Annotated in this window: 65 protein-coding genes (2 of these 65 only partly in view); 39 read left to right on the top strand and 26 right to left on the bottom strand. The window is 34.0% G+C overall.

Going from position 1 to position 57,671, the window contains the following annotated elements:
• Positions 1 to 674: the 5' portion of an RNA 3'-terminal phosphate cyclase gene (rtcA, locus tag NMAR_RS09260; protein WP_012216115.1), read on the bottom strand. It extends 343 nt beyond the left edge of the window; the window shows 674 of its 1,017 coding nt (coding positions 1-674); its start codon is at positions 672 to 674; its stop codon lies beyond the left edge, outside the window.
• 63 nt (positions 675 to 737) lie between these two features.
• Between rtcA and NMAR_RS09255 the strand changes: the two genes are divergently transcribed.
• From NMAR_RS09255 to NMAR_RS09245, 3 genes are read left to right on the top strand one after another with little or no spacing between them, the layout of a single operon-like run.
• On the top strand, positions 738 to 1,232 hold the full coding sequence (locus tag NMAR_RS09255; protein ID WP_012216114.1) for a nicotinamide-nucleotide adenylyltransferase: 495 nt from the start codon (positions 738 to 740) through the stop codon (positions 1,230 to 1,232).
• A 41-nt stretch (positions 1,233 to 1,273) separates the two neighbouring features.
• Positions 1,274 to 2,419, top strand: a complete 1,146-nt coding sequence (locus tag NMAR_RS09250; RefSeq protein ID WP_012216113.1) for a pyridoxal-phosphate-dependent aminotransferase family protein — start codon at positions 1,274 to 1,276, stop codon at positions 2,417 to 2,419.
• 42 nt (positions 2,420 to 2,461) lie between these two features.
• Positions 2,462 to 3,208, top strand: coding sequence for a peptidylprolyl isomerase (locus tag NMAR_RS09245; RefSeq protein WP_012216112.1), 747 nt, complete (start codon positions 2,462 to 2,464; stop codon positions 3,206 to 3,208).
• 1 nt (position 3,209) lies between these two features.
• Here NMAR_RS09245 and NMAR_RS09240 read toward each other — a convergent pair whose 3' ends face one another.
• On the bottom strand, positions 3,210 to 4,274 hold the full coding sequence (locus tag NMAR_RS09240) for a sn-glycerol-1-phosphate dehydrogenase (protein WP_012216111.1): 1,065 nt from the start codon (positions 4,272 to 4,274) through the stop codon (positions 3,210 to 3,212).
• A 77-nt stretch (positions 4,275 to 4,351) separates the two neighbouring features.
• Here NMAR_RS09240 and psmB point away from each other — a divergent pair, with 77 nt between their 5' ends.
• Positions 4,352 to 4,984: an archaeal proteasome endopeptidase complex subunit beta gene (gene psmB, locus NMAR_RS09235; protein WP_012216110.1), complete on the top strand. Its 633-nt coding sequence runs from the start codon at positions 4,352 to 4,354 to the stop codon at positions 4,982 to 4,984.
• Between the two features lie 7 nt (positions 4,985 to 4,991).
• Entirely contained in the window at positions 4,992 to 6,932 is a 1,941-nt protein-coding gene (locus tag NMAR_RS09230; RefSeq protein ID WP_012216109.1) for a beta-CASP ribonuclease aCPSF1, read from the top strand.
• On the opposite strand, the gene sepF is transcribed toward NMAR_RS09230, so the two are convergent.
• The gene (sepF, locus tag NMAR_RS09225; protein ID WP_012216108.1) at positions 6,924 to 7,202 is read right to left on the bottom strand and encodes a cell division protein SepF; all 279 of its coding nucleotides are present in this window, start codon (positions 7,200 to 7,202) and stop codon (positions 6,924 to 6,926) included. The genes NMAR_RS09230 and sepF overlap by 9 nt on opposite strands.
• A gap of 73 nt (positions 7,203 to 7,275) precedes the next feature.
• Positions 7,276 to 8,289 carry a DUF814 domain-containing protein gene (locus NMAR_RS09220; protein ID WP_012216107.1) on the bottom strand — a complete coding sequence of 338 codons (1,014 nt, stop codon included), beginning with the start codon at positions 8,287 to 8,289 and terminating at the stop codon, positions 7,276 to 7,278.
• Between the two features lie 72 nt (positions 8,290 to 8,361).
• Here NMAR_RS09220 and NMAR_RS09215 point away from each other — a divergent pair, with 72 nt between their 5' ends.
• A complete protein-coding gene (locus tag NMAR_RS09215; RefSeq protein ID WP_012216106.1) occupies positions 8,362 to 9,426 on the top strand; it encodes a M24 family metallopeptidase in 1,065 nt (354 codons plus the stop codon).
• Between the two features lie 2 nt (positions 9,427 to 9,428).
• Here NMAR_RS09215 and NMAR_RS09210 read toward each other — a convergent pair whose 3' ends face one another.
• The 6 genes from NMAR_RS09210 to NMAR_RS09185 all read right to left on the bottom strand — a co-directional run bounded on the left by NMAR_RS09210 (position 9,429) and on the right by NMAR_RS09185 (position 14,689).
• A complete protein-coding gene (locus NMAR_RS09210; RefSeq protein ID WP_012216105.1) occupies positions 9,429 to 9,911 on the bottom strand; it encodes a hypothetical protein in 483 nt (160 codons plus the stop codon).
• Positions 9,912 to 9,925: 14 nt separating this feature from the next.
• On the bottom strand, positions 9,926 to 10,768 hold the full coding sequence (locus NMAR_RS09205; protein WP_012216104.1) for a methyltransferase domain-containing protein: 843 nt from the start codon (positions 10,766 to 10,768) through the stop codon (positions 9,926 to 9,928).
• A 168-nt stretch (positions 10,769 to 10,936) separates the two neighbouring features.
• On the bottom strand, positions 10,937 to 12,181 hold the full coding sequence (gene coaBC / locus NMAR_RS09200; protein ID WP_012216103.1) for a bifunctional phosphopantothenoylcysteine decarboxylase/phosphopantothenate--cysteine ligase CoaBC: 1,245 nt from the start codon (positions 12,179 to 12,181) through the stop codon (positions 10,937 to 10,939).
• Complete coding sequence (gene panB, locus NMAR_RS09195; RefSeq protein WP_012216102.1) at positions 12,171 to 13,010, bottom strand: 3-methyl-2-oxobutanoate hydroxymethyltransferase; 840 nt, start codon at positions 13,008 to 13,010, stop codon at positions 12,171 to 12,173. Before panB ends, coaBC begins: the two co-directional genes overlap by 11 nt.
• On the bottom strand, positions 13,003 to 13,767 hold the full coding sequence (locus NMAR_RS09190) for a 4-phosphopantoate--beta-alanine ligase (RefSeq protein WP_012216101.1): 765 nt from the start codon (positions 13,765 to 13,767) through the stop codon (positions 13,003 to 13,005). The genes panB and NMAR_RS09190 overlap by 8 nt, the downstream gene beginning before the upstream one ends.
• A gap of 10 nt (positions 13,768 to 13,777) precedes the next feature.
• Positions 13,778 to 14,689, bottom strand: coding sequence for a pantoate kinase (locus tag NMAR_RS09185; protein WP_012216100.1), 912 nt, complete (start codon positions 14,687 to 14,689; stop codon positions 13,778 to 13,780).
• A 64-nt stretch (positions 14,690 to 14,753) separates the two neighbouring features.
• Here NMAR_RS09185 and NMAR_RS09180 point away from each other — a divergent pair, with 64 nt between their 5' ends.
• Positions 14,754 to 15,734 carry a phosphate signaling complex PhoU family protein gene (locus NMAR_RS09180; protein ID WP_012216099.1) on the top strand — a complete coding sequence of 327 codons (981 nt, stop codon included), beginning with the start codon at positions 14,754 to 14,756 and terminating at the stop codon, positions 15,732 to 15,734.
• Here NMAR_RS09180 and NMAR_RS09175 read toward each other — a convergent pair whose 3' ends face one another.
• Both NMAR_RS09175 and NMAR_RS09170 read right to left on the bottom strand, forming a co-directional pair.
• Entirely contained in the window at positions 15,735 to 16,250 is a 516-nt protein-coding gene (locus NMAR_RS09175) for an NUDIX hydrolase (protein WP_012216098.1), read from the bottom strand. It abuts the gene before it with no gap.
• A gap of 25 nt (positions 16,251 to 16,275) precedes the next feature.
• Positions 16,276 to 17,178, bottom strand: a complete 903-nt coding sequence (locus NMAR_RS09170) for a winged helix-turn-helix transcriptional regulator (RefSeq protein WP_012216097.1) — start codon at positions 17,176 to 17,178, stop codon at positions 16,276 to 16,278.
• A gap of 146 nt (positions 17,179 to 17,324) precedes the next feature.
• Here NMAR_RS09170 and NMAR_RS09165 point away from each other — a divergent pair, with 146 nt between their 5' ends.
• The 7 genes from NMAR_RS09165 to NMAR_RS09135 are packed head-to-tail and all read left to right on the top strand — an operon-like array spanning position 17,325 to position 23,098.
• Positions 17,325 to 18,482 carry an ABC transporter permease gene (locus NMAR_RS09165; protein ID WP_148680358.1) on the top strand — a complete coding sequence of 386 codons (1,158 nt, stop codon included), beginning with the start codon at positions 17,325 to 17,327 and terminating at the stop codon, positions 18,480 to 18,482.
• Between the two features lie 10 nt (positions 18,483 to 18,492).
• A complete protein-coding gene (locus tag NMAR_RS09160; RefSeq protein WP_148680254.1) occupies positions 18,493 to 19,182 on the top strand; it encodes an ABC transporter ATP-binding protein in 690 nt (229 codons plus the stop codon).
• A complete protein-coding gene (locus tag NMAR_RS09155) occupies positions 19,179 to 20,471 on the top strand; it encodes a COG1361 S-layer family protein (RefSeq protein WP_012216094.1) in 1,293 nt (430 codons plus the stop codon). Before NMAR_RS09160 ends, NMAR_RS09155 begins: the two co-directional genes overlap by 4 nt.
• A 50-nt stretch (positions 20,472 to 20,521) precedes the next feature.
• Entirely contained in the window at positions 20,522 to 20,863 is a 342-nt protein-coding gene (locus tag NMAR_RS09150) for a hypothetical protein (protein ID WP_012216093.1), read from the top strand.
• Positions 20,864 to 20,922: 59 nt separating this feature from the next.
• Complete coding sequence (locus NMAR_RS09145) at positions 20,923 to 21,111, top strand: hypothetical protein (RefSeq protein WP_148680253.1); 189 nt, start codon at positions 20,923 to 20,925, stop codon at positions 21,109 to 21,111.
• 55 nt (positions 21,112 to 21,166) lie between these two features.
• Positions 21,167 to 21,550 carry a hypothetical protein gene (locus NMAR_RS09140; RefSeq protein WP_012216092.1) on the top strand — a complete coding sequence of 128 codons (384 nt, stop codon included), beginning with the start codon at positions 21,167 to 21,169 and terminating at the stop codon, positions 21,548 to 21,550.
• A 3-nt stretch (positions 21,551 to 21,553) separates the two neighbouring features.
• Positions 21,554 to 23,098 (top strand): ABC1 kinase family protein, encoded by a 1,545-nt coding sequence (locus tag NMAR_RS09135; RefSeq protein ID WP_012216091.1) that lies wholly within the window; start codon positions 21,554 to 21,556, stop codon positions 23,096 to 23,098.
• Between the two features lie 3 nt (positions 23,099 to 23,101).
• Here NMAR_RS09135 and hsp14 read toward each other — a convergent pair whose 3' ends face one another.
• Complete coding sequence (gene hsp14 / locus NMAR_RS09130; RefSeq protein ID WP_012216090.1) at positions 23,102 to 23,482, bottom strand: archaeal heat shock protein Hsp14; 381 nt, start codon at positions 23,480 to 23,482, stop codon at positions 23,102 to 23,104.
• A 281-nt stretch (positions 23,483 to 23,763) separates the two neighbouring features.
• Between hsp14 and tmk the strand changes: the two genes are divergently transcribed.
• The 3 genes from tmk to pyrH are packed head-to-tail and all read left to right on the top strand — an operon-like array spanning position 23,764 to position 26,257.
• On the top strand, positions 23,764 to 24,345 hold the full coding sequence (tmk, locus tag NMAR_RS09125) for a dTMP kinase (RefSeq protein WP_012216089.1): 582 nt from the start codon (positions 23,764 to 23,766) through the stop codon (positions 24,343 to 24,345).
• Positions 24,342 to 25,577 (top strand): HD domain-containing protein, encoded by a 1,236-nt coding sequence (locus NMAR_RS09120; RefSeq protein WP_012216088.1) that lies wholly within the window; start codon positions 24,342 to 24,344, stop codon positions 25,575 to 25,577. The genes tmk and NMAR_RS09120 overlap by 4 nt, the downstream gene beginning before the upstream one ends.
• Positions 25,574 to 26,257, top strand: a complete 684-nt coding sequence (pyrH, locus tag NMAR_RS09115; RefSeq protein WP_012216087.1) for a UMP kinase — start codon at positions 25,574 to 25,576, stop codon at positions 26,255 to 26,257. The genes NMAR_RS09120 and pyrH overlap by 4 nt, the downstream gene beginning before the upstream one ends.
• Positions 26,258 to 26,259: 2 nt before the next feature.
• On the opposite strand, the gene NMAR_RS09110 is transcribed toward pyrH, so the two are convergent.
• Positions 26,260 to 26,610: a hypothetical protein gene (locus NMAR_RS09110; RefSeq protein WP_012216086.1), complete on the bottom strand. Its 351-nt coding sequence runs from the start codon at positions 26,608 to 26,610 to the stop codon at positions 26,260 to 26,262.
• A 71-nt stretch (positions 26,611 to 26,681) separates the two neighbouring features.
• Between NMAR_RS09110 and NMAR_RS09105 the strand changes: the two genes are divergently transcribed.
• The gene (locus NMAR_RS09105; protein ID WP_012216085.1) at positions 26,682 to 27,236 is read left to right on the top strand and encodes a hypothetical protein; all 555 of its coding nucleotides are present in this window, start codon (positions 26,682 to 26,684) and stop codon (positions 27,234 to 27,236) included.
• 244 nt (positions 27,237 to 27,480) lie between these two features.
• On the opposite strand, the gene NMAR_RS09100 is transcribed toward NMAR_RS09105, so the two are convergent.
• Genes NMAR_RS09100 through NMAR_RS09085 form a run of 4 tightly spaced genes read right to left on the bottom strand, consistent with a single transcriptional unit; the run spans position 27,481 to position 30,166 of the window.
• Positions 27,481 to 28,128, bottom strand: coding sequence for a Dna2/Cas4 domain-containing protein (locus NMAR_RS09100; protein WP_012216083.1), 648 nt, complete (start codon positions 28,126 to 28,128; stop codon positions 27,481 to 27,483).
• 33 nt (positions 28,129 to 28,161) lie between these two features.
• Positions 28,162 to 28,398, bottom strand: a complete 237-nt coding sequence (locus NMAR_RS09095; RefSeq protein ID WP_148680252.1) for a hypothetical protein — start codon at positions 28,396 to 28,398, stop codon at positions 28,162 to 28,164.
• An 8-nt stretch (positions 28,399 to 28,406) separates the two neighbouring features.
• The gene (locus NMAR_RS09090) at positions 28,407 to 29,441 is read right to left on the bottom strand and encodes a V0D/AC39 family V-type ATPase subunit (RefSeq protein ID WP_012216082.1); all 1,035 of its coding nucleotides are present in this window, start codon (positions 29,439 to 29,441) and stop codon (positions 28,407 to 28,409) included.
• Positions 29,442 to 29,500: 59 nt separating this feature from the next.
• Positions 29,501 to 30,166, bottom strand: a complete 666-nt coding sequence (locus tag NMAR_RS09085; protein WP_012216081.1) for a hypothetical protein — start codon at positions 30,164 to 30,166, stop codon at positions 29,501 to 29,503.
• Positions 30,167 to 30,294: 128 nt separating this feature from the next.
• Here NMAR_RS09085 and NMAR_RS09080 point away from each other — a divergent pair, with 128 nt between their 5' ends.
• The 3 genes from NMAR_RS09080 to NMAR_RS09070 all read left to right on the top strand — a co-directional run bounded on the left by NMAR_RS09080 (position 30,295) and on the right by NMAR_RS09070 (position 33,355).
• Positions 30,295 to 31,860 (top strand): ammonium transporter, encoded by a 1,566-nt coding sequence (locus tag NMAR_RS09080; protein WP_012216080.1) that lies wholly within the window; start codon positions 30,295 to 30,297, stop codon positions 31,858 to 31,860.
• A 73-nt stretch (positions 31,861 to 31,933) separates the two neighbouring features.
• Entirely contained in the window at positions 31,934 to 32,710 is a 777-nt protein-coding gene (locus NMAR_RS09075) for a sulfurtransferase (RefSeq protein ID WP_012216079.1), read from the top strand.
• Between the two features lie 3 nt (positions 32,711 to 32,713).
• Positions 32,714 to 33,355 (top strand): nitroreductase family protein, encoded by a 642-nt coding sequence (locus tag NMAR_RS09070; protein ID WP_012216078.1) that lies wholly within the window; start codon positions 32,714 to 32,716, stop codon positions 33,353 to 33,355.
• A 2-nt stretch (positions 33,356 to 33,357) separates the two neighbouring features.
• Here the strand turns inward: NMAR_RS09070 and NMAR_RS09065 are convergent, their stop codons facing one another.
• A complete protein-coding gene (locus tag NMAR_RS09065) occupies positions 33,358 to 34,350 on the bottom strand; it encodes a GAF domain-containing protein (protein WP_012216077.1) in 993 nt (330 codons plus the stop codon).
• A gap of 290 nt (positions 34,351 to 34,640) precedes the next feature.
• Between NMAR_RS09065 and NMAR_RS09060 the strand changes: the two genes are divergently transcribed.
• Complete coding sequence (locus NMAR_RS09060) at positions 34,641 to 35,417, top strand: hypothetical protein (RefSeq protein WP_012216076.1); 777 nt, start codon at positions 34,641 to 34,643, stop codon at positions 35,415 to 35,417.
• A gap of 17 nt (positions 35,418 to 35,434) precedes the next feature.
• Here the strand turns inward: NMAR_RS09060 and NMAR_RS09055 are convergent, their stop codons facing one another.
• Positions 35,435 to 37,534 carry a V-type ATP synthase subunit I gene (locus NMAR_RS09055; RefSeq protein WP_012216075.1) on the bottom strand — a complete coding sequence of 700 codons (2,100 nt, stop codon included), beginning with the start codon at positions 37,532 to 37,534 and terminating at the stop codon, positions 35,435 to 35,437.
• A gap of 89 nt (positions 37,535 to 37,623) precedes the next feature.
• Between NMAR_RS09055 and NMAR_RS09050 the strand changes: the two genes are divergently transcribed.
• Genes NMAR_RS09050 through NMAR_RS09030 form a run of 6 tightly spaced genes read left to right on the top strand, consistent with a single transcriptional unit; the run spans position 37,624 to position 42,508 of the window.
• Positions 37,624 to 38,220, top strand: a complete 597-nt coding sequence (locus tag NMAR_RS09050; RefSeq protein WP_012216074.1) for a V-type ATP synthase subunit E — start codon at positions 37,624 to 37,626, stop codon at positions 38,218 to 38,220.
• Position 38,221: 1 nt separating this feature from the next.
• Positions 38,222 to 40,000: a V-type ATP synthase subunit A gene (locus tag NMAR_RS09045; RefSeq protein WP_012216073.1), complete on the top strand. Its 1,779-nt coding sequence runs from the start codon at positions 38,222 to 38,224 to the stop codon at positions 39,998 to 40,000.
• The gene (locus tag NMAR_RS09040) at positions 39,997 to 41,382 is read left to right on the top strand and encodes a V-type ATP synthase subunit B (protein WP_012216072.1); all 1,386 of its coding nucleotides are present in this window, start codon (positions 39,997 to 39,999) and stop codon (positions 41,380 to 41,382) included. Before NMAR_RS09045 ends, NMAR_RS09040 begins: the two co-directional genes overlap by 4 nt.
• Before the next feature lie 4 nt (positions 41,383 to 41,386).
• Positions 41,387 to 42,016: a V-type ATP synthase subunit D gene (locus tag NMAR_RS09035; protein WP_012216071.1), complete on the top strand. Its 630-nt coding sequence runs from the start codon at positions 41,387 to 41,389 to the stop codon at positions 42,014 to 42,016.
• Positions 42,017 to 42,018: 2 nt separating this feature from the next.
• The gene (locus NMAR_RS10050) at positions 42,019 to 42,150 is read left to right on the top strand and encodes a hypothetical protein (protein WP_274377690.1); all 132 of its coding nucleotides are present in this window, start codon (positions 42,019 to 42,021) and stop codon (positions 42,148 to 42,150) included.
• A 49-nt stretch (positions 42,151 to 42,199) separates the two neighbouring features.
• Positions 42,200 to 42,508 (top strand): ATP synthase subunit C, encoded by a 309-nt coding sequence (locus tag NMAR_RS09030; RefSeq protein WP_012216070.1) that lies wholly within the window; start codon positions 42,200 to 42,202, stop codon positions 42,506 to 42,508.
• 35 nt (positions 42,509 to 42,543) lie between these two features.
• Here the strand turns inward: NMAR_RS09030 and pyrI are convergent, their stop codons facing one another.
• Entirely contained in the window at positions 42,544 to 43,005 is a 462-nt protein-coding gene (gene pyrI / locus NMAR_RS09025) for an aspartate carbamoyltransferase regulatory subunit (protein ID WP_012216069.1), read from the bottom strand.
• A 41-nt stretch (positions 43,006 to 43,046) separates the two neighbouring features.
• Here pyrI and pyrB point away from each other — a divergent pair, with 41 nt between their 5' ends.
• The 4 genes from pyrB to NMAR_RS09005 all read left to right on the top strand — a co-directional run bounded on the left by pyrB (position 43,047) and on the right by NMAR_RS09005 (position 47,504).
• Positions 43,047 to 43,976, top strand: coding sequence for an aspartate carbamoyltransferase (gene pyrB / locus NMAR_RS09020; protein WP_012216068.1), 930 nt, complete (start codon positions 43,047 to 43,049; stop codon positions 43,974 to 43,976).
• 41 nt (positions 43,977 to 44,017) lie between these two features.
• On the top strand, positions 44,018 to 44,728 hold the full coding sequence (locus NMAR_RS09015; protein WP_148680250.1) for an LON peptidase substrate-binding domain-containing protein: 711 nt from the start codon (positions 44,018 to 44,020) through the stop codon (positions 44,726 to 44,728).
• A gap of 18 nt (positions 44,729 to 44,746) precedes the next feature.
• Positions 44,747 to 46,120 (top strand): PEFG-CTERM sorting domain-containing protein, encoded by a 1,374-nt coding sequence (locus NMAR_RS09010; RefSeq protein ID WP_012216066.1) that lies wholly within the window; start codon positions 44,747 to 44,749, stop codon positions 46,118 to 46,120.
• 64 nt (positions 46,121 to 46,184) lie between these two features.
• Positions 46,185 to 47,504, top strand: a complete 1,320-nt coding sequence (locus NMAR_RS09005; protein WP_012216065.1) for a Cdc6/Cdc18 family protein — start codon at positions 46,185 to 46,187, stop codon at positions 47,502 to 47,504.
• A gap of 54 nt (positions 47,505 to 47,558) precedes the next feature.
• Here the strand turns inward: NMAR_RS09005 and NMAR_RS09000 are convergent, their stop codons facing one another.
• Positions 47,559 to 47,888: a YnfA family protein gene (locus NMAR_RS09000; protein ID WP_012216064.1), complete on the bottom strand. Its 330-nt coding sequence runs from the start codon at positions 47,886 to 47,888 to the stop codon at positions 47,559 to 47,561.
• Entirely contained in the window at positions 47,876 to 48,241 is a 366-nt protein-coding gene (locus NMAR_RS08995) for a YnfA family protein (protein ID WP_012216063.1), read from the bottom strand. Before NMAR_RS08995 ends, NMAR_RS09000 begins: the two co-directional genes overlap by 13 nt.
• A gap of 409 nt (positions 48,242 to 48,650) precedes the next feature.
• Here NMAR_RS08995 and NMAR_RS08990 point away from each other — a divergent pair, with 409 nt between their 5' ends.
• The gene (locus NMAR_RS08990; protein WP_012216062.1) at positions 48,651 to 49,532 is read left to right on the top strand and encodes a DMT family transporter; all 882 of its coding nucleotides are present in this window, start codon (positions 48,651 to 48,653) and stop codon (positions 49,530 to 49,532) included.
• A 351-nt stretch (positions 49,533 to 49,883) separates the two neighbouring features.
• Here the strand turns inward: NMAR_RS08990 and NMAR_RS08985 are convergent, their stop codons facing one another.
• Positions 49,884 to 50,522, bottom strand: coding sequence for a hypothetical protein (locus tag NMAR_RS08985; RefSeq protein ID WP_148680248.1), 639 nt, complete (start codon positions 50,520 to 50,522; stop codon positions 49,884 to 49,886).
• A gap of 33 nt (positions 50,523 to 50,555) precedes the next feature.
• Positions 50,556 to 50,684, bottom strand: coding sequence for a cupredoxin domain-containing protein (locus NMAR_RS10045; RefSeq protein WP_274377689.1), 129 nt, complete (start codon positions 50,682 to 50,684; stop codon positions 50,556 to 50,558).
• A 153-nt stretch (positions 50,685 to 50,837) separates the two neighbouring features.
• Here NMAR_RS10045 and NMAR_RS08980 point away from each other — a divergent pair, with 153 nt between their 5' ends.
• The 5 genes from NMAR_RS08980 to NMAR_RS08960 all read left to right on the top strand — a co-directional run bounded on the left by NMAR_RS08980 (position 50,838) and on the right by NMAR_RS08960 (position 55,579).
• Complete coding sequence (locus tag NMAR_RS08980) at positions 50,838 to 51,041, top strand: hypothetical protein (RefSeq protein ID WP_148680247.1); 204 nt, start codon at positions 50,838 to 50,840, stop codon at positions 51,039 to 51,041.
• A 692-nt stretch (positions 51,042 to 51,733) separates the two neighbouring features.
• Positions 51,734 to 52,744 (top strand): cupredoxin domain-containing protein, encoded by a 1,011-nt coding sequence (locus NMAR_RS08975; protein ID WP_012216060.1) that lies wholly within the window; start codon positions 51,734 to 51,736, stop codon positions 52,742 to 52,744.
• 2 nt (positions 52,745 to 52,746) lie between these two features.
• Positions 52,747 to 53,400 carry a hypothetical protein gene (locus tag NMAR_RS08970; RefSeq protein WP_012216059.1) on the top strand — a complete coding sequence of 218 codons (654 nt, stop codon included), beginning with the start codon at positions 52,747 to 52,749 and terminating at the stop codon, positions 53,398 to 53,400.
• A 24-nt stretch (positions 53,401 to 53,424) separates the two neighbouring features.
• Positions 53,425 to 55,122: a PEFG-CTERM sorting domain-containing protein gene (locus tag NMAR_RS08965; protein ID WP_238523175.1), complete on the top strand. Its 1,698-nt coding sequence runs from the start codon at positions 53,425 to 53,427 to the stop codon at positions 55,120 to 55,122.
• Positions 55,123 to 55,195: 73 nt separating this feature from the next.
• Complete coding sequence (locus NMAR_RS08960; RefSeq protein ID WP_012216057.1) at positions 55,196 to 55,579, top strand: hypothetical protein; 384 nt, start codon at positions 55,196 to 55,198, stop codon at positions 55,577 to 55,579.
• A 221-nt stretch (positions 55,580 to 55,800) separates the two neighbouring features.
• Here the strand turns inward: NMAR_RS08960 and NMAR_RS08955 are convergent, their stop codons facing one another.
• Positions 55,801 to 56,535, bottom strand: coding sequence for a winged helix-turn-helix transcriptional regulator (locus tag NMAR_RS08955; RefSeq protein ID WP_187146540.1), 735 nt, complete (start codon positions 56,533 to 56,535; stop codon positions 55,801 to 55,803).
• Between the two features lie 160 nt (positions 56,536 to 56,695).
• Between NMAR_RS08955 and NMAR_RS08950 the strand changes: the two genes are divergently transcribed.
• Positions 56,696 to 57,671, top strand: the 5' portion of a protein-coding gene (locus NMAR_RS08950; protein ID WP_012216055.1) for a S1C family serine protease. 170 nt of this gene lie beyond the right edge of the window; 976 of the gene's 1,146 nt are visible here — the first part of the coding sequence; its start codon is at positions 56,696 to 56,698; the stop codon falls past the right edge of the window.

Below are 57,671 nucleotides of genomic sequence, written 5' to 3'. Positions count from 1 at the left end.
TCTTTGATTTCTACGTCAACAACAAAACTTTCATTTAGTTTTTCTTTAATTTTTTTAATTTCACTTTCAATTTTTTCATTTGGAATTTTTGAAAATGTACATAGAATTTTTACCCGATTTGTTTTTCTTTTTGATAATGAAATTGCTTTAACGTTTGATGGATTAATTTCTAAATTAACTTCTCCATTTCCTTTTGGATAGTATCCCCTCTTCTTTAATTCAAATGAAAAATTAATCCCCATTCTTGAATATACTTCTCTCAAAATATGTTGTGTATAGAACATTGTTGGACTCCATTGTACATCTGTACCACCTTTGATTGAAATCTCAAGATTCTTTTGTGATATTGCTACTATTGGAATTAAAACTTGTAAAATTAGTGAAATACTTCCTGCTGTTCCTACATCTTCAGATAATTTTGAACTTTTAATTTCTCCTGGAATGAATTTTAATTCCGTAGAACCAATTTCATCACCAATTACTTTACAATCTGAAATTTTTTTTAGAATTTTAATTGCTGTAAGATGTTGAGGTTTTAATCCAGAAACTTTTCTATTTTTCCTAATATTCTCAATGTGAATTGGTTGTTTTGTAATACATGAAAGAGTAATTGCAGAACGAATTATTTGTCCTCCTCCTTCACCATGTGCTCCATTAATTTTTAAAAAATCCATGATTCCTTCTTTATACGACTCTTTATGATAGTTTTTTAAAAAAGAAATTTTCTATTCTTTTGTATGAATGGATTACTAATAGGACGATTCCAACCTTTCCATTTGGGTCATCTTGAAGCATTACGATTTGCTTTATCAAAAGTTGATAAATTATGGCTAGGTTTGGGAAGTTCAAACAAACCTACTGAAAAGAATAATCCTTTCTCAGCTGAAGAACGTAAAGAAATGATTCTATCATCAATAGATGATTCCATGAAAGAAAAAATTTCAATCTATTTCATTCCTGACTTGGATAATCATGTAAGATGGATTAAAAAAATAGATGCCATAGTTCCAGATTTTGATATTGTGTTTTCAAATGATGAATTAACTAATCATCTGTATTCAAAACGAGATGTCCAAGTACTGTCAATTCCTTTTTTGAAAAGAGACGAATTATCTGGAACAAATGTCAGGGATTTGATAATTAGCGATCAGAATTGGAATGCACTAGTTCCCAAAGGCACAGAAAATTTTTTGATATCTAATAATGCCAAAGAACGTCTAAAAAATCTCTAATTATAAATAAACCCCGTATAGTACTGACTGGTAGATAACACATGGAATATCTTTCAATGCTTCCAGGACCAACAAACGTACCTAATCGCGTTATGAGAGCAATGTTAGCACCAATCATCAACCACAGAAGTGATGATTTTGTTGAATTATACACTGATGTAGTTGACAAAACTCAACAAGTCTTTGAAACTAAAAATGATATTGTAGCATTGTCCGCATCTGGAACTGGTGCAGTTGAAGCCGGTGTTGTTAATTTAGTTAAGAAAGGCGATAAAGTAATCATTCCAGTAAACGGTGAATTTAGTAATAGACTATCTCAATTAATTGAAGGTCAAGGAGCAAACGTTGTAAAACTTGAAACTCCTCCAGGACAAAATGCAACTTTTGATCAAGTAAAAGAAGCATTTGACAATAACAAAGATGTTAAGGCATTCTATGTTGTTCATAATGAAACTTCAACAGGAACAATGGTAAACTATCTTGATAGAATATCTGACTTAACCTCAAGAAATGATGCTTTCTATGTAGTAGACTCTGTATCACTCTTAGGAGGAGCGCCACTTCCAGTTGATAAATGGGGTGTTGATGTATGTATGACTGGAGCACAAAAAGCAATTGCAGCTCCTCCAGGAATTTCTCCAATCTCTGTTAGTCCAAGAGCTAAAAAATACATGCAAGAAAACCCACCAAATACAATGTATTTCAATCTAGCAAGATACTTCAAATATTATGATGAGGAAAAACACACTCCTTTCACACCAGCATTACCTTTACTTTATGCATACAGAGAAGCATTAGCAATTTTACTTGAAGAAGGACTACAAAATGTATTCACCAGACACAAAGTTTGTTCAGATGCATTATACTCTGGACTTAGTGCTATGGGATTATCTCCATTTGCAAAAGAAGAAGATCGTTCAATCTCTATTGTTGCACTAAACTATCTTGATGGTCTTGAAGACAAGATATTTAGAAATACACTTGCAAACAAATTCAAAGTTCTTGTTGCAGGCGGATTTGGAAATCTCAAAGGTAAAGTGTTTAGAGTTGGATGTATGGGTGAAGTTAGTCCATATCATGTAATGAGAACAATCTCTGCAATTTCATCAACATTAGCAATGATGGGATATGAAGTAGATGCTCAAGCAGGACTAAAGACTGCTGAAGAAAAACTAAAGTCTCTCTAAAATCCTGTTAACTTAATATAAGGAAATTCGAGACCGATCACATTGACTTTCGATAAAGGTTCACTAATCCTAGTTGATTATACAGCTAAGGTCAAAGATAGTGAAGAAGTATTTGATACAACTCTCGAAGAGGATGCAAAAAAATATTCTATTCATGAGCAAAATGTCAAGTATCAGCCAAAACTAGTTTCAATTGGCGAAGTTTCATATCCAGTTCTAAAAGGGCTTGATGAGGCTCTTGCAAAAACAGCTGTAGGTGACAAACTTACAGTTGAAGTTACACCTGAGAAAGGATTTGGTGAAAGAGATTCTGGTAAAGTCAGAATGATTCCAATTAGAAAACTAGGTGAAGATGCAGAAAAAGTTTCAGTTGGTGATACTATTGAAGTTGATAATAAACGTGGAATAATTCGTTTTATTGGTTCAGGAAGAGTTCAGATTGATTATAATCACAGATATGCAGGAAAAACAATTCTTTTTGATGTAAATGTTCTCAAATCACTTGATTCTCCAAATGATAAAGTTGATGGAATTCTAAAAAATAGACTTCCAGTAGAGGACTCAAAAATTTCATTTGATTTGAAAGATAAAGAAGTAAGCATAACCATTCCTGAAGAAATTCTTCGTGCAGATGGTTTACAAATTATGAAGCACTTTATTCAATTAGACATCTTCAAATTTGTTCCTACTTTGGAAAAAGTAAACTTTGTTGAAACTCATGTTAACAAACAAACTAAAGAAAAGAAACCTGAAACAAAAGAAAAAGCACCTGAACAAAAGGCTGCTTAAACTAAATCACTTTAGTACTCTTTGCAAGACTTTTTGCCTTTCTGTCTGTCATCTCTACTTCTTTTAGAATTGTATATCTTTCAGGCCTCAAGTCTTGTGCAATAATTAAAGCATCGATAATTTGATCTTCAGTTAAACCAATTTGTTTTGCAGTAGTTGGCGCTCCCACATCTTTTAACGTCTTAACAATTTTTTTCCAATCTTGTCCTTGTAGTTTTGCAATCATAATGGAACCTATTCCGCATTTTTCTCCATGTAATCCCTTTCCTGGTGCAATTTTATCTAATGCATGTGAAAATAGATGCTCAGCACCAGAACATGGTCTGCTACTTCCTGCAATACATGATGCAACTCCTGCACTAATTAGAGCTTCAACAATCACTCTTGCATCTAATCCATTTTTTGCGTATTTACTTGAATTATCTAGTACCATCATAGCACTCATCATAGCCAATTCTGCTGAATAAGTTCCATAATATTCTCCAGTCTTTTGATGACCTAGTTGCCAATCCTTTACAGCAATGATATTTGCCACCAAATCTCCACAACCACTAGCAAGTAATCTTGATGGTGCTTTTTTGATAATATCTATGTCTACAAAAACCCCTAGTGGAGCCGTTGCAACAATTGAATGTGGTTTATCACTTTTAACTGAAACAAATGGACTTGAAACTCCATCATGTGATGCAGCAGTTGGTACACTAACAAATGGAATATCTAAATTAAAAGAAATTAATTTTGCAGTATCAACAGATCTTCCACCACCAATCCCTGCAATCATATCACTACGATCTTTTTTTACTTCTTTTTCAATTCTGTTTAGAGTACTAATTTGATTATCTTTTGATGTATGCCACACAAACTTGATTCTTTTTGTTTTCAATGATTTTTCAATTCTTTGTCTAAGAACTTTTTTTACATGTATTCCTGAAATAAGAGAAACTTTTTTTGGTTTAGTTAAATTATGCAAAAACTCTCCAAATTCATTTATGTTCTTCTCTCCCACAACAATCTGCCTAGGCAATTCCATTGTATGTGATTTCATGCGATCTTGATTTTTTGTCATTATTTATGATTTCCAGAGATCAAAAAGTTATTTAAAAGGGTGAAATGCCATTTACTTTATCTTAATAGGTGTATTTTTTGTCAAATAATGTCGAAGAAAAAATTCTGCACGGGACAACCACTGTAGGTATCAAGGCAAAAGACGGTGTCGTTTTATGTGCAGATATGAGAGCAAGTGCTGGATACTTTATTGCAAACAATAACACCATGAAAATTCAAAAAATTGATGACCATGCAGGGTTAACTCTTGCTGGTGGTGTTGCAGACGCCCAAAACATTGTTGATATTTTACGTTATCATTCTAATCTTCATAGAGTTGAAAAACATGGACCAATCTCAATCCATTCACTTGCAAGACTTTGTTCATTAATCTTCCATCAAAATAGAGGCTATCCATTTATGGCTGATATCTTAGTTGGCGGTTATGATGCAGAAGGCCCTGCATTGTTTAACATTGACATGTTTGGCTCTGTTGAAAAGAAAGCATATGTTACAACTGGTAGCGGTTCACCAGTGGCCTATGGTCTACTTGAAGAAGAATACAGAGAAGATCTTACAGTTGAAGAAGCAAAAAAAATTGCTTTACGAGCTGTAAAAGCAGCAATAGTTAGAAACATTGGTACCGGCGATGGAATTAACATCGCAATTATGGATAAAGACGGATTCCGTCTTTTGACTGAAGAACAAAAGAAAGCAGTCATTGAACTTTAGTGATTTAATGCAAAGAAAACAACAACAAAAAGAATTACCTCCTAGCAGCCAGAATATAATGGCCACCATACTGCAAAGTATACCTAAAGAAGCTAATGTTACAAAAATTGAGTACGAAGGACCACGAATTGCACTTTACACAAACGCTCCTCGTTATCTAATGGAAAATAATGAAACGATTTCAAATCTTGTAAGTGTAATCAAAAAACGAATCGTTGTTAGAACTGATGAATCAATTAGAAAACCTGAAGATGATGCCCGAAAAATTATTGCAAGTTTGGTTCCAGAAGATGCAAAATTACAGAATACTCTATTTGATACTGCAACAGGTGAAGTTTCAATTGAAGCAAAACGACCTTGGTTATTACAAAGAAATGCAAAAGAATTCAATCATGCTGAAGTAACTGAAAAAACAGGCTGGAAAATACGTGTAAGAAAGGCTACAACTGTCCCTTCCCGTACTATTCAAACAATCAATGCAACTCTCAAACAAGCCTCTACTGAAAGAAGTAAACAACTAAAACAAGTTGGAGATGAAATTTTCAGACCTAGATTAACCCAAAGAACAGAAGTTTCACTTTATACACTTGGTGGATTTGGTCAAGTTGGACGATCTTCATTATTGCTGTCTACTCCTGAAAGTAAGATACTCATTGATTGTGGAATAAATCCTGGAGCACGTTCTCCAATGGATGCATTTCCTAGATTGGACTCTTTGAATCTCACACTAGATGATCTTGATGCTGTAGTTATTGGTCATGCACACTTGGATCATACTGGATTTTTGCCTACATTGTGTAAATATGGATACAAAGGACCAATCTATTGTACCGAACCAACACTACCTATGATGAATCTTATTCAGTTAGATGCAATCAAAGTTGCAGCAGCTCAAGGAAGAACTCCAATCTATTCTGAACGTGATGTCAAACAAATTATGAGACAAACAATTACTTTGCCATATGGAACTGTAACTGATATTTCTCCTGACATTAAATTAGTTCTTGCAAATGCAGGTCACATTCTTGGTTCTGCATTATGTCACTTTCATATTGGAAATGGTGATCACAACTTTGTTTATTCTGGTGATATCAAATTTGGAAAAAGCATTTTGTTTGAAGCTGCTAGTTGGAATTTCCCTAGAGTAGAGACATTACTCATAGAAAGTACGTATGGTCTTAAAGAAGACATTCAACCTAGTAGACAGGAAGTTGAGTCTGCTTTCATTAATGCTGTAAATAACACTCTTGCAGATGGCGGCAAAGTTTTAATCCCTATTCCAGCAGTTGGTCGTGCACAAGAAATCATGATGGTAATTGATCATTATATGAAGTCTGGTGAGATGATTGAGGCTCCAGTATTTACTGAAGGAATGATTTCTGAAGCTTCTGCAATCCATGAATCATATCCTGAATATCTTGCACGTGAACTAAAACAAAAAATTCTTGAAACTGATGATAATCCATTTGATTCTGAATATTTCACAAATATTGAGCACGCAGATGCTAGAGAAGAACCAATGAGAGAAGACTCCCCTTGTATAATCTTGGCAACATCTGGAATGCTAGAAGGTGGACCTGTTTTAGAATATTTCAAAAATATTGCACCTGATAAAAAGAGCAAAGTTCTCTTTGTGTCTTATCAAGTAAACGGAACTTTGGGAAGAAGAGTACTTGATGGTTCTAAACAAGCAACAATGTTAGGAAAAGATGGTAAGGTTGAAGTTGTAACGATCAACTGTGGAGTAGAGAAGCTAGATGGATTTAGTGGACATAGTGATTACAACCAACTAATGTCCTTTGTACAAAGACTAAGACCAAAATTACGAAGAGTCCTAGTTAACCATGGTGAACGAAAGAAATCAGAAAATCTTGCTATGAATATTAGAAGAATGCATAGAGTTCCTGCTCATTATCCTCAAATTCAAGAAGCAATAAAATTATTTTAGATCGTACTCTGGTTTCCAGATCTTTATGTTAGCTGGTGCAACAATAATTCTTTCTTCACCCAATCTTGCAATATCTGCACCAGCAGTTTTTGCAATAGAATACAATTCTTCAACAACTTTACGAAGCTGATCTACATCTTTTTGTGCTAATGGTGTAACTCTAAGAATCAAAATCATATCTTTTTTGATATCTTCTTTAATCGAATGTACATCACTGATATCTCTAATGGTGATAGCCTTTAGAAATGTCGTATTTTCTTGTTTTTGCATTCTAACTGAAAATGCGATCTACTCCCTCAAAAACTCTTCCTTAGTTTTAACTAATTTTTTAAAAAATTTACGCCTAAATTCTAAATTTTATGTAATCTTCTTCTTCTATGCTTTTAGCACTAATTTCTTCACTATCGTCTCCATTTTTTACCAAAACAATTTCTGATTGGTTTTTTGGAGCATCTGAATATCTTAGAGTTACAGCTGCTGCAAATTTTGTATGATCTTTTGCATTTTTACCTCTTAGAATTGATGTTGGTCCAACATGATCTTTTGCTTCAAGTAAAATATCATTTGGTAATGCTATTGCTTTGATCATTTCATTTTCATCTTTGTTTCTACCAACAACAAATTTTGTTTCTTCGTCTAATCTGAAATGCCTTCCAATTTTTAACAAATCAATATCGTTGATTGTTGGATTTTCAACATGATTAAAAAGATCTTTAGCTTTAATTCCAAATTGTGGTTCTGTTAACAAACAACCTCCTCCTGCATTGGGAGGGTTTTCAATTCCATATTGTTTTGCCATGTCTAATTGGTTCCTTCTTGTTCTACCTCTTATCATTCCAAGATTTTCTCTTTTGATCAATCCTTCTTTTTCAGGAATTGTTTCTGGTAACAATGCAGCAGATAATGGTCTAACAATTTTTCCTACAAGATCTGATTCTTTTTCAATAGTTCTTAATGCAGGTCTATGTTGACTCATTGGGCGTTGCCCTAACACTTCTCCTGATACAATAAATTCTGCTCCGATCTCTTCCATGTGTTTTTTTGCAGCATCAAACATCATAGCTCTGCAATCAATACATGGATTAAATCCAGCACCGATTCCGTGTTTTGGATTTTTTAGCATCTCGATATATTCATCACCAAGATATACTGTCTTCAAATTTACATTAAGATCATCTGCTCTCTCTCTAATTTCAAATCCACAACCTCTTCCACAATCAAAATCACAAAATGGAGTCTTTATTGCAACTGCAGAGACATCAAATCCTTGCTCTTGCATCATTCTAACAGCAAGCTGACTGTCTAGACCTCCAGACAATAATGCAACAACTTTTTTCTTCTCTTTTTCTTCAGTCACAGCGATCTAGGCTGAATTTCCATATACAAACTTTGCATCATACATAAATTGAGAAACAAGTGTTTTTTGTGTGTGAAACAACGTAGAAAAAATCTACTAAAACACGCCCAAAAGATCGGTTGTGATACATTAGTTACTTTTGAGCCTGAAAACCTCTTTTACATGACTGGGTTTTGGGGCGAAGCAATAGGCCTGTTAGAAAAAAATGGCAAAACCACCATTATTGCACCTGAACTTGAGGTTGGAAGAGCAAAAGATGAATCTGAAGACTGTGATGTAATTACAGCAGAACGTGGAACTGGTCTTGTAACTTCGCTTGTAAAGAAAATAAAGAAAAATCGCGTTTGTACTGATTGCCAAAATTACTCTATAATGACATCTTTGAAAAAATCTATTCCAAAAATAAAATCCTCTACAGAACCATTTTACAACGCTCGTATAATCAAAGACGAAAATGAGATCAAAATCCTCAAAAAAGCATCCAAAATCATTGATGAAATGTTTGAAACCTGTTCAAAAAAGATCAAAGTGGGCCAAAAAGAGTCAGAATTACAAACAATTTTGATGACTTATGCAATGGAGCAACAAATGTTTGATACTGGATACAAATCTACTCTGAATCCTCTAATTATCGCTGGAGGCCCCAATGGTGCATTGCCTCATGCTCAAGTAACACAAAGGAAGTTCAAAAAAGGTGATCTTGTTGTAACTGATCTTACACTAAGATACAAAGGATATGTTTCTGATGCAACAAGAACATTTGCAATAGGAAATGTTTCATCGCAAACTAAAGAAGCATATGAAATTGTTAAAGAATCTCAAAAACTTGGATTAAAAGCTGTAAAACCAAATGCAAATTGTAAGGATGTTGATTTTGCATGCAGAAAATACATTGATGATAAAAATTATGGACAATACTTTATTCATTCAACTGGTCATGGAATTGGATTGGAAGTTCACGAACTTCCTACTGTTTCATACAGGAGTGACACAAAACTTAAAGAAAATATGGCAATTACTGTAGAACCTGGAATCTATATCGAAAATAAATTTGGAATACGAATAGAAGATTCTTTGATTGTAAAGGAAAGACCTATTGTTATGCACAAATTCACTAAAGATTTAATCACAATTTGAGCCTAGGAAAATGTAACTACATCAATTACATGCTTTGAATCTGGATTGTTTGATGTAATCTCTTGAGAATTTACGTTAACATTCCAATCAAAATTCATATCTCCCTTGTATGATTTGAAATTCAAAATAACATTATACTCATCTGAATTTACATTTGTAACTGACAAGTCTAGAACAGTTTTCTTGTGTCCATAGATTTTTTCATCTGGATATTCTTCATCTATTTGATTTTTGATCACTTCTTTTACAGTTAATTTGGATTCTACTCCTGCATTATAGTTCAATAAAGTGTCTACAGCTATTTGTTCTTCTCCTGAAAATTCTGGTAGACTGTTCTCAAAATTTTTCTCTGATAATACACTTTGAGCTGAAATTACAATTAATGCAACGGCAGCAAGATAGAACGGTGCTCTTTTTTTAAGAAATGCCTGTAAACCTGATTTTTTTGGTTTCTCTACTTCATCTTTTTTCTTATCTTTGGCCATTTTTTCTCCTTTTTCTAGTGTTTTGCTGTTAAAATTAAAACTTCCCAAGGAAATTGAATTATTCCATTCTTTTTTGTGTAAGGTTTTGTGTTTTCTTTTACCCTCTCTTTGAGTTCTTTTCGTTGAGATCTTTCAAGTAAATCTAGTTTTTCTTTAATTGGCTTTGCTACATATCTAAGATAATTACTCCAGTATTGATCAAAAGTACCTGGACTGTATGGGAAGTTGTAATCCTTTACTGTGATTTTTCTAAAACCTGCTTTTTTTATCTCATCTCTAAGTGCTTTTTTGGTTCCAAATCTATCAAAATCAGGAGTTCCAGGTGGAACGTAATTTGGAATAAACTGAGTAACTGCCTCAAAAATACTATCAAAATATGGGACTCTGTCTGGATGTCCATGCACGGATAATCCTAACTTACCTGATTCTTTGAGGCTATTTTTCATGTTTTTTAGAGCCTTTTGGGCATTTGGGAAAAAAAACAATGCATACTGACATGTAATAATGTCAAATTTTTCTTTGAATGAGAAATTTTCAGCATCTGCATTTACAAATAATAGATTAGGAGATTTTTTATTCCATTTTTTTGCAACTTTGATTGCAGTAGTTGCAGTGTCTGCACCTACTACAAATCCTGATTTTCCTACTTTTTGATTTAATAATTTTGTAACAACACCTGTTCCACTTGCAACATCAAGAATATGATCTCCTTTTTTGACATCAATTAACTCTACTAGTTTTTTTGTACTCTGAAATGGTCCTCTTTTTGCTGTTGCCCATCTTTTATGATATCTTGGTGCAACTTCATTCCAAACTGCCATGTTTCGTTTTTTATAATCAAATGGTTTGACTTTCAATTTTCTTTAAACTCTTTTAGATCTGATTTTAATGTTCTTCCCGTCTCATGAAAATATCTATGTTCTATTTCTTTTAATTTTTCTGCCAACTTGAAACTATCTGTATGTTTGTTTGTTTGTTTTTAATTTCTTTGTACTGTGATATCAGTTTTCGTAACTCTGAATTTTTCATCTTATTTTCTTTTCAATCTCTTTTCTAATTATTTTTACAATCTTCTCTTTTTTCTTCCATCCTGATGTTATAGTGTTTTTCTCATCAACAATTATGATTTGATTGTTGTTTGGATTCTTTTGGTATTTTGTACCAATATCATTTGCAATGATTATATCTGCATTAGATTCTTTTAGTTTTGTTTTAGCTGATTTGATAAGGGCAGATTTTGATAGATTGGTTTCTGCCTTGAATCCTACTAGTATAGTATTTTTTTGAGATTTTTTTACCTGATCTATGATTTTTGGTGCTTTTTTGAGCCTAATTGTGAGTGCTTTTTTGTTACTCTTTATTTTGGATTTTGTTGGTTTTTCAGGAGTATAGTCTGATGCAGCTGCTGCCATAATCACAATGTCATATTTTTTCTTTAGTTCTTTTTTTGTTGCATCTAACATCTCTTTGTTTGTTGTAACGTTGATTATCTTGGCACCTTTTGGTGGTTCTTCATTTCCTGGTCCATAAATTAAAGTGACTTTAGCTCCAGCTGAAATTAATTCTGAAGCTAACAACACACCTGTTTTTCCTGAACTAAGATTTGTTATTACTCTAACTGGATCAATGTATTCTATTGTAGGCCCTGCAGTCATTAGCACTTTTTTATTTTGTAATGTAGATGAGAAACCAAATTTCTTTAGAACAAAGTCTAAAACATCTTCAGGTTCTGGCGCTTTAGCTTTTCCTTCAATCATTTGTGGAGAAAGGAACTGAATTTTGTTTTTTAGAAACTCTATGTTCTTTTTTACAGCTGAATTGTCATACATTGACTCGTGCATTGCCAAGCACATCAAAATTGGGATTTTAGAGCCAAATCCTACAGTTAGAACTGTTGAAATTGGAGTATCATCAATACCATTTGCAAGTTTTCCTAATGTATTTGCAGTAGCTGGATATACAATTACTAGGTCTGATTGATTGTAATCAGCCAATTTTATGTGCTCTAATTTGCCTGTAAGTTTTGTAATTACATCGTTTCCTGTAGCCCATTTGAAATAATCAGGCTGAATCAATTTTGTTACTGCCCCACTTGCTACACATGTCACATCTGCTCCATGTCTCATAAGCAGTCTTGCAAGCTCTATTGCTTTGTATGCTGCAACACTTCCAGCCACACATAACACAATTTTTTTGCCTGTTAGTTCCACACCATGTGATGAAACAATATCCAATGATGGATGATCATTTACTTTCTTTTTAGCTGCCAATCTGCTCACGTAATTTTTTTAGTTCTTCAGGATCCATTGAAAACCAATTTTCTTCTGCAGGAAATGTGTTTGATTCTACGTCATTTTTGTAGTCTTCAAGGGATTTTACAATGTCTTCAGATAGATTCATGTATCTTTTTGCAAATTTTGGTTTTATCTTATCGTACATTCCAAGCAAATCTTGAACCACTAGTACTTGTCCATCACAATTTACTCCTGAACCAATTCCAATTGTAGGAGCACTTACAGTTTCAGAAATTATTTGTGCAACTTCATGACTTACCATCTCTAATGCAATACTGAACACTCCTGCTTCTTCAAGCTCCTTTGCATCTTGAATTAACTGCATTGCAGAATCTTTTGTTCTTCCTTGTACTTTGTAACCTTGTGAAAGCATTGTTGTTTGTGGTTGTAATCCAATATGTCCCATCACAGGGATTCCAACATCAACAATTGCACTAATTGTTTCAGCCATAATTGAACCACCTTCTAACTTTACAGCATCAGCTCCTGCTTTGATTAACTTACCTGAGTTGTTTATCGCATCTTCTATACTTGCTTGATATGACATGAATGGTAAATCTGCAACTAGTAATGCATTGTTTCGTGCTCTGCTAACTGCCTCAGTGAACATACACATTTGATCCATTGTTACAGGAATTGTATTCTCATACCCAAGCATTACCATTCCTGCACTATCTCCAACTAACAAGACATCAATGCCTGCCTTGTCACACAGTGATGCTAATGTGTAATCATAACCTGTAATTACTGAAACTTTCTTTTTTCCTTTTTTCATATTTACAATATCTTGTACTGATTTATGCAACTCTTGCCCTCCTTGTTAGATTATTTTTAATTTGAATTACATTTTCAGTTAGATTTTTCTTGTTATCAAAATCTGAAATTATTTTTTCAAGACTCTTTTCATTTCTTTTTGTTAGCTTTTTGGATTCAGAAATTAGTAATTCTATTGCTCGTGTCACATTATCTACAATTGTAATATTGGCAGTTTGTGAAGTTCGTGAAAGTGGATTTAGATCAAATGTTATGACTGTTTTTCCTGCATTTCTTAATGCCATAGTTCTATCACCATCTTCTAGAGGAACAACGACAACATCAGCTGCAAAAATTCCGTCTTTATCTACAATTCTTCGTGCTGAATCAATTCCTGGTAATTTTGTTGAATTTGCTGAATTTGTACCTAGAATCTCTTTTACTCCATTTTTTTTGAGAGTTTTGATGATTGCTTGTTTTCTCTTTTCATTTGTATAGAATAGATTTACCTCTAGTTTTGCCTTGATCTGCTTTGATAATCTAATAATCTCCTTTGGACACAAGGCTGCAACATTTCCATTAACTGAGATAACTGGTTTTTGAGCCTGGAGTAACTGTGCAGCTGCTGCCTTTATGGCACGTTTTGCAGCCTGGTTTGTTTTTTCTCCAAGTAAATAGTCAAATGCTTCTCCTCGTCCTTGAGCCAAAAGTCCCTCTTTTGCCACTAACCCATTGTCAAAACCACTAACTAACTTTTCACGAATTAAAAGTGACTTTGCCCTTGGATGTGACTTTGGAATTAATGTCATCAGACTTCAATTAATTATTTAGAACTCTTGCTCCAATATTGTCTAATTCTGAATTAATTATTACTCCATCAGAATATTTTTCTAAAATTTTTAAAACTTTACTTTCATCTTCTTTTGGAATCATTGAAAAAATTGTTTCTCCAAAAAGTGCAATTCCACATTTGATATCATTTTGAGTTAATTCATTTACTATTTTCTGCATTCTAGGTGTCATTACATCTACATATTTTGCAAATTCTAGTGACATATCTTGAAAGTGTTGATAATCTTTTGATTCTAATAATCTGTTAACCATTTTTCCACCCAGTCCGTTAATCTGAGAAAGTCTTTCTTTGATGAATTTGTTAGTTGAAATTGGAGAAAAACAAATCATTATAACTGAAATTTTATCTGTAGAAATTTTTTCAACTGTTCCAATTCCTGGAGCTCCCGGTTTTACACGAACTTCAAATCCTCCATGAAATGATGCTAAAACATCTCCTAATCCTGTTTTACAATTAACTTCTGCATTATGTGCAATTTGTCCAATTGTGTTTTTGTCTAATTTTGTATTAAGAGCTTGATCTAACGCAAATGATAATGATAATGCAACAGCACTACTAGAACCTAAACCATATCCAACCGGAATTGAAATTTCATGTTCAATGTTAAAGAATTTATCTTCAAAGTTTCCAATCTTTAGAAATTCATTTAATACAAATTCTGAAACATCTGTTTTATCTGATTGATATCCTTTTGTTATGATTTTGAAATTTGAATCGTGATTATTTTTTTTATCAATTGTTACTTTGGTTGTAACACCTTGTCTTATTGAAAATCCTGCCCCCATTGAACCTAGATTTTCTAATTTTTCCTGATTATTTTCCAAGTGAGCCTTGAAGAAACCTGTAATGTGTGCAGGACAAAATGCTACTCCCTTCATGATCTGGGTTTAAATTTTACACAAAATATAAGAATATGGCTTAAATTAATTAAATTAGTATAAATTGACTAAATTTGTTAGACGCCTACAAAGAATTGGAAGTAGCATCTTAGTATCACTCCCAAAGGAATGGGTTGATGCAAACAAACTAGACAAAAGTAGTCAGGTTGAGCTTGAAACTGGTCAGGATAATATCTCAATTTCTGCAAACAAAGAAACTCGTCCAACAAAAGAACTTGTAATCTCATATCCATTGCCAAAAGAAGAAAACATTGTAGCTGACATTACAGGTGGATATCTTTTAGGATATGACATTATTGAGATTACTTCTGATTCTATAATTCCTGGTGAAGATAGAGAAAAAATTCGTAATTCTATGAGAAGACTTGTTGGAATGGAAATAATTGAAGAAGATGCATCACACATCAACATGCAGTTTCTATTAGATTCCACCACACTTAATCCTCAAAAAATACTCAAACGTATGAGTTCTATTGCAATTGGAATGTATGATGATGCAACAAATGGATTAATTGCAGATGATAAATCAAATTTGCAAACATTATCAAAACGTGATGAAGAAGTAAATAGACAATATTTCTTACTTGTAAGATTAATTCGTAGCACTCTTGTTGATAAGAGACTAGCAAATGCATTTAATTTAGAAAATATTGATGTTCTTGATTATAGAGTTGCAGCCAATCTTCTTGAAAATACTGGTGATTCTATTGTAGAGTTATCTGATTTTATCTACAACTCTTCTTTGTCAAAAGACCAATACAAAAAAATCCATGATGTTGTAAAAAACTTTAATCAATTAGCAGAAAAATCAATTGATGCTTTTACAAAACCTGATAGGCTATTAGCAATTGAAGCAATATCTCTACACAAAAAATTTGAAGACCAGCTTTCTAAACTTAGAACCTCATTAGGCACTAAAAAAGAAATTCCAATTGATTTTCTTGATATGGTGTTTATGTTTGAGAGAATTGCTCAATCTTGGGCTGATGTTGCAGATCTTGTTCAACCAATCTATAACAAATAGTTAGTATAATTTCTTTTTTGCAGCATATGTTAAAACTGCACATATTGTTTTTGAATCTTGAATTTTTCCAGACTTTATCATGTTGAGTAGTTTTTTCATATCTACTTTTTCTACTGATAAAATTTCATCCTCATCAAGTTTCAAATCTGCAATCTTCTTCAATCCTGAGGCTACAAAACAGTGAATTATCTCAGAATTGTACCCAATTGATGGATAGTATGTGATTAGAGGCGTCATTTTCTTTGCTCTATACCCTGTCTCTTCTTCTAATTCTCTAAATGCACATTTGATGGGCTCTTCTTTCTTTTCTAATGTGCCTGCAGGAATTTCTAGAACATAACCATGCGGAAATCTATGTTGCTTTACTAAAATGACTTTTTTGTCTTCATCAAAAGCAAGCATTGCAGCAGCCCCTCGATGCTCTATTACTTCTCGTTTTACTTTTCTTCCTTCAATTTTTCCATCATAAACACTAAGACCTAAGATTTTTCCTTCATAGATCTTTTTCTTCTTCATACAATTTTGAAGAAATTATTATTATTTAATTTGTTTGATATGAAAGATGCAATTTTGGAGATTTTTTTGATTCTACAATTGATTTTTTCATCCAATTTGTATAAAATGAAATTTTTTTAGGAATAAACAAATCTGCTGATTTTATATTTTTACTTGTTCTAACCTTTTGTGTTAATTCATCCATTTTGAATATGCTGTCACTATACAAAAATAATACAATTTGATTTTTTGCAATAAAAGGAATTTGTAAATAAGATTCTGAAAATGTATCATTCAAATTTTCTAATGTTTCTTTCAAGTCTCCATCAATCCATGAAAGTACTGCATGAGGAATAAAATCTTCAATTTTTGTTGGATCATAAATTAAAGTGAATTGAAAACCATCATTTCCATGTAATTTTTCTATACATCTTGTTACAGTCTTAGTCGATAGATCTGTATTCTTTGCAATTTTTTCAATTTTTTGTCTTGGTTCTTTGATTAATTCCTCTAGAATTTGTAAATCTGTTTTTGTTAAATTAGATTTGAATACTGAATTTTCAGCTTCGAAAATTGATAATACTCTAAGATCTTTCATTAACTTTTTTGCAAGTTCAATTTTTTGTTCTAAATTTTCTTGAATTGCAATACCGCATACTGTTACTCCACCAACACACGGAACTACAATGTATGGCTCACCTACTAGACTGACTTGTTCCAAAATTTCTTGAATATTTTCTCCTGATACTACAAAGTACAATACACCATGACCCAAAATTGGTGGCTCAATTTTGAGGAAAAATTTCTCTATAACTCCACTTTCTTGCATTTTTTTTATTCTGACTCTAACTGCTCCTCCTGAAATTCCCAGTTCTTTTCCAATCTGTCTATCTGATTCTCTGCAATTATTGAGCAATCTGCTCAAAATTTTCATGTCTAAATTGTCCATTTTGTCATCTCCAATACTATTCTACAACTCATAAAAAACTAATATCATATAAAACTGTCTATAATGTTAGCACTATGGACCATAGACATTAAATATCAGACTATTTTAGTGAACTCGTGGAATACCGATTACGATTAGCCAAAAGAATGCTATTCAACAAAAAAGGAAGCTTGATTGGTGCAGTTCTAGCTGTTACTATCGGAATTTTAGTAATTCATGTAAATTTTGTAATTTTCCAAGGATTGTTTGATGCAATTGTCAGAGATATCAGTGATTACAGAAATGGTGACATTCTTGTAACTGATGAGGCAGACTATATAGATAAATCAGATTTATCTGTTGTAAATTGGTTTGAAAGAATTCCATATGTAGAGGCGGCAACACCGCGGCTTTCATCAACTGCCGAAATGAATATGACAAAAAATGGAAAACTAGTTGAAGAAACAAGAGTTCCTATAGTTGGAATTGATCCATTTAGAGATATTAGAGCATCAACTGTTCATGAAACTGTTTCAGAAGGAAGTTATGTTTTTTCAAGAAACTCTATTGTATTAGGTTCTAATGTTGCAAGAGATCTTGGAGGAGCTGAAGTTGGTGACAGTGTCAAAGTTCTAGTAGTAGACAGATATGGACAAGATGAAATAAGAAGATTTACTGTTTCAGGAATTGCAAAATCTCCTGGAGGTCAAGGATTTGACTATACTGCAGTTATTCATATTGATACATTACGTGACATGATGAATAGACAAGGTGATACAGGATCATTTATGGTAAAACTAAATGATCCCACAAAAGCATTTGAAGTAAAAGAATTTTTCTTACGTTCATTTCCAAATGATGATTTTAAAGCTGAAACAATAGAAGAGTCAGCTGAAGAACAACTAGCTGGATTTAGATCTGGTATTGCAATGATTAACATGATTGGTTATTTTGGAATGATGTCTTCAGCTTTTGCTATTGTAACAATTCAAATGATGTTGGTAAATGGAAAAACCCGTGAAATCGGTGTAATGAGATCTATTGGAGCAAAAAGAAAGGATATTTTGATTATCTTTATTTTCCAAGGAATGATTATTGGAGCTATTGGTGCTGGTGTAGGTACGGCTGCAGGCTTGGGATACACATTCTATGCAAAGGAAACTAAAATGTCATTTAACAATAGTTTGCCTCTTGAAGTTACCTATAACTGGGAGAAGATCATCCAAACTGCTTTAACTTCATTTATTTTGGCAATTATTGCGTCACTCTATCCGTCGTATAGGGCTACAAAGCTATTACCAGTGGAGGCGATGAGAACTGTCTAAGGTACTAGATATCCACAATCTTACCAAAGTCTATGGTGAAGGTGAAAACAAAGTCAAAGCTCTTGATAATGCAACTTTGTCAGTTGAACAAGGTGAAATTGTTCTAATTGTTGGAAGTTCTGGTTCAGGAAAATCTACGCTACTTAACATGATTGGTTTACTTGACCGCCCGACAAGTGGTAAGATCTACATTGATGGAACTGATACAACAACTCTTGATGATGATAAGATCTCTTCATTTAGAAATAAAAAACTGGGATTCATCTTCCAATTTTCAAATCTGCTTACTGACTTGACAGTCCTAGAAAATGTCTTGTTGCCACGACAAATTGCAGGAACAAATGAAACTGCTGAAAAAGATGCAAGAGATTTGCTAAAAGCAGTTGGATTAGAAGATCAAATGAATAAACGTGCAAATAAAATTTCAGGTGGACAAGCTCAAAGAGCAGCTATTGCAAGAGGATTAATCAATAAACCATCAATTGTTTTAGCAGATGAGCCTACAGGAAATCTAGACTCTGTTACATCTGAAACTATAGTTCAATTGATGAAAGACATGGCAAAAAAACTTAATCAGACATTTGTTATTGTCACACATGATCGTCAACACTTTGGTGATGTAGACAAAGTAATCACAATAAAAGATGGTAAAGCCTTTGAAGGAGATATGCCGTCTGAAATGGAGGTTTTAGTAAAATGAATCAAAAACTATTCTTTTTGTTACTTTCATTCCTTCTCATACCACTCTTTTTGGGAAATTCATATGCACAGATTACATCTGGTGGATTTGGTGATTCTCCATTTGAAAGAGATTTTGGCGATGTCAAATTCTTAGATGCATACTTTGGTACTATAGATGAAAAAATAGAAGTTGAAGCTGGAGATAGTAATGTTCCATTCACTGTAGTGTTTGCAAATGTTGGAACTCAAGATATCACAGGAATTAAAGGACAATTATCATTACCTTTTGGATTTTCAGCAGCTGATGGACCTGGTTCAATCATAAAAGCTGATAGTGATGCAAATTCTCTAGCAGGTGAGAATTTCCATCTAACATTCTTTGTTAATGTAGATCAAAATGTCACTATTCAACAATATCCTGGAACAGTAAAGGTTGATTATTCTAGATTAAGAGAGTCTGGTGTCCGAACTGCATTTGAAGACTTTCAGTTTAAGGTAACTGGTGATAGTTTGATAAATGTAAGAGCTTTAGATCCATTCCTTACATCTCTTAGAACAAACAATGTAGTAATTGAAATTGCAAATGATGGAACTGCACCAATATCTAGTGTTGATATTGTTGCAACTAATACTCAGACAGAACTGGCTTCGACAACATCCTCTACTACAAACGTAGAAAATATTGTACTCTTAGAATCTAATTGGGATGTTGGAAATATTGAACCAAGATCTAGTAGACATCTTACTGCAACAGTATATGTTCCAGAAGGACTAAAAGATGACACTCTTAGAATTCCTTTGAGTATATCATACTATAATGCACATGGTGATCAACAAATAATTTCAAAAATTGTTGACTTTTACATTAAAGGGTTGATAGAACTTACAATATTCAACATTGATGTAATTGAGTTATCTGGAACACAGATGGTAATAGGAGAAATTATCAATGAGGGAAATGAAGATGGTTTGTTTGGATTTGTAAGTATTGAGCCTCGTGGTGATTCAAATATCAAATCAAATACTCAGTTTATTGATGAAATTGAAGTAGATGCACCTGTACCATTTAATGTTCCAATTGAATTTGATGGTGAACCTGAATATGGAGAACATGAGATTACAATTACTGTAAGATACAAAGACAGTGTTAGGGATGAACTCTTTGTAATTGAAGATACTACAATTTTTGTAAATGAACCTACAACTGATAATGAATCTGGTCCTGATTCTTCGATGATCATCATTCCTATTGTAATTGCTATTGCAGCAGGAATGTACATAATGCGTAGGCGTAAAAAAACTGCTTAGATAAATAATTAATTTTTAATATTATTTTGGAGAATTAAAATCGATTAGAAATGAGATTGAGTATTGTTGTCATCATTGCAGCATTAGTAGTAGGTGGAATAGTTACTATTTCTGGTTTTTTGACAAATCAAGAAATCAATGATATTCCTGAACTTTCAGAAATTTCTAATCAATATGTAAAATTAGAGAAATACAAAAATGAATTAGAAAAAATCAACCAGTATAATCAACAAGTTTTAACAGATTTGGAAAATCAAATAAAAAATTCTGATAATGAGCAATTAGAACAAATCAATGAAGAAATTGAAGTTGTAAAACGTGTAATTAATGACAACAAGGCAGAACTTGAACAAGTAATTCAACGATTATCTGCAATGGAATCTGAACCTTGATCTAAATCAACTTGTACAGTTTTTCTAAATTCATATAGTAATTATCAAAATTATAATTATTGGAACTTCATAGAAAATTAACGATAATTGGCTCTATTTTGCTAGTTGCTACATTTTTGATAAATAATTATCATGAGGAAGTACATCCTGGTGTTGGATTCAATTATGCATATGCAACTGGAATTGGAATGCTTATCGCATTTGGAATTAGTTTTGTGATATTTACAAAAGACAGGCTCAAAAATTAATTTAGTATACTACTTTTTACACTAAAAATATAAGCAATTAGTCGATCTTGCGATCATGCCATTTGATGAGATTGAAGTTCCAAAGGAATTACGTGAATTCATGATTGACGGTGCTGAAGAAACTGTTCTTGGACAAAAAAATGGTGCACTAAAACAATATCGTTATGGTAATTTGCACATTAGAGAGTATGATGACAAATTCCTAGTACATACTGATAAAATTGATCCAAGAAAAGATCCTATTGGCCATCTTGTTTATGATGCACCAGAAGTCTTGATTGGTTTAGCATGTGGAATTTTTGGTGGTTCTAAAATTGCAAAATCTGTTTTTAATAATAATTCAAAAAAACTTTCTTTAACATCTGGATTGATCTCATCAGTTCTTTCTGGATATATTGGATATGTTGCATCAAAAAAGATTAAAGATTATTTGGAGTAAATAATGTCTGCTGGAAGAACAATCTATGTGTTGATCAAACTCTTGCCATCAATTTTGGCTCTACGAAAAGATAGAAAAAAATGGACACAACAAGAAAAAAATACAATTGATTCTGAACAATTCAGAAAAAATGCAAGAAAAGCTCTTGACACTTTTGTCTCTTTGGGACCTGTATACATCAAACTAGGACAATGGTTGTCATCTAGGGCAGATATTCTACCTCAACCATATCTTGAAGAACTATCTAAACTACAAGACAGCGTTCCATCTGCACCATTTGAACAAGTAAAACCAATTATTGAAAAAGATCTTGGACCAATTAACGAAAAATTTGATGATATTGATACAAACTCCATATCTGGCGCATCATTAGGTCAAGTTTATCGTGGTTCTATTTCTGGACAACAAATTGTCATCAAAGTAAAAAGACCTGGCATTGAACAAGTTGTAAAAGAGGATCTAAAAGTTCTAAAGAAAATCCTGCCACTTGCTTTGAGATTTGTTGATCCTAATCTTAGATACTCTGCAAAAGCAATGCTTTCTCAATTTATTGAAACCATTAGAGAAGAGATGGATTACACAAACGAATCTGAGAATCTCAAAAAAATCAAACAAGATATGGAAAACAATGACAAAGTTATTGTTCCCTCAGTTTATGATGATTATTCCTCAAAAAATGTCCTGACTATGGAATATTTACCAGGAATTAAGGTTACAAATGTACAGGCACTTGATGAGAAAGGCGTTGATAGAGAACAACTAGTAATTGATGTTCACAAGGTCTTTTTCACCATGCTTCTCAAACATTCTCTTTTCCATGCAGATCCTCACCCAGGAAATATCTCGGTAACTGATGATGGAAAACTAATTCTCTATGATTATGGTATGGTGGGAAGAATAAACAATGAAACACGATACAAACTCATACGACTATACCTTGCACTAGTTGAAAAAAATCCTCCCAGAGTAGTCAACGCTATGGCAGAATTGGGAATGCTTACTCCTGGATATAACAGACAAGTTATCGAAAAAGGAATTGAACTATCTATTCGTGCAATGCATGGAAACAAACCTGATGAGATGGAAGTTCAAAGTTTGATGGAGCTTGCAAATCAAACAATGAGTAAGTTTCCATTTGTTTTACCAAAGAATTTGGCTCTTTACATGAGAATGGCATCAATAATTGAAGGAATTTACAAAACACATGATGTTGATTTCAAATTTGTCAAAGTTCTAAGAAATATTTTACAAGAAGAAAACATGATTCCAAAAGCATACGTTGAAGAGCTAAAGATATCATTTGACAAGTTTGCAAAATCAATTGATTCAGCATTACGATTAGGACCTGAAATGGAAAAGTTCATGGATGAAGCTAAATTTTCTATGCAAAAAAGAAAGCCAATGGTATTTCTTGGTGGAAGTATTTTTGCATCTGCAATTTTTATTGGTTCAGTATTACTATATCAAACAAATGAAATATTTGGCATTTCTGGAATGATTGCTTCTGGTCTAATAATGATCGGTTCTGCAATTTTTAGAAAACACTAGGTCTTATTCTATTGAGATATCTTTTCCCTTTTTAGTTACAGGGATTACTAGTGTTAATACACCATCTTCATATTTTGCTGAATCTATTTTTTCTTCACCTTGTTTGATATCAATTGGTAGTCTGATTTTTTTATCAATGATGTTTGGTCTCTGTTTTGAAATCAATGATTCAGATTCTTTCTCATCTACTTCTTTGCATGCTTGAATTGATAGAATGTCACCACATAATGTTAGTTTGATATCTTTTTTTGAGAATCCTGGGATGTCAATAACCACTTTGAGGTTGTCATCATTAAGATACATGTCAATTGGTGGTAATACAAATTCGTAAAATTCTCGTGATTTGTTTCCAATTTCTTTTATCACTTCTTTTACTAGTCCCATTTCATGTTATGTGGCAAATTTTTGGTTATAAACCTTGAGAGAAATTTTAGTTAAAACAAAAAATTTAGGATTATTTTGAGCCTTCTAGAATTCCAGAGTCTCCGTGAATTCTATCTATGTGCTTTGAAAGATCATCTTTACTCTCAAAAATTGATTCGCAATAAGCGCATGAATATTCTTCAGCCATATTTTGAATTAGTTTAAGAAGATAATAAACAATTCGTAAATTCTTAAAACTTTGATAGATTTTTAATCAATTAACTTCTCTGTTTTGATAACTTATGATAATCGTAATTGAAGGTGGAGATCAAGCAGGAAAACTAACACAGTCAACTATGCTAGAAAAAGCACTCAAAAAAAGAAAAATCAAAACCAAATTGTTTCATTTTCCAGATTACAAAACCCATATTGGAAAAGAGATTAGGCAATATCTTGATGGAAAAAGGAAATTCCCCCCACAAGTAATTCATTGTTTACTGTCTGCAAATAGATGGGAAAAACTAGAACAGATTAAAACTGCTCAAGAAAAAAATTCTGTTCTTATAATGAATAGATATTACCATTCAAATCTAGTATATGGTCTTGCAAATGGAATGAAAGAAAAATGGCTTGAAAGTCTAGATGCAGGACTACCAAAAGCAGATCTTGTAATTTTACTTGATGTCACACAAAAAGAATCCTTTAACAGACAAAAAACCAATCGAGACAAATTTGAGAAAAATGAAGAATTTTTGAGAAAGATTTCTAGAATCTACAAAACCACTGCAAAGAAAAAACGTTGGAAAATAATTGATGCTACAAAATCTAAACAAGAGGTTCATGAAGAAATCATGAAGACATTTTCAAAGAAAATAGGATTATGAAAAAAAATTATCTAGACATTATAGATCCTATTCATGATTTTATTCGAGTTTATGATCATGAACTATCCATAATTGATAATCCTATTTTCCAGCGGTTACGAAGAATTAGACAATTATCTGGTGCACATTTGACATATCCTGCTGCACAGCATACTAGATTTGAGCACTCTCTTGGAGTAATGCACATTGCTAGTCAGGCAGGTCATGCGCTAAATGAAAAAGGATTTTTCAAATCCGATGACATCGAGATTCTCAGGTTGGCAGGTCTTTTGCATGATATTGGTCATGGGCCATTTTCTCACCTCTTTGAAGAAATAATTCAAGAAAAGAAAATTTCTCATGAAGATTTTGGAAAAGAGATTATTCTAAAATCTGAAATTGGTGATATTTTGACAAAAAATGGTTTTGATAAAAAACTTGTAACAAAAATCGCGTTTGGTGATTCAAAATTTCAATACATGAATGAAATTGTTTCAGGTGCTCTTAGTGCAGATATGATGGATTATCTTCTTAGAGATGGTTATTTTACAGGAGCAGAACATGCAAAAATTGATCATAAAAGAATTACACAATCACTTGATGTGCATCAAAAGAAACTTGCATTAGAGCGCTCTGCACTGTATTCATTTGAATCTATGATGCATTCAAGATATCAAATGTTCAAAGCAGTTTATTTTCACAAGACAGTAAGAGCTGCAGAAGTGATGTTGCTTGAAGCACTACGATCTTCAGATGATGAATTTGGATTCTCTACTTTTAATCTAGATGAATTTGTTCAACTAACAGACGAACATGTTCTCTCCAGTCTAATCTCCTCAAAAACTCCTAAATTAAAACGAGCAAGAAAATTTGCACAAGATTATCAAAATAGAAAATTGCTAAAATGTGTATTTGAAAGCATTTTGACAAGTAGAAAAAATCTAAAGAAAATAAAAACAAATGAACTCAGATCTGCCATATCCAAAAAATCCAAAGTTGATGAAAATGAGATTTTTGTTGATAGTTCTGTAACACCTTCTATTCCACTTGCACCATCAAAAAATGAGTCAAAATCGATAATTCTAATCACAAATGAGGGTGGAAAATCTTCTGCAAAAGAGATGCCTATTTCTGAAATACCTGTAGTCTCGGCAATTTCTGGCTTTATGAATATCCTGAGAATCTATACTAATCAAAAGAATAGAAAAAAAGTTGAAATTGCCGCAAAATCCATCATTGGTGAACTAGAGTGAAAAAAAGAATTGTAATCAAACTATCTGGTAGAGTTTTTGCCATGGATAATGTCAAACTTCTCAAAGATTGGGCAGAATTTCTAGTAAAAATCAGTAAGGTATGCCAGCCAATAATTATTGCTGGAGGTGGAAACATTGCTAGACATTACATTAATCATGCAAGATCTTCAGGAGCTGATGAATCCACCCTTGATGAATTAGGAATTGAAATTTCTAGATTAAATGCAAAACTGTTGATTTATGCTCTAAAAAACAAAGCATATTCTCATCCCCCAACTACACTACAAGAAGTAAGACATGCAGTAGATGACGGATTGATTGTTGTTGCTGGAGGACTTCATCCTGGTCAAAGCACTAATGGTACTGCTGCATTGATTGCAGAGAAAGTAAAAGCTGAACAGTTTCTTAATGCTACTGATGTTGATGGAGTTTACGATATGGATCCTAACAAATTCAAAAAAGCAAAAAAATTCAAACGAATTGAATTGAAAAATCTCAAAAACATGTTAGTTCATGAGGATTCTGTAGCAGGAGGATATGATCTCATGGATATAGTTGCACTCAAAATTATTGAGCGCTCAAAAATTAAAACAAGAATTCTCAAAGCAAGTCCAAAAATTATTGAAAAAGCCATTAAAGGCGGTAATTTGGGAACTGAAATAATTATTCCAACAAAATAGTCTTAGGATTCATTTTGGACTGTGGGTCTGGTTTCAGTCCATATCATGATCTCTTTTCCAGGATATTCTTCAACTCCTGAATCTCGCAGTTTTTTGTAAATTGAGAGAGCTTCTTCTTTTTCAAGTGCCTTTGATTGAGCTTTGGTATATCCGTCACTGTCTACTATTATGGTTACATATCCTTCCTCTGAGTTGACAACTGCTGTGAAATCTTCTTCTCCTACCGGTTGGAATTTTCCATCCACTTTTTTTGTGGTTAAAGTTAACATTCCAAATCCTGCTGCCTCAAACATCTTCATTTGAGATTTTCCTGCTCTTTGTTTGCCTTGTTGTACTGCTTGAAAATACTGCATAATTTTTCTCCCCCCCCAATGGTATAATAACTATCTCAACATTTAAGAAATCAAAGGAGTTTGCAAGAATTATGAATCCTAAAATTTTTGTTGGAGTTGCAGTTGCTGCACTTGCTGCAGCATTAGGTGGAATTTTGATTATGGGACCTTCCATTGATCTAGAATCTCCAGCACAAATGACTGATGGTTCAAACGTTCCACAAGTTAAACCTCTTGTAATAGAGTTAGAAGAGATTGTTGTTTCAAAAATATCTGAACGTTCTGCAACAATCGATATTGCATTTGAAATCAAAAATCCTAACGAAGGTTCTATGATGGTTACAACAATGGATTACCAATTGTATGAAACAGGATACTCTCAATCTGAACAGATTGGCGGAGGACAGATTGGTCATAGGGCAGAAGGAATGGTAGAATTTGGTTCAAATTACTATACTCTGCTTGGTGGAAACTCTATCATTTTGCGAGATGAGATTGTGTTAAAAAATTCTGGTAACACTCCTGAATTATGGTCTGATTTTGAATCAAATACCAACACTTGGAAAGTTTCAGGTGTCGTGTTTTACAATTTAAGTTCTATGACTAGCGGTCATGAAAATGAACTATTCTTTGAATTTACTCAATAGTATCATAAAATTTTGAAATTGTGATAATTTGTTTTTAGAGACAAAATATTGGCAAAGTTATAAAAGCAATTTCATTGGGATTTTATCAAATGGCAGAAGCAGGAATGGCCGCATTTGGCGCAGCAGCAGGAGTCGCAATTGCACTAGCAGTAGTGTGTTTCGCTCTTCGTGGTAAAGGACATCCAGAACCACTCGATTAAACAAAAAGGAAATTATTCCTTTACAATATTTTTCATTTATCTAACTAGTCTTGTTTGCCCAGTCCTAACATTTCAGCAAGAGATGTCTGTTTTGTATTCTTCCTCTTTGTGAAACATCTCTCATAATATTGACATTCAGTACACTCTGCTGATGGCTCTAAGATTGGTGTTTTTTGTTCTTTGAGAAGATTGTTTAGAACTCGAACCCTACGTATGGTGTCTTCGAACATCTTTTTGTTCCGTGTTAGTGAAAATGTTGATTCTTTTCTATCTCCTGTGATGTAGACTATCATCCCATCTTCTTTGTCATATATCCACATGCATGCATTAAGGTACAAGACATCACTTGCATGAGGATTTTCTAATTCTTCAGTAGCTGATCTGAATAGGAGAATTGCATCATCTACCATCATATCTGCTTGTCCTCGGAGCTTGATCTCGTTTATGTCAAAATCCTTTGGATTGCTACCATATTCCAGTTTTCTTAATAATCCTGAAAGAAGCTCATTGAATCCCCTTCTCTCAATTTCTAGAGGTTCTACTCTGTCATAGTATGAGCGTCTCATACACCTAACGACTTCTTGAAGGTGGATAGTTTCAAAATCCTTTGAATCTATATCAATTTCTAGTTCATTTCCAATTGATTTTATGGCATTTTGAATAGTAGTTCGAAAATCTCTATCTCCCATCATGGTACATCACTTAGATAATTGGATCCTTATAGGTTAACTCATTATGTTGGTCAAAAATTTTGAGATTCTGCCTGCAAATGCTAATGTTACAAAATGTACTCCAAAGCCAACAATTGCGCCTATTGCTAATTCACCTGCCCAAAAGTAAATTCCCAAAAATAATGCTAAAGGTGGCAATGAAAATATCATGGCCATAAATGCACTGACCCAAATAGTATTGATTACTGTCTCTGTTGTTATCTCATTTTTCTTCTTTGGAAATTTTATCATTTTCAGATCTATTCTTCTTCAAGAATCAATTTTGACATTGTTGTTTCTGTAGGAATTTTTTGCTCTACTGCATATGCAATTGCAGCCAAATTCCTTACTTCAAAGCCCGTTAGTTTTGTGATTCCTATGATTGTTGCAAAACTAAACATCTTGGTAAATGCTCTGGCAGATGAATGATAAATGCTCATCTCAAATGCTCTTTCAAATTCGGCAACTGCATCTAACTCATTTTCCATCTGTGGAATCATGTCTTTGTATTTGGTTGTGGCAAGCTCATTTAGTGCATCTCTGACTGAACCTGCTGCCATCATTCTTCCAAGAAGTTCTCTTGGGACAGTTGGAGTTTGAGTCACAATCAAATCTTGAATTTGTGATTCTTCTAATCCCCAGAATTTTCCTCTAATCACACTAAGAAGATTGTAAAAGTCAACATCCATTCCGACAATCTTTATGACATCTCTATCTCTTGTATTCTTCAAAGCTCGTCCTAGTTGTTGGTACAAAATTTTATCAAAATACGTGTCAAAGACTTGGATGTTTTTTGTTTCGTTGTAAAGTGTTGCAGCCTTTGCAATCTCATCTCCAAATTGAACTGAATTTAGACTTGCAACTGCCTCTTCAAGATCTTTTGCAACAAGGGATTTGATTATGATATCTCGTTGTTTAACTAATTCTTCTGCACGTAGATTGATGTGATTCTCAATCTCTTCTTGTGATTTACCTAAAACCTTGCCTTTTAGTATTAATTTTAGATTTGAAATTATGAACTTCATATAATATGCATCAAGAATATCAGAATCGCCAGCAGTTTTTGCAATGGAGTAATGGACATCAGCCAAATGTCCTCTAAATGCTGATTCAATACCTTGTGAAGTATATGGTTTTTGAACATCATTAATTGAATCACCATAAATGGTGTTCTTTATTCTGGTCATAAATTCATCAAGATCTCTTGATTCTGCCAGTGTCTGAAAATCAGCCCTACTGAGTAATTTTCCTCTTTGGCTGTATGACTTTACTGATGCATAGACGTTCTTGCCCATTTGAAAATTGTTTATGAGTAACGGATTTTAATGTTTGGCGATCTCTATAGGAACAAATTCTAAGTGATTTTGTCTAGAAATTTGATGGCATCCTCTTTTTCCTGCTTTGAGAGTTCCACAAACGCTACAAGAATCTCCTTTTGGATTTCCAATGATTCATCTGAAATCTCCTTCAATTTTGTCAGATCAAATGGGAGTAATTCCTTAATTTTATTATCGCAAAATGCCTTGACATATTTTTGAAAAATAGAGTATGCAAATTTTGGGCTATTCTTTAATAGACTAGATAGAATCTTTTCAAACTCTTTTTCTTCAGATTCAGACTTTGAGAAAAATTCTTTTAGCAATTTTTCTCTATTCTTGATATCGCTAATTGAAAGAGCGATCAAAATCCCTTTTTTTGTGAGATGATAATATGGAATTCCTTTTTCTTGAAGGGCCTTGGGACCTCTCTGAAGAGGTAATCTGCCGTCTTCCTCTGCAATCCCCATTGGTAGCAGAATTTCATCCAAATCTCGAAAAATCCCTGAGTAGATGTTTTTCCAGGCAATTCCTTGTTTTTTTGCCATATTTTGTGATATCCCTGTTCTAGTTCTTTCAGCAGGATTTGCATCTCCTGCAAGGATTCCAATAATTGCTCTTTGTCGTAGTGCTTCTCCAGTTAACTCTTCGTCTTTGGTTTTGAATGTATCAAAAATTGCTAGTTTGGTCTCTGATTTTCCCATTTGCGATCACCTTAACATAATTTCCATATTTTATGTTACTATCAGAATATACTAAAATATAATAATTTACTTTTCTAGACATTCTTGAGTCTCCAACCCTTAAATAAAATCCAATTTCGATAAATTCAATGAATTCTAGGAACTACAAGTATGCTCTATTACTTGTAGCCGCAGTATCCATCACAGCAGCAGGTGCAATGTCTCAGGCATATGCACAAAGTGTTGAAGATGGTATGGACGGATATGTAAAAGGAACCAGTGGAATTTACACTGGTAACCCTAACGAATGTTGGTTTGATGATGGCGAAGGTGGCATGCTACCTTGTATGATCGATACCGGTGATACAGCATGGATGCTTACCGCAACATCACTCGTTCTCTTCATGTCTCCAGGTGTCGGTTTCTTTTATGGCGGTCTAGCCAGATCAAAGAACATCGTCAACGTTCTTGGTATGACTCTCATTGTTATGGGACTCATGTCAGTACAATGGGTTCTATGGGGATACTCACTAGCATTTGCTCCTAACGCGGATGAGGGCGCTAACATGTTCATGGGAAGTCTAGATTATGCTGGATTTAACATGGTATCAGCTTGGGCACCAATTGGTGAACTTGGTCCATGTCATGACACATGGTCAGCAGCTTATCAGATGAATGAATTTAAGGAAGGCGAATATTGTAGTCAATCTTGGCCAGGAACTGTTCCTCACCAAATGTTTGCAATGTTCCAAGGAACCTTTGCAATTATCACACCAATTCTTATCATTGGTGGATTAATTGACAGAATTAAATTCAGCGCATTAGTCATATTCGTACTCTTATGGGGTACCTTCGTTTACGACCCAATTGCACACTGGGTCTGGGGAGGCGGTTTCATAGGAGGAGGTGGATTAGACCTCGATCCAGACTTATCGCCAACGTTTGCATTAGACTTTGCTGGTGGTACTGTAGTACACATTTCTTCAGGATTTGCAGCATTGGCTGGAGCCTTAGTCCTTGGCAGAAGACTCGGATATGGCAAAGTTCCAATGGAGCCACACAACATCCCAATGGTAGTACTTGGTGCAAGTATTCTTTGGTTCGGATGGTTCGGCTTTAACGCAGGTAGTGAAGTAATGGTAGACGGCATTACCGTCAGCGCATGGACTGTTACAAATACCGCAACTGGTATGGCCGCAGTTACTTGGGTCTTGATGTCATGGGCACATACAGGAAAACCAAGTATTGTTGGAGCTGCATCAGGTGCAGTAGCAGGATTGGTAACAATCACTCCAGCTTCAGGTTGGGTAGGTCCAATGGCTGCAATTATCATGGGAATTGCCGCTGGTACAGTTTGTTATGCATGTGTAGCATTCAAGAATGCAAGAAAGTGGGATGACGCATTAGATGTATGGGGAATACATGGAATGGGTGGTCTTACCGGTGCAATTTTGACTGGTACATTAGCAAGTCCACATGTATGGGATACTGGAGACGGTATTGGTGCATGGACTGGCACTGCAGAAGGAATGGAACAGCAAGCAATCAGCATCATCGGTGCTGCAGTATCAATTGCATATGCATTTGGTATAACCATTGTAATCCTAAAGGTAATGGACGCAGTATGGCCAGGCGGAATCAGAGTCACTCCTAAAGAAGAGGAGATTGGTCTCGATTTGGCTCAACACGGCGAAAGAGCATACGTCAACGAATAGAAAAAACCCTTTTCTTTTCTTCTTTTTATTATTCAATCCAAATCAATTTAGATTTGATCATTTTACCTAAATCATGTTAATCTCAACTGATGAACTAAATTCCATCCTTGGTGATCCTAATCTCATTCTAGCTGACACTCGTTCCTTCAAAGAATATTCTGAGGGCCATATCCCTGGAGCAGTTCATTTGGATTTGTTTGCATTTCACTGGATTGATACTACAAAACAAGGAATTGATAACTTCAATAATCAGTCAAAATCTCTATTGTCTTTTCTTGGAGTGGCTCCTGAAAAAAAAGTCATCTTTTATGATTCAATTTCTGGAATGCTTGCAGCTAGAGGAGTATGGATGTTGATGTATTTTTCTCATCAAAATGTCATGATGCTTGATGGGGGAATTACAAAGTGGCAAAAAGAAAATCTTGCAGTTGAGACAAAACCAAACGGATTCAAACCATCTGATTTTTCAGGCAAAATCAATTCTGAGATAATTTCAGGATTTGAATACATTCGAGATAATCTTGATAATGTGAAAATCCTTGATGCCCGCTCGCCTGGAGAATATGATGGAAGTACAGTTCGAGCTGCTCAATCAGGTCATATCCCAAATGCCATCAATATTGATTGGAGTCAAAACCTCAAAGAAGATGGGACTTTCAAAAGCGATGAAGAATTATCAAAAATGTATGATTTTCCAAAAGACACTGAAATTGTGACATACTGCCAAGGAGCATATAGGGCAGCCAACTCTTTTTTGGTTTTAAAAAAACTAGGATTCTCAAACATCAAGGTCTATCTGGGGTCTTGGGGAGAATGGGGAAATCGATTAGATCTTCCTGTAGAAAAATAATCTTTGCAAAAACCAATTAATGTTGCAAAATTAATCAAAATTATGGAAACCTTTGATGCAATCAAAGAGCGTCGTTCAGTAAAGCACTATGATCCAAATCATAAACTCTCTGAAGATGAGATTGAAAAATTACTGTCTCTAGCAGTTTTATCTCCTACCTCATTTAACATGCAAAACTGGAGATTTGTCTTGGTAAAAGATTCTGAAATACGAAAGCAGATTCGTTCTGCATCATGGGATCAGGCTCAGGTGACAGATTCCTCGCTATTATTGGTACTTTGTGCTGATTTGAAATCTTGGAAAAAAGATCCTGCTCAATATTGGAAGGATGCTCCAAAGGAAGCTCGTGACTTTTTGGTTCCTGCAATGGGGATGTTTTACGAAGGAAAAGAGCAATTGCAAAGAGATGAGGCAATGAGGTCTTGTGGAATTGCAGCTCAGACCATAATGCTTGCTGCCAAAGCTATGGGATATGACTCAAATCCTATGATTGGATTTGATCCAGAAAAAGTTGCACAACTAATCAATTTACCAAAAGATCATGTGATAACTATGATGGTAGTAATTGGCAAGCAAGTCAAACCGGCTATGCCTCGTGGTGGACAACTTCCATTAGACAAAGTTGTCTTTACTGATAGATTCTAAATTCATTCAGAAAGAAAATCTTTTGTTTCAAAAAATCCTGTTAATTCCTTTGATATTTGGTCTGAAAACATGCCTAAAATCTCAAAATCTGAAGGTGAGAATTGTTTTTTGCTAAACAAAGCAAGTACTGCAACTACTTTTTTGTTATACATCAAAGGATAACCTGCAAATGATTTGAGTTTCTCTTTTTTTGCCCAATCATGATATTTTATTCTTGGATCATGTATTACATCATTTGAAACAATTGGTTTTTTCGTAGTAACTATTGCTCCTATCTTTAGTGATTTTATTGGAACTTTGGAAAACTCACCTTTCACATTTTTGTATTTTCCTGCACTAAATCGTAAAATTAATGATTTCTCAGATTTATCTACAAACCAAACTCTGGCAAATGTTGCATCAAAATATTTTACCAGACTTTCTACTATGGACTGAAGTCTTTCATTTAATGTATCATATTTTTTTATTTGTTGAAGTATATTCCAAGCTTGAAGCTTCTTTTCATTAACGTGTTCTTGATCAAAAATAGTGTATGGGGTATTTTTGACTAAATTTGATTCATAAGATCTGTAATCTGATATCAGTTCAGAAAATTTGTTTAAGAAATTATTTGTCTCTAAATCAAACTGTTCAACAGAATCAAAAATAAAATGACAAATCCAATCAAAATCTCCATTTAATCTGCTTGAATATGTACAAAAGTGTGATTCATTAACATACTCTGTTAATCTGTTGATCAATTCAGGTGTGTCTTTAGTAAATTTGAATTTCAAAACTATTGTACGATTAACTTTTTCTGAAATTAGTTCTGGATTTAATGTAACAGAATAACCTACAACTGTATTATTTTTTTCTAATCGTTGTAATCTGTGTCTTATTCCTCTATCTGTTATATGGTAATTCATATTTTGTAAAATCTTTGTAATATCTTTAGATGATCTTCTGGCATTCTTTCCTAATTCTGTTAGAATAATTTTATCAATCTCATCTACCATGATTCAAATGCTGATTGCTATTAATTATGATTTTCCGAATTGGACATATTTTGCATAATTTAGATAATTGAACCTATTTTATTGTCCAATCTGGACATTTATGAAAAAATATCTTTCCGTGAAAAATATATCCATTCCTGTGTATATTATATCATGATTTCAAGTAAAAATTGCCTGAAATGTGGTTCGCAAAACATTACCTTTGATGATGATAAGTTCTCTTGTGGAAATTGTGGATTATCTTTTTGTAGCTTTACAATGGCAAAAAATATGGGAGATGTAGTTAACGAATGAATTTATTCCATGTTTCATTAATAGTCAGTTTTACAATTTTGTTCTCAGTAATTGTTGTAGATGATGCATTTGGAACTTATAGAGAATCAAGAGATACTGTAAAAATCAGTCAAACAAATGAATATGCAAATTATGTTCATTTCCAACCAGAATGGAAGAGTTATCCTAGAAATCTGATTGTTGATGTTACAACAACATGGGACCGTGAAGTAGTTCCTGGAGAAGAAGAACAATCTGATATTACTAAACATGGTGCAAAACAAAGACAAAATGGCCTTCAGTATGTTAACAATAAACCTGTAGTTGCAGTACAATATGATTATAGGGATTGTGAATCCCAATGGTTTCATTATGCAAAGACTGGCCTTGATTTTCTTGGATACAATCTAAACTTCTTTGAAGAAGAATCTTCTATTCCTAATTCTGCTTATTCAGATGAATCTCAAAAACAAAAACTTCAAAATGGATTTGCACAATTTGTTCCAATTTGCACCTCCAAAGAATCAACAAACTACGAATACACAGTATCTGTTAATGATAAAACCATAGGATTTGATGTGTATTTTGTACCCTCTCCTGTTCAACAATGGTACTATTTTCTCTTTCCTGAAAATTTTGAACATTACTCTAATGATGGATGTTTTGCAAACAACTTCCAAAAGTTTTCAGGAGAATGCAGCGGAGTTGATAAGAATAGTGGATTGTTAATTGTAGTTCCTGATGAATTGTCAAGACCTATGACAAAGATATCTGTTAGTCTTGTAGAAATATAGATTCTTTTTTTAAAATTTTATTTTCTTTTCCAAATGAATTGGTTGTAAATCAATTCTGGTCTAACTTGTCTAAATGGTTGTGCACCACCATCATACCATTTTGTAAAGTATTCGTACAAGTGCAACCTGAGTGACTGGATATACACAATCAATCCTTCAATCATCATGATTCCCAAGTTTCCTCCAATAATCATTGCCCATGCACCAAATGATTCGGAACCGCCAAGTGAATTGAATGCATTATTTACTGTCAGCAACAGTGCTGCGTGCACCAGTAGCATAATTCCGAGTCGAGCATAACTAATTGTGTGAGCTAAACTTTCTACTGTCTTACCAAGGAATACTTCCATTACGACATTTGCCGCCGAACCTCCATCCTCTGGATGTTTCTTTGCATGCATTATTCCTCCAACCATCATCATTGCCATAGATGCAATTACAATTACTACTGCAATTCTTGTAACAATCCAAACTTGTGCCCAATCTCCTAGGAATATTGTAACCCAAGGAACAGCTTCTGTGTGGACTTTGGAATACATGTTCATTACATCATATTGTGAACCGATTGCACACATCATGATAACTACAATACCGCCATAGAGTGTGATGTTTGGAATTGCTTCCAAGTACATGACAATCTTGTGACCTTCTCTAGCTAATCTTCTAATTCTGAGAATCATTGCCCAAACCAAATGGATGATTCCAATGAACAATGAAACTTTGAGAATATTGATTACTTGTTCAAATGATAATTCTGCAACACTAAGGATACCAACTATGAAACTAACTGGGTATAGTGGTCCTCCTTCTGCTAATAGTCCCTTGAATGGTTCAAAGTAATATATGTGATATCCAAACGCTTCTCCTGCACCAACACCTGCAATAGCAGATGCTGCTCCAGAAATTGCAATGAGCATTCCCCATCTAGAGAGATTACCTTGTCCTTTGAATTTGAATAATAATCCCATTCCCATCAAGAGCAATCCGTGACCTGTATCTGCAAACATCAGTCCGTAGAAAATTGGCCACATTAGGGCAATCATTGGTGTAGGATCTGCTTCTCCCTTTCTTGGAATTCCTTGACTTTCTGTGATTACTTCAAAAGTTCTAACGAATTTTTTATTATCAAATAATGTTGGAACTTGTTCTTGATGTTTAGGATCTGTAATCTCTTCAGTTACTGAAGTCCATTGACTTGTAATATTCTTGAACTTCTCTTCCATCTTACTTGGGATGAATCCTTGGATAAGTGCAAAATGTTTAGTTCCACCTGGTTTTCTCAAAGTCTCAAGAACATCTTTTGCAACAAGTGCTTCTTCGTGTAATACCAGAATATCGCGTCTGATGTTCTTTGTGATTTTTGCAAGCTGTTTTGCAATTTGTGCCTGTTTTGCTGTAAGTTCTTTTAGTTTTGCCTCAGCAGTGGCATATGCCTCTGATGGAATCTGTGACATGCCATCAGGAATGGAAAATGGATTTGCGTTGAATCCTCTAAGTACTTTTAGTGCTTTTTCTGAATCATCAATTCCACAAATTACCAAGACTGCGGCTTTGTCTTTACTTTCTAAATCATATTTGTAAAATGTAATGCCTTCTAATGCTCTGCTAATTTCTTCATAGTCTCCAGAGTCTATCACAAAGAGATTTGTGTAGAAATACTTCATCAATCCAAATCCTGAAAGATCAATGTTGAGTTTTTTAGCAATTTCGAGAGTCTCTTTTAATGAACGATATTCTTCAATTCCTCGTTTTGTGTCTGCTTGCTCTTCTAGAAGTTTTGCTGGCTCGTCAATAACTGATGGAGTCTTCTTTTTGAGATCCTCTACCAAGTCCTCAATTTCTCCAATCTCATAATCCTTCTTTTTGATCATAGTTCCTTTGAACAAAATCTCTAGAATTCCTACAGTTGGTGGGACTCCTAGTCCTTTAACTACATCATCAATTGATTGGTAGGTTTTTTGTGCCTCTAACAGAAGATCATCGATTTCTGGTGTGACTAAGTCATTTTCAGTATCGATTTTATGAAACCATTCAAACTCTGTTAGTCTGGAAATTGCTCTTGGAGACTCGCTTCTTGGTAAAATTACACTTCCAAGTTTCAGATCGGCTACTACCAAGATAATCCAACGGTAACTCCTTTGATTTTAATATCTTTCTGAATTGCAATTCCCAAACATTAAAATCTATTACGGATTTACGCGACTCATTGGCAAATTCTGCTTTAGAGACCACTATTAGCAAAATTCTTGAACAAACTGAAAAGTCCGTCATTTCAAACGTTGAATCTGCCCTAAATGAATCTCTGAAAACCCTTGATGATTCTGTTCCTAAACTAGAACAAGAATTTGATAAAATCATCGCAGATGGAAAGAAAGAAGCCGATAAAATTGAAAAACAAATCATGGGAAGTGCCGATATTGAGGCTAGAAATAAGCAATTAATGGCATTAGAAGATGCAGTCGATAAGGTATTTTCAAAAGCACTTGAACAAATTGCAAATGCTGATCGCAGTGGTGATTATTCTAATTTGATTAAAACAATGATTACAGAAGCAACCCAAATTTTGGGAACTTCAGAAATTACAGTTACTACAAATGCCAAAGACAAAGATGTAGTTCAATCAACTTTGTCACAATTCCCAGGATCTGAATTATCTTCTGATACAATTGATTGTCTTGGTGGAGTTGTTGTAAAATCAAAAGATGGTGCAATGACATTTGACAATACGATCGATGCAAGAATTGAACGTCTGAAGCCTTTAATAAGGAAAGAGATTGCATCCAAATTCGGGGTAGGAGAATAAGATGGCAGCTCAAGGTAGAATTGTTTGGGTAAGTGGACCTGCAGTTAGAGCAGACGGTATGTCTGAAGCAAAAATGTATGAAACTGTAACTGTCGGCGATTCAAAATTAGTCGGTGAAGTAATTAGATTAACCGGAGATGTAGCATTCATTCAAGTTTACGAATCAACCAGTGGACTAAAACCAGGTGAACCAGTAATTGGTACTGGAAACCCACTTAGTGTTTTGTTAGGTCCTGGAATTATTGGACAACTTTATGATGGAATTCAAAGACCACTAAGAGCATTATCAGAAGCTTCTGGTTCCTTTATCGGAAGAGGTATTACAACTACTCCAGTTGACATGGCCAAAAAATATCACTTTGTCCCATCAGTTAGTAATGGTGATGAAGTAGCAGCAGGAAATGTAATTGGCGTTGTTCAAGAAACTGATCTTATTGAGCACTCTATCATGGTTCCACCAGACCACAAAGGTGGAAAAATTTCAAACTTAGTATCAGAAGGAGATTATGATTTAGAAACTGTATTAGCAACAACTGAGGGAGAAGGTGAAACTGTCGAACTCAAAATGTATCACAGATGGCCTGTAAGAAAACCACGTCCATACAAGAACCGATACGATCCAACAGTTCCACTACTCACCGGACAACGTGTAATTGACACATTCTTCCCAATTGCAAAAGGAGGAACAGGTTCAATCCCAGGTGCATTTGGAACAGGAAAGACTGTTACACTTCACCAAATTGCAAAATGGGCAGATTCCCAAGTTGTAGTTTACATCGGTTGTGGTGAGAGAGGAAACGAAATGACAGAAGTACTTGTGGAGTTCCCACACCTCAAAGACCCACGTAGTGGAAAACCACTCATGGACAGAACAGTACTTGTTGCAAATACCAGTAACATGCCGGTAGCAGCAAGAGAAGCAAGTATCTACACTGGTGTCACAATTGCAGAATATTACAGAGATATGGGTAAAGACGTTGTACTTGTAGCAGATTCAACAAGTAGATGGGCCGAAGCACTCAGAGAGATGAGTGGTAGACTAGAAGAGATGCCAGCAGAAGAAGGCTATCCATCATATCTTGCATCAAGATTAGCAGAATTCTATGAAAGAGCAGGTCGTGTTAGAGCAGCAGGAAGTCCAGACCGTGATGGTTCTGTAACTTTGATTGGTGCTGTTTCACCATCTGGTGGTGACTTTACAGAACCAGTTACAACTCACACCATGAGATTTATCAAAACATTCTGGGCTTTGGATGCAAAACTAGCATACTCTAGACACTATCCATCAATTAACTGGATGAACAGCTATTCTGGTTATCTTGCAGACATTGCAAAGTGGTGGGGTGAGAACATCAACGAAGACTGGCTAAGTCTTAGAAGTGAAGTTTATGGTGTCTTACAAAGAGAAGATACACTAAAAGAAATTGTCAGACTCTTAGGACCTGAAGCACTTCCAGATGAAGAAAAATTAATTCTTGAAGTTGCAAGAATGGTAAAGATTGGTCTCTTACAACAAAACTCATTTGATGATGTTGACACTTATTGTAGCCCAGAGAAACAATACAAGTTAATGAAATTACTAGTTGACTTTTACAAGAAAGGTCAACAAGCAATCAAGGAAGGAACTCCTCTTGCAGATATTCGTGCAATGAAAAGTATCACAACACTTCTCAAAGCAAGAATGGATGTCAAAGATGATGAGATGCCAAAACTTGATCAACTAGATGCAGACATGCAAGAAGAATTCAAATCAATTACAGGAGTGAAAGTATCAAATTGACAGCAGAAGGCGGAGTTCAATACAGTAAGATTGCAGAAATCAAAGGTCCTCTAGTTATTGTAGATGATGTTGAGAATGCAGCATTTGACGAATTAGTTGAAGTTGAAACTAAAGACGGTGAAAGAAGATTAGGTAAAGTTCTCGAAGTTGGAAACGGTAAAGCAATCGTCCAAGTCTTTGAGGGAACTACTGGATTATCCATTGCTGCAACAAATGCAAAATTTGTCGGCAAAGTTATGGAGATGCCAGTTTCAAGAGAAGTACTTGGTAGAGTCTTTGATGGTTTAGGCAGACCAAAAGACGGACTGCCAGATCCTATTGCTGATCAATTTATTGACATTAACGGTGAACCAATGAACCCAGAACAACGTGAATATCCAAAAGACTTCATCCAAACTGGTGTTTCAGTAATTGATGGAATGATTACTCTTGTAAGAGGACAAAAACTTCCAATCTTTTCAGGTTCTGGTATGTCACACAACCTCTTAGCAGCTCAAATTGCAAGACAAGCAAGTGTAATTGGTACACAAGATGATTTCGCTGTAGTCTTTGCAGCAATTGGTGTGCAATACAGTGAAGCAGAATATTTCAGAAGAAGTCTTGAAGAGTCTGGCGCTCTAAAAAGAAGTGTTCTTTTCTTAAACACAGCAGACGATCCTGCAATTGAGAGAATTATTACTCCTCGTGTTGCATTAACTGTCGCTGAATATTTGGCATTTGAATTAGGAATGCACGTACTAGTTATTCTTACAGATATGACAAACTATGCAGAAGCACTCAGAGAGATTAGTGCTGCAAGAGAAGAAGTACCTGGAAGAAAAGGTTATCCTGGTTATCTTTACACTGACCTTTCAACAATCTATGAAAGAGCAGGAAAACTAAACGGAAAGAAAGGTAGTGTTACACAAGTTCCAATCTTGTCAATGCCTTCTGATGATATTACTCACCCAATTCCTGACCTTACTGGTTACATTACAGAAGGACAAATTGTACTTGGTAGAGATTTGTTCAGACAAGGAGTCTATCCACCAGTAAACATCTTGATGAGTCTCTCAAGACTGATGAAAGACGGTATTGGTGAAGGAAGTACCAGAGCAGATCATGGTGAAATTTCAAATCAAGTTTATGATGCATATTCTAGAGCACAAGAAGTCAGAGCACTTGCAGGAATTGTAGGTAAAGCAGGACTTACTGAAATCGATTTGAAATACATGGATGTCGGTGATGTCTTTGAAAATGAATTCCTTTCACAAGCAACTGATGAGAATAGAACCATTGAAGAGACATTAGGTATCTTATGGAAGATTGTATCTAAACTACCAAGAAACGAAATTACAAAAATCAAAGATAAGTACGTAGATCAATATTACAAGGAAGAGTAGCAAAATGTCATTTGGACAAAATGTTGCTGCAACAAAAATTGAACTTTTCAAATACAAAAAATCTAGTCAAGTAGCCGTAATGGTGCAGAAAATTCTAGATGACAAGCGTAAAGTTCTCCTAAAAAACATCGAAGAGATGATTGAAGAAGCCTCAAAAGCTAGAGGTGGAATATGGGAACCGCTCCAAGACATCTACAGTTCTGTAAATGAAGCATACTTGGCATTAGGTTCTTCAACTGTAGACTCTGTTGCCGAATCCACTCCTTCAGTAATGGAAGTAGATGTAAATGTCAGAAGAGTCGTTGATGTAAAAATTCCTGCACTATCTGTTACTGAAAAAGATACAAAATCAATGCCATATGGTTTTGCTGATACAAACTCTTCAATTGATAGAGCAGCAAAACAGATCAAAGAGCTTTTGCCAAAAATCTGTAAAGCCGCAGAATATGAAAATTCAATTTTCAGTCTTGCAAAAGCATTAGAAAAAACTCAGAAATTACTAAACGCACTTGAAAACGTCATTATTCCTCAGTATCAACAAAAAGTAAGATTCATCATAGCCACTCTTGAGGAAAGAGAAAGAGAGGAATTCGCAAAGTTAAAAAAAGTGAAGGCTAAGATGGAGAGTAGATAATAATGGGCAAAGAAGAAATTAAGAAAATTGTTGAAGATTCTAAACACTCCCTAGAAAGCGAACATGAAAATTTTGCACAGTCTGTTAAAGACGATCTAAGTTCTTTCAAAAAGAAAGCACTAGAAAAAGTATAATCCAATCTCACCATGATTTAAATATGGACTTTGAGGAGGCACATCATCCATGAAAACTATAGTCTTGTTACTTATGGCAGCAGCTGTAATTTCTATTTCAGGATCTACTAGTATTGCATATGCAGCAGAAGGAGATGCAGCAGCAAGTTCAGACTCTTTGAAGATTCTCGGTGCTGGTCTAGCATTTGGTCTTGCAGCATTTGGTGCAGGTATTGGTCTTGGTCAAGTAGGTGCAGCAGGTCTTGCAGTCATTAGTGAGAACCCAGCTTTACAATCTAAGGTGTTCATCTTCGTAGGTATGGTCGAATCAATCGCAATCTACGGTATAGTTATGATGTTTATCATCTTAGGACAATAGTCCTAAACAACATATTTTTCAATTTTTAAAATTTTTTAATTATATTTTAGCTGATTTACGTCTAGCACTCTAGAACAATATCTACACTTGAGAACCCGTCCTTCTTTGTCAATAACATCCATGATTGATTCGATATGCTCAGTACTGTTTGTTACACAATCAGGGTTTGAGCATCGAAATATCCTATCAATCTCATTTGGTAGTGAAACTCTTCTCTTCTCTACCAACTTGTAGTCCTTGATCATGTTGATGGTTGCCTTTGGTGCAATTACTGCCAACTTGTTAGTATCATCATCTTTTAGAAACTTGTTTTCAACTTTGATGATGTCTTTTTTCTTAAATTTGCCACTTGGAACGTTGAGGGCTATGGTGATAAGACTGCCATCACTTCCATCAATTCTAAGGGCATTAAGTACCTGAATACCCTTGCCTTCATCAATGTGATCAATTACAGTGCCTTCTTTGATTCGTCGAACCATAAGTTCGGACTGTTCCATCAGAATACTTTGTATACCCACCTGTATATATCATTGAGAGAATGAACGAGTTCTACCAAAAAGACATAATCTCAATTAAGGATTTTAGCAAGGATCAACTTGAACAAATCTTTCAATCAACTGATAAAATCATCTCACTTGACCCAATTGACAGAAGGGAGATTTGTAAGGGCAAAACTTTAGGATATTTGTTTTATGAACCAAGTACTAGAACTAGACTAAGTTTTGAAGCTGCGATGGCATCAATTGGAGGCAATTCTTTAGGAATCTCTGATATCACCTCATCTTCAACTCAAAAAGGAGAGAGTCTTGCAGACACAGTTAGAATCATCTCCATCTATTCTGATGCTATGGTTTTACGACACCCTCTTGATGGTTCTAGTAGATTTGCAGCTGAAGTTTCAGACAAACCCGTAATCAATGCTGGTAGTGGAACAGAAGAGCATCCAACACAAGCAATTCAAGACTTGTACACAATTAAAAAAGAAAAGAAAAAGATTGACAGATTAAAGATTGGAATTGTTGGTGACCTAAAATATGGAAGAACTGTTTACTCACTTTTGCATGGACTAGGAAACTATGATGTTGATGTTAGATTAATTTCCCCTGAATCATTACGAATTAGATCAGACTCTACTTATGAAATCAAACAAAAATTAGATTATACTGAATCAACTAACATTGAAGACCACATTGATGAATTAGATGTTCTATATGTTACAAGAATCCAAAAAGAGAGATTCCCTGATGAGGAAGAATATCTCAAAGTAAAGGGAAGCTATGTTGTCGGATTGGATTTGCTAAAACAAATGAAAGATGATAGCATAATTTTGCATCCTCTTCCAAGAATTGATGAAATCTCAACTGATGTTGACAAAACAAAAAATGCAAAATATTTCGAGCAAGCCGAATATGGAAAGTACACTCGAGCTGCATTATTGGGCTTGACACTAAATGAGAATGGATTCTAGAATCCGTATTCCATATATCTAGAGACGTTTGAACATCATTGTTGGCAGAAACTAGAGTCATTCCAATTTTTCCATTGGACTTGGTCTTGTTCCCTAGACAAGAACTTCCTTTGAGAATTTTTGAGCCCCGCTACAAGCAGCTAGTTGATGACTGCATGCTAGGTGATGGTCAGTTTGGTGTATGTCTGATTGATGAGACAAATTCTGTTAGTGGTTGGAACTCTCCTAAAATGGTAGGAACCATTGCAAAAATTACAAAATGCTCAGACGTTGAAATGGATGGACTGCAACTCCACATTGAAACACTAGGCAGAAATTCATTTAGAATTAAAAAAATTATTCCACCTTCAATTCCTCAACCTGAAAACTATGATCCACTTTCAGTTGAAGGTCATCAACAAATCTCTGAGATACACGAAAAAATTGGAACCGAAGCAAAAATGTACATTCAAGCTGAAGTTGAAATGATTCCTGAAATTGATGAGAACATCTCACTAGAACAATGGGAAGAGCTAGTTGCTATGTGGAAGAAGAAGATTATCAAACAGGCATTGCCGCAAGTAGTTGACCCCCATTCATTAGAACATGTTTTAGAACAATACTATCTTACAACTGATACTCCTACAATTGATTACATCTATTCGCTATCTGCACTTGGCGCAAAAGATCCTAATGACTTGCAACCAATACTAGAGGCCACAACAATGGATGAATTACTTCAAAAGGTTGAAGAATTACTGACAATAAAATAACCCTTGATAAGATTTGATATGATGTCAATTACAAAACTTTCAATTTTGGCTCTAGCCGCATGTTTGCTGTTTCCAGCTAGTAGTGTTTATGGTCATGGATTGGGAATTGATACTATATCTTCAGTAGATGTTGCTGGAAAAGAAATCTCAATTTCAGTTGAGATGCCAATGTACTTTGAAAGTGAGCAAGAACAAATCACAATTACTGCAACTGACAAAGAGACAGACGAGCCTGCAAAAAATGTGACATTTCTCATTGGATTGTTCCATAGCAATGAGATGATTTTCAGAAACTACTTTTTCACAGAAAATGGTGTTTTACCAATAACTGTACTATCACAACAAGGATATGATAATTTTGTAATTAATGGAGAGCAAGATTCACTTTTGGGAGCATATCATGCAACTGAATCATCTCCAATAGAGATTGCAGGCCCCGTCTTTGATTCAGGTGGATTGTTTACTTTTGAGATTGAAGTTAGAACCATTGATGAGCCAACTAACATCATAGAAGATTCAGGTGTATATCGTGCAGATTTGACACTTGTTGAAACCACTTCTCATCCTCAAGAAGATACTGAAGGAAATGATGTAGAATTTAGAATGAAATCTTATTTTGATAAAATCCAAAATTTCCAATATGATCCTGCAACAAAACAAGTAACTTTTGAGATGCCTTTTGATTGGAGTGAGAACAGCATGTCTCACGTTACAGTTGTGCACGAAGAAGTACATTTTCCAAAACATTTCATTGAATTTTTGAGTCCTAGTTATTCAGGATACGCAAATGGAATTGAGTTGTTCAAAGCTTCAGTATCAATTGATGATTACACAGAAGAAGATGAGAGAATAGTTCACTTTGTTTTATTGCAAGACCATCTAAGATTCATAAAAAATGAGATGAAAAAATCTGATGAGCCACTACCAGACAATATTGTTTTCACTTTAACTACAAATGAAAAAATATCATTTCCATTAGAGGCATTTACAAAGAGTGAAGACTTCAAAGTAAACTTGTCATGGGATCCTATAGATCTTGAACCAGGAGTTGAAACAAACTTTGTCTTTACTATTAGAGACGGATGGACAAATGAACCTTTAAGAAATTCTGATTATTCTTTTGTAATCATTCAAAATGGAGCGGAGTTATACCGGGTATCTGGAACTGCAACAGTTGGTGGTGAATTTGAAAAATTCACATTTGCTGAAGACCAAACAGGTCCTACAACAATTAAATTTGAAAACATACGAAATACTGGACAAGAAACTGAGTTTGGAATAATGGTTGCACCTGAATTTGGTACTATTGCAATTTTGATACTTGTTGTTTCTATAATTGGAATAATTGTAATTGCCAGAAAATATGAGACTTTTTCTCTCATTAGGATGTAATTTTTGATAACTTTCCTCTAATCTAGGCATAAAAATTCCTCCAGTAATTATATATGAGTTTCTAGTGGAACATTATGTGGACAAAAAAGCGCTAGAGAAGATTGTAGGTGATGTACGTGCACAGAATTCTATATTTTCAGACAAGTCATTTCTTGACAATCTATCTGTCACAAACTCCATTATTGGAAGGGAATCTGAATCAAAGAAACTCGTAAAGTTCTTGCTATCTTATGAAAAGGGACTAGTTGTTCCACTTGTATCAATTTATGGAAGGAGTGGTTCAGGCAAGTCTACCATTGTTCAGTTTGTTTGCCAAAACTTGGATGTTGATTTTTGTTATGTCAATTTAAGAAAAGCAAAAACAGTTTTTGGATGCATTAATCTGATATTGTCTGAACTAGGCCATGAAAATCTCAAAAACGCTCAGGGCATGAATTATGCTTTTGGAATATTTGAGAAACTAATTTTACAAAAACTTGAAAAATCTGATAATTCTATTTTTGTATTATGTCTTGATGAATTTGATACGTTATTCTATGACAAACGAGGCAAGCCTTCGGACTTTGTTTACAAGATTGTTGTCCTAGTTGAAAAGCTTCGTACACTAAAAAGACACATGTGTATTGTAACTATATCAAACAAGGTATTATCTGAATTTAATTTAGATGACAGAGTAGTATCGAGAATTGGCACTTCTGAGATTTATTTTGATTCTTATTCTCAAAGTGATGTGTTAAAGATAATTCGTAATAGAGCAAAAAAATCATTTTTGAAAAAAATAGATGATGATGTTTTGCAGTATTGCGCTGATATCAGTTCTGAAGAGCACGGTGATGCAAGACGCGCAATTGATCTTCTAAGAACAAGCGGTGAGATTGCAGGAACTGAAAATGAAAAAATTTCAAAAAAACACGTGGATAAGGCAGTCTCCCAACTGCAAAAAAATCAAATAACTACTATCATCTCTGGAGGCTCGTATCATTTCAGGCTTGCATGTGCTGCACTCTCCAGACTCACATATATCAATGATGAAGGATGGCACAGCACATCTGATCTGTTCAAACAGTATCAGAAGATTATATCGCCTGATACTAGGCAGATATCCTATCGGAGGTTCTCTGAGATGCTAGTTGAATTGGTAAACTCTGGTATTGCAGTATCAAAGACAGAATCCAAGGGCAGACATGGATATGGCAGTCAGTTCAAACTTTCAGTTGATCCGGAACTAATTGGTAACTCTTGTTTTCCTGACTGGTGGCCTAGTGTTGTGGAATCAAAAAAGAAAAAAGAAGCTGCAGCACAAGCATCCAAACGACTCAAATTACTGTCTTCAGGAAGACGTAGTTCATCTTTAGGAAATTTGTATAGAACTCTTGGATTTTAAAAATTGATACTGTTTTAGTTAACAAAGAGGCGAGTTGTTGGTTGGTCTGTGAGCCTAACGTGGCCAGTAAAACATGATTGTAACACCAATCAAAACAACTACTGAACCAATCACTTCATATCTGTCTGGTCTTTTCTTGTCAACCCAGTATCCCCAAATTATTGATGATACGACAAAGATTCCGCCATAAGTAGCATAGACTTTGCCAAAATCTGCTGGCTGCAAAGTCATTACAATCCCATAAGAAAACAAGACCAAACCTCCAATTAATCCTAGAACTTTTCCTTTATGATCACGCAACCATTTCCATACCAAATATCCTCCGCCAATTTCCAAGAGTGCCGCAAAAAAGAACACTCCAACAGTTGATGCTACTTCAACCAAATCTTTTCTCCTTTTCTTGGATAGTAGAAAATCATCAAGACTCCAATTACTGCAATTATTGTCCCAATGATGTCATAGTTGTCAGGTTGTACACCGTCAATTAACCAACCCCAAAACACTGACATTACAATAAAGACTCCTCCATAAGCTGCATAGATTCTATGAAAGTGAGTTTTCTGAAATGTTGGAACTATTCCATACAAAAATAATACAAAACCACCAACTGCTCCTAATACAAAACCAAAATCTTCACGAATCCAGAGCCATACCAAATATCCTCCGCCAATCTCACAAAGACCGGCTAGAAAAAATAACAGAATCGAAGTAAAAAAATTCTTTGATTGCTCGCTCATTTAACATCAAAATGTAATAAAGATTCTATATTATAACTCTAGATTAAACAGGTAATCATTGAACGATTAAACAGTTAGGGAGAGATTAGTACAACTCTCAAACAACAACATCAATTCATTAGTGTCAAATTCCATTTTGTCTAATGATGAAATTAGAAAATCATTTTGATTATTGTAACGAAATATTACTGAGCATTCAAAAAACTCCAAAGTCAGTCAAAGAAATTTCTATTGAAACTAAAATCCAAATTACTACTGTTTACAAAATAATACGCCTTCTTGAAGACCATGAATTAGTGATATCTACAGGGATTCTTCACACACACGGAAAACGTCGCCTTTTTCAATGTAATGGCAGCTTCAAGTCAGTACATATACAACTGCATGGTATTTTTCAGATTGAGTTTGCTTGAATTTTGCATCAATTAACCAAACAAAGTTTGGATATATCTCAGCAATACTTGCTGCTTTATTGTTTGGTTCTGTATCTGCTGTTGCAAAACCATCACTAATTACAATACATCCAATATTGCTTGCATCTCTGGTCTATTTTCTAGCTTCATTGGTTGCAACTCCATTAATTTCAAAAAAGAATTCTTCAATTTCTTTCAAAGACAAATGGTTATTGCTAACTATTGCCTTCTCAGGTGCAGTAATTGGACCAATGTTATTTTTCACAGGATTGGAAAATTCAAGTGCTTCAAATTCTGCATTATTGCTAAATGGGGAAATCATCTTCTCAGTATTTCTTGCAATCTTGTTGTTTAGAGAAAAAATTACTACGATTGGTTATCTTGCTGTTGCAATAGTGATTGCAGGAGTGATACTAGTAACTACGGATATGGAATTTTCTTATTCTGTATTTGATGTTAGGAATCAAGGAAATTTTCTCATTATTGGAGCCACTTTGTTTTGGGCTTTAGATAACAATCTAAGCAAAATCCTAAGCACACGATTAGATATTGCAAGAATTGTTCAACTAAAATCTCTAATTGGAGGTTCTATTCTTTTGCTATTGGTATTTTTACTGCAAATTCCTATCAACATAGAATTAGAACATCTACCAAACATCCTACTTTTAGGAATTGCAGGATTTGGTGCATCTATCTTTCTATTTTTACAGGGTTTGAAAAGAATTGGAACTGTAAAAACAATAATGATCTTTTCAACATCTTCTGTTTTTGGTCTTATCTTTGCAGCAATATTTTTGCAAGAACAAATCAGCCATGTCCAAATAATTGCAATGGGGATAATCTTAACTGGGATCTATCTTTTGTACAAAAAACAATAATTTCATGCGTAGCCAATAATATGTAAACAGTATTGGCGTGCAAACCAAATTTTGTAAATTGAGCTTTGGTTTTTAGGTTGGATTATTTGAAGAATGGATATTGATATGTGAGTCTTTCTATCTTTATTGGTATTTTGACCACTATTATGATTTAATTACCGAGACCAACATTTTGTCTGTAATTCATAGATTGTATCTTGCATAAATTCTACATTACAATATTCAATAGATATTGGAAAAGGAATTACAAAAAGTATGACAATTGTTAATACAAGAATAATTATCATAATTAATATAGAATTCATCATCCAAAACCTGTTTTAGACTTGTTAATAACAATCATTTGTACCACTATGAACGCTTTTTAGTTATGTAAAGTACTCCTACTATGATCCCCACACCTGCAGCTATGTAAAATGGAAATAGCGCAAAAATATTCTTTGCAGGATCTCCTGACATTATTTCTAAAATTAGACTGCCTGTATTTACTGCAGTAGGTTCAGTAGAACCTTCTTTTCCATACACTGAGTAAGAACCAATTGCAAATTCTCCAATGTCTAGATTAGTAACTACAATTCTTGCTCCGTTATTTACAGTCAGCCCTGCTCTGTCAGTAAAGGATGCGATGGATTTAGCTTCTGGATACCATCCTCTCTCCAAATCCTTGTGAACTACAACATATCCTTCTTTTGGAGTCTGCACTGCAACCCAAAACTTGTCTTCAGGTTTTGAACCCATACCTATCTCGATGAATTTATCTTCAGAGTTGGTATCATAGAGTCTAAAGACTGCATTCCCCTCTGAATTTACATAATTGAGATTGTTATCAATTGTAACTTGCCAACTTATTGCATGAATATTATCTAATTCAACAATTGATGCCTCACGTTGAATTGTGTCAAATTCTTTGGCTGGAATCTCTATTGTCTCAATAATTAATGATGGATTTTTTACCTCTTGAGCAAATACAGGACTCACGAAAATTCCCATGATTAAAATTATTGAAAATAGATATCTGAACAACTAGAATCTACTCTTCTTTACTGAGATTTCGCCTTTCATCCATGGATTAGACTTGCAATGATATGATACTTCTTGAGGTTCTGTAAATAGAAATTCATATGATTCTACTGGCAATATTGATGTACTCAATAATTTTTGTTGTATTGTTGTATATTTAACGTATAACATAAAATAAAAAAATTAAAAAAACTAGTACAACAATAAAACAAACAAAATTAATTCTTTAAATTTTTTTAACACAAAACGTATAAAATTAATAACTGCTGATTACAAATTTACCAATTGAGTTTTAATAGAAAAACAAAAACAATAATTTTACTTGCAATAATTTGGGTAATTGTAACACTTCCATTACCTTGGATTGTTAACAATCCTGATATCCCTGAATCTGCTTTCTATACTATATTGGGGATAATTGGAATCATATCAATTCCCTTTATTATGTTAGGAATAGTATGGCACATCAAGCCAGAGTTGGCAACTTGATCTTAATTATATTTTAAAAAAATTCACGAAAAACTAGTACAACAATAAAATATTCACTTGTCTTAAATTAGACTCTACAAAAAAATATTTGTGCCATATAGATGCAAAGGAGTTTGTAATGAATTCATTTCATCTGTTGCTGTATCAAATAAATATCTAAATGGATTCAAACGTTGTAGTGTTTGTGAGGGATTTTTTCAAATACCTACATTACGGTGTCCATGTTGTGGTGTAAAACTTAGAACTCAACCAAGACATGATAGCACAAAAAAAGTCTCTTGATTGTATGTTTGAATAAAACTCACGCCTAAAATCCTATGATTTTAAGTGTTCATGGCAGCTTCTCTTTCCTTTACCTTTGTATCTATCATTGCCATGATGTAATCACCTTCTTCTGCGTCACATGGTCCAATATTTACTGCAAATCCGTCTCTTGTTTCTGCAATACATCCTGCTTCTGTATTTCAATAATTTTTACTGTTTCAGCAACTTTTGCAGGCGCAACATGCCAAAATACATAAGCGGTTAATATTGATGCAGTGCAAACGATTGCAATCACATCATTACAGAATATTTTGAATTCTCAAACATTAAACAATGTAAGACAAGCACGTGTAAGAATTTGAGAAACACTAGTACAATGATAAAACAATATGATAATTAATTAGAGTCAAAATCATGTTTTTGAACATATGCAAAAAAAATTTTTCATTTTGTTTGTTGTTGCAACAAGTTTTCTATTTACAGGAAACATACAAAATTCCTTTGCTGAGGATTTTGTTGTAAGTATTCCTTTTGGTGCATTTAATCCTGAACTAAATACCCCTGCTAAAGTTTGGTATGATCCACCTGAATTATCTATTGTTGAAGGGGATACTGTAACATGGGTAAATGATGATAGAGAAGGGCATACAGTTACCAGTGGCAGTGGTGCAGGAAGATTTGATTGGATGGATGCCAAGAATCTTGGTGAGCCTGATGGACTGTTTGATAGTTTAAGATTTATGCCAGACGAGTCTTGGTCATATACATTTGAAAAAGCTGGAGATTACAATTACTTTTGTGTAATTCATCCCTGGATGGAAGGAATTATTTTTGTGAAACCATTTATTCCTGATTATCCCCATGATGCTACAGGAAAAAAGTATGAACAGTTCCCTACATTTCTTATAACTCCTGATGGTTCAATTGAAATTAATTTTTCATGGGAACCTCGAGTCATTAAAACCCATGAAAAAACAAACTTCATCTATCGTTTTTATGATGCAATATATGATCAGCCATTAAGAAAGTTAGAATATGATATAGCTATTTTACAAAATAATCAAGTGTTATACAAAGATGAAGGCGCAGTATCAGGTGCGGGTGGGGATTACCGACAATGGATATTTGAAGAACCAGGCCCTATCATTGTTAAAATATCAAATATCAAACCTTATGGTTCTGTAGCAGAAACACAAATCAATCTTGGACCTGATGCCACTGCTAGATTAGGAGATTTTACAGCTATGGTTTATGAAAATTATGAAAAGAAAACTACTACTGAAAAAATTGTACAACCTCGAGATACTTTGCAATTTTATTATGAGATTGCCGTAGCAATGATTATAGTTCCTGCAATTATGTTGGCAGTTATAGTGCTATATATGAAAGGAAAAAAACCTACTTATAATTATCCTGAAAGAAAAGCGAGTCCTGTGTAAAATTGAATATTTCCAAAGAAGTAAAACTTGTTAGACTATCTTTAATCATTGCAGTCATTGTATCGACTGCAGGATTGATGGTGCTTTTTACACAATTTTCTTATGATGATTCTGGCATTACAATAATGTCTAGTTTTGGAGAAATTACCATATTTGATCCCAAACAACCATCATTTCTTGAAAATAACATGTATCATAATAGTGAGTTATCATTTCAATTATCAAAACCAAATGATAAATGGGATATTCGAGTAGCTTCAGAAACTATACGTACAGAAGAACTTGCTTACTTAAAATCAAAAGGATATGTTGATGGAATTTATCTAGATAAAGACTCTGATAGACGCTTTTTAGTTTCTGTTTTTGATGTACAGTCAAAAAACTTTCAACTGGAGAATTACATATCTAAACAAATTGATATGATGAACTCAGAAGAGATTAAAATTCCAATTAAACGCATATCAAAATCAAATGATTGGGCAATAGTTTCTTTTGATAGTGAGAAAAATACTGATGATAGTTTTTCTGAACAGTTATTATTTCTAAAAGACAACAAACTCTACATGATTCAATACTCTGGCAAATCTCCTGAAAATCTAACTGAACTAGAAAAATCAGACTTTAATTCAATTTTGAACTCATTTGAGGTAATTTAAATGAAAAAATTTTTGTTGATTTTTATGATGGGAATTGTTGCCTCTAGCTTTGTTCCTACTGCATTTGGACATGGATTAGGTGGAGAAACTCATCCTCCCGTTACTCTAGATGGACGTGATGTGATATTATCTATTGATATTAGCCCCTCAGTTTTTGATGTAGAAGATCCTGAACGATACATTACAATCAACCTCAAAAATGCAAAAAGTGAAGCTGCTGTAGAACATGTAACTTATGCATTTGAGATGATAAAAGACGGTAAGCAAATTTTTAGAAAACTGTTTCATGACGATTTGGGAAATTTAACAATTAAAACAATCTATGATAATTCAAATGAAATCAAGGTTATAGGTGATAAATCCCCTGCAATTGAGTCATGGATGAGAACTGCAACAGAACCTGTGATAATGACTGGACCTATCTTTGATTCTGGAGGTCTTTATGAATATAAAGTAGAAATTCTTACTGTCGACTCTGATTTTAATTTCCTTGACAAACGAATGGAGTTAGTTGGTGCAATTAGTCTTGCTGAACATAATACTTTCCAAGTAACCGATTCAAAAGAAAATACTCATAACGTAAATGTAATTTCATATTTTGATTCGGTCAATAATTTTAAGTTTGATTCAAATATGATATCATTTTCTATGCCCTTTGATTGGAATCAAGACTTTGAGCAACTAAGCGTAGTGCATCAAGAAGTACGTATTGCTCCAGAATTTTCAGAGTTACTTCACACAAAATATGAAGCAAAGGTAAATGATATTTTATTACCTGCTGAAGTTGTTACAATTGATGATTACTCTCTTGATGGAAGAACAGTACACATGGTATTAAACAGAGAAGATCTAAATCAAATCAAAGAACATGCAATACAAAAATCAGATTCACAAATGTATTTTGAGTTAGGGCCTGGTCAAGGTGATGGATTTCCATTAGAAGCAGTTACACCTGATTATCGATATAGAGTTTTTCTGTCTTGGGAACCTGAAGTAATTACTCCCGGAGAAGATGTTACATTTTTTGTAAAAACAGATGAAATTTTCACTGATAAAACTAATAAAAATATAGAATATGGGATAGAACTAATTCAAAATGAAAATACTATATTCAACAAACGTGTTTCTGGCAGCGTAAATACTGGCAAGACAGACAGTTTTCAATACAATTTTTCTCCTGAAAATGTTGGAACAATAAAATTCAGAATATCTGAAATTGAAGGATTTTCATTGGCAAATGTCAACTTTTTAGTAGCGATAAATGAGCCTGAAAATGCCAAATTTCCAATTGTGCTTGAAAGTGTTTCTGCATCGAATCCAACTAATGGTAAATACTTGGTTGATCTTACATGGTTTCCAAATATTTTGAGTCTTGGTGAATCTGAATTCATAATGAGTTTTTATCAAAAAGATACTGGCTTAACAACAGGTGATATTGCCTATGATTTTGTATTAATCAAGAATGGTACTGAAATTCACCGTAAATCTGGACTTGCAACTGGTGGAGGAACTTTTGAGAACTTTGTGTTTGTTGAAAAAGAGGCTGGTGATGTCACAATCAGAATTGAAAATATTGGTGGTACTGATGAATATGTTGAGATTGCAGTTAACGTTGCACCTGAATTTCCATTAGGTGTTTCAATTATTCTTGCAATTATTTTAATTTCTATTGTTGTACTATCTAAAACAAAATATGTTACAAATTTTCAAATTAAGACTTGACAAAAAATAGTAGAACCATAAAACAATTAACAACTTCAATTAGTTTAATTAATTGTATGGTGTCTAAATTTTATTGCAAGTTTCAACATTAGATAATAAATCAAAATTTAAACTTCTTGGAATTTTAGTGCTCATAGGATTAGTAATTCTTATTCCACTTACCAGTGAAAATTTTACTGATGAAAATAAAGTTCACATATTTATTCACATATCTTCTGCTCTCTTAGGATTGTTCCTTAGTATAGTTGCATTGATTACTTATTCTGAATTTAAAACTACGAGATTATTTTTGGTATTATGCGCATTTGCCACAATTACTACAGTGGAATTATTCTCAATTGTTTCGTTCATATTATCTCATACCCCACCTACGCCTGATGTTGACACTTTGATTACTCATGGATTGATATTTACAATGCTTTCATTTTTTGTAATTGGAATATTTAGATCAGACTAGTAAAACTAAACAATTTCTTCATCTAAACGTCTTTTGTCCTTTACTGTTTTTACAAAAATAATTTCTATTACATTTCATGAAAAAAATATCTTTATTTTACAAACCGTTCAATATGTAAGATATGCGTTGCAAAAATACAACTCTAAACCCGTAAACAAAACTCTTCAGAATTTCAATGATGTGTTTGAATTGTTATGATACTATTAATCAAACAAGAGCAATTACAAATATGAAAATGTGTCTGCAAATCTTTCTTTGAGTCTATCTGAAGTATCTGGCTCAAGTTTTTTAATACATTCAAAGGTAAGTTCTCTATCTGTTAATTCGTATTTTGGACGAGTTCCTGGTATGCGTCTAACTAATCCAAGTTCTACTAAGTGAGTAATGGTAAGTGAAATTGTAGCAGGTGCTTTAATTGTAGATTTTTGTATGTCTGAAAATGTTGAAGAACCATTCAATAATAGAAATGATAGAATGTTCTTACCTGTCTCTTTACGTAGATTAATTATTAGGTTAATTTCTGATGGTTTTGCATTAGGAAGAAAAAACCATGAACGACGTGATGTACGTTTAACAATGATTTTTGAGTCTTTTACCATACTAGATACATAATGACTCAGAGTGCCATTTGGTATTCCTGAACTTTCTTGTAATTCATTATAGCATATACCTGGATTTGATGTAATAATACTAAGAATTTTTTTTACTTTGGGGTTGTACTTTCCATATCTTAACAATTTTCCACACTTGTATTTGTTAATTCGTCCTCCATCTGTAATAAACCCTGTTACTTCTAGCATTCCTATTTCTTGAAGATATTTAATTTTACGATATGTTGTACTTTTTGGAATTTTACATTCTGTACTTATCTCTGACACTGTTTTGAATTGATCTGTTGATTCTAGAATTTTTTGTATCGTTTCACTATTCACTTTTGCAGTTAATTTTTGTCTCATGCTTAGCATATTTCTATCACGAATTTATGCTAATCTAATTATTTGAAAAATTGTTTGTTTGTTGTACTAATTTTCGTAAACGTAATAACAACAACAAAATAAACTCCCTTATGTTTTTTCTATCTACTAGAAAAAATAAATTCAATTTGGATTGGTAAAAATGTATGAATCAAAGATTTCACTTGGAGGATTATCTATAGTTTCGGCAGTTGTGCTTGTTGCGACGATCTTTTCTGCTTCATTCGTTCCTGGAATCGTGAATGTAACTGCTGAAACCACATCCTCTGAGATCCTAGATTCCGAAGTAAGAGACAAATCTATCAAGAATTCCCCTGATAATTTGTCTCTTACTCAAATTTTTGAACAATCTGAATCTGGAATTGTAAGCATTGCAGTAACAAAATCATCAATAATAAATTCTGGTGGAGTCGGATCAGGTTTTGTATATGATGACACAGGAAATATCATTACTAATAGCCATGTTGTAGAAAATGCAAAGAAAATAATTGTGACATTTATTGATGGAAGATCATATAACGCCAAAGTTGTTGGTACTGATGCATATTCTGATTTGGCAGTAATTAAAATAAATGTTGATGAATCTATTCTTGATCCTTTGATTCTAGGTAATTCTGATTCGATTAAAGTAGGAGAAAGGGTCACAGCAATTGGCAATCCTTATGGATTATCTGGTTCTATGACTGCTGGAATTGTAAGTCAAATTGGTAGATTGATTCCATCGCAAAATTCTGGTTTTACTATTCCTGATGTGATTCAAACTGATGCAGCTATTAATCCAGGAAATTCAGGAGGCCCATTACTAAACATGAAAGGAGATGTGGTGGGAGTAACTACTGCAATATATTCTCGTGATGGTGGCTTTTCTGGTGTAGGCTTTGCGATCCCATCAAATACTGTAAACAAAATCATCCCTTTTTTGATTAAAGACGGTTCATACAACCATCCTTGGGTTGGTATTACTAGCATAAACATCACTCCTGATATTGCTGATATTTTAGAACTAGAAGACGCAACAGGTATTATGATAATGAATGTAGTAAAAGATGGTCCTGCAGATAAATCTGATTTAATGGGATCATCTGAAATTATAGAAAAAAATGGAATACAATACACTT

The organism is Nitrosopumilus maritimus SCM1, assembly GCF_000018465.1.
Classification (GTDB): domain Archaea; phylum Thermoproteota; class Nitrososphaeria; order Nitrososphaerales; family Nitrosopumilaceae; genus Nitrosopumilus; species Nitrosopumilus maritimus.
The sequence above is the reverse complement of the archived record's forward strand: the minus strand, read 5'-3'. Positions and strand labels throughout refer to the sequence as shown.

Excerpts from the sequence above, each read along its gene's own strand:
- NMAR_RS09135 (WP_012216091.1), top strand. The coding sequence starts at position 21,554 with ATGTCTGCTGGAAGAACAATCTATGTGTTGATCAAACTCTTGCCATCA.
- NMAR_RS09175 (WP_012216098.1), bottom strand. The coding sequence starts at position 16,250 with ATGAAGAAGAAAAAGATCTATGAAGGAAAAATCTTAGGTCTTAGTGTT.
- NMAR_RS09100 (WP_012216083.1), bottom strand. The coding sequence starts at position 28,128 with ATGATGGGAGATAGAGATTTTCGAACTACTATTCAAAATGCCATAAAA.
- NMAR_RS09080 (WP_012216080.1), top strand. The coding sequence starts at position 30,295 with ATGAATTCTAGGAACTACAAGTATGCTCTATTACTTGTAGCCGCAGTA.
- NMAR_RS09190 (WP_012216101.1), bottom strand. The coding sequence starts at position 13,767 with ATGACATTAATTCCAAAGTCACATCCAAGGGCAAAGTCACTTTTAATT.
- sepF (WP_012216108.1), bottom strand. The coding sequence starts at position 7,202 with ATGCAAAAACAAGAAAATACGACATTTCTAAAGGCTATCACCATTAGA.
- NMAR_RS09120 (WP_012216088.1), top strand. The coding sequence starts at position 24,342 with ATGAAAAAAAATTATCTAGACATTATAGATCCTATTCATGATTTTATT.
- pyrI (WP_012216069.1), bottom strand. The coding sequence starts at position 43,005 with ATGGAACAGTCCGAACTTATGGTTCGACGAATCAAAGAAGGCACTGTA.
- NMAR_RS09170 (WP_012216097.1), bottom strand. The coding sequence starts at position 17,178 with ATGGACAATTTAGACATGAAAATTTTGAGCAGATTGCTCAATAATTGC.
- NMAR_RS09045 (WP_012216073.1), top strand. The coding sequence starts at position 38,222 with ATGGCAGCTCAAGGTAGAATTGTTTGGGTAAGTGGACCTGCAGTTAGA.
- NMAR_RS09075 (WP_012216079.1), top strand. The coding sequence starts at position 31,934 with ATGTTAATCTCAACTGATGAACTAAATTCCATCCTTGGTGATCCTAAT.
- NMAR_RS09140 (WP_012216092.1), top strand. The coding sequence starts at position 21,167 with ATGCCATTTGATGAGATTGAAGTTCCAAAGGAATTACGTGAATTCATG.
- NMAR_RS09210 (WP_012216105.1), bottom strand. The coding sequence starts at position 9,911 with ATGGCCAAAGATAAGAAAAAAGATGAAGTAGAGAAACCAAAAAAATCA.
- hsp14 (WP_012216090.1), bottom strand. The coding sequence starts at position 23,482 with ATGGGACTAGTAAAAGAAGTGATAAAAGAAATTGGAAACAAATCACGA.
- NMAR_RS08955 (WP_187146540.1), bottom strand. The coding sequence starts at position 56,535 with ATGAGACAAAAATTAACTGCAAAAGTGAATAGTGAAACGATACAAAAA.
- NMAR_RS09085 (WP_012216081.1), bottom strand. The coding sequence starts at position 30,166 with ATGGGAAAATCAGAGACCAAACTAGCAATTTTTGATACATTCAAAACC.
- pyrB (WP_012216068.1), top strand. The coding sequence starts at position 43,047 with ATGAACGAGTTCTACCAAAAAGACATAATCTCAATTAAGGATTTTAGC.
- NMAR_RS08975 (WP_012216060.1), top strand. The coding sequence starts at position 51,734 with ATGCAAAAAAAATTTTTCATTTTGTTTGTTGTTGCAACAAGTTTTCTA.
- NMAR_RS08965 (WP_238523175.1), top strand. The coding sequence starts at position 53,425 with ATGATGGGAATTGTTGCCTCTAGCTTTGTTCCTACTGCATTTGGACAT.
- NMAR_RS08995 (WP_012216063.1), bottom strand. The coding sequence starts at position 48,241 with ATGAGCGAGCAATCAAAGAATTTTTTTACTTCGATTCTGTTATTTTTT.
- NMAR_RS09165 (WP_148680358.1), top strand. The coding sequence starts at position 17,325 with ATGCTATTCAACAAAAAAGGAAGCTTGATTGGTGCAGTTCTAGCTGTT.
- NMAR_RS09090 (WP_012216082.1), bottom strand. The coding sequence starts at position 29,441 with ATGGGCAAGAACGTCTATGCATCAGTAAAGTCATACAGCCAAAGAGGA.
- NMAR_RS09010 (WP_012216066.1), top strand. The coding sequence starts at position 44,747 with ATGATGTCAATTACAAAACTTTCAATTTTGGCTCTAGCCGCATGTTTG.
- NMAR_RS09060 (WP_012216076.1), top strand. The coding sequence starts at position 34,641 with ATGAATTTATTCCATGTTTCATTAATAGTCAGTTTTACAATTTTGTTC.
- NMAR_RS09095 (WP_148680252.1), bottom strand. The coding sequence starts at position 28,398 with ATGATAAAATTTCCAAAGAAGAAAAATGAGATAACAACAGAGACAGTA.
- NMAR_RS09065 (WP_012216077.1), bottom strand. The coding sequence starts at position 34,350 with ATGGTAGATGAGATTGATAAAATTATTCTAACAGAATTAGGAAAGAAT.
- tmk (WP_012216089.1), top strand. The coding sequence starts at position 23,764 with ATGATAATCGTAATTGAAGGTGGAGATCAAGCAGGAAAACTAACACAG.
- NMAR_RS09110 (WP_012216086.1), bottom strand. The coding sequence starts at position 26,610 with ATGCAGTATTTTCAAGCAGTACAACAAGGCAAACAAAGAGCAGGAAAA.
- NMAR_RS09255 (WP_012216114.1), top strand. The coding sequence starts at position 738 with ATGAATGGATTACTAATAGGACGATTCCAACCTTTCCATTTGGGTCAT.
- NMAR_RS09155 (WP_012216094.1), top strand. The coding sequence starts at position 19,179 with ATGAATCAAAAACTATTCTTTTTGTTACTTTCATTCCTTCTCATACCA.
- NMAR_RS09185 (WP_012216100.1), bottom strand. The coding sequence starts at position 14,689 with ATGAAGGGAGTAGCATTTTGTCCTGCACACATTACAGGTTTCTTCAAG.
- NMAR_RS09035 (WP_012216071.1), top strand. The coding sequence starts at position 41,387 with ATGTCATTTGGACAAAATGTTGCTGCAACAAAAATTGAACTTTTCAAA.
- NMAR_RS09240 (WP_012216111.1), bottom strand. The coding sequence starts at position 4,274 with ATGACAAAAAATCAAGATCGCATGAAATCACATACAATGGAATTGCCT.
- NMAR_RS10050 (WP_274377690.1), top strand. The coding sequence starts at position 42,019 with ATGGGCAAAGAAGAAATTAAGAAAATTGTTGAAGATTCTAAACACTCC.
- NMAR_RS09150 (WP_012216093.1), top strand. The coding sequence starts at position 20,522 with ATGAGATTGAGTATTGTTGTCATCATTGCAGCATTAGTAGTAGGTGGA.
- NMAR_RS08985 (WP_148680248.1), bottom strand. The coding sequence starts at position 50,522 with ATGGGAATTTTCGTGAGTCCTGTATTTGCTCAAGAGGTAAAAAATCCA.
- NMAR_RS09030 (WP_012216070.1), top strand. The coding sequence starts at position 42,200 with ATGAAAACTATAGTCTTGTTACTTATGGCAGCAGCTGTAATTTCTATT.
- NMAR_RS09250 (WP_012216113.1), top strand. The coding sequence starts at position 1,274 with ATGGAATATCTTTCAATGCTTCCAGGACCAACAAACGTACCTAATCGC.
- NMAR_RS09105 (WP_012216085.1), top strand. The coding sequence starts at position 26,682 with ATGAATCCTAAAATTTTTGTTGGAGTTGCAGTTGCTGCACTTGCTGCA.
- NMAR_RS09230 (WP_012216109.1), top strand. The coding sequence starts at position 4,992 with ATGCAAAGAAAACAACAACAAAAAGAATTACCTCCTAGCAGCCAGAAT.